The organism is Candidatus Ulvibacter alkanivorans (assembly GCF_003333325.1).
In the GTDB taxonomy this organism is placed as follows: domain Bacteria; phylum Bacteroidota; class Bacteroidia; order Flavobacteriales; family Flavobacteriaceae; genus Ulvibacter_A; species Ulvibacter_A alkanivorans.
Window position 1 is genome coordinate 1 of the sequence record NZ_QOLC01000069.1, and the last position, 51,330, is coordinate 51,330.

Annotated in this window: 50 protein-coding genes; 21 read left to right on the forward strand and 29 right to left on the reverse strand. The window is 39.6% G+C overall.

What is annotated here, in order from left to right; genetic code table 11:
- Positions 1–36: 36 nt before the first annotated feature.
- Positions 37–2,841 carry an excinuclease ABC subunit UvrA gene (uvrA, locus tag DWA30_RS05760; RefSeq protein WP_114491590.1) on the reverse strand — a complete coding sequence of 935 codons (2,805 nt, stop codon included), beginning with the start codon at positions 2,839–2,841 and terminating at the stop codon, positions 37–39.
- A gap of 258 nt (positions 2,842–3,099) precedes the next feature.
- Between uvrA and DWA30_RS05765 the strand changes: the two genes are divergently transcribed.
- On the forward strand, positions 3,100–3,684 hold the full coding sequence (locus DWA30_RS05765) for an RNA polymerase sigma factor (RefSeq protein WP_114491591.1): 585 nt from the start codon (positions 3,100–3,102) through the stop codon (positions 3,682–3,684).
- Between the two features lie 252 nt (positions 3,685–3,936).
- Here DWA30_RS05765 and DWA30_RS05770 read toward each other — a convergent pair whose 3' ends face one another.
- Entirely contained in the window at positions 3,937–4,599 is a 663-nt protein-coding gene (locus DWA30_RS05770) for an endonuclease III domain-containing protein (protein ID WP_114491592.1), read from the reverse strand.
- Positions 4,600–4,627: 28 nt separating this feature from the next.
- Here DWA30_RS05770 and bcp point away from each other — a divergent pair, with 28 nt between their 5' ends.
- The gene (gene bcp, locus DWA30_RS05775) at positions 4,628–5,083 is read left to right on the forward strand and encodes a thioredoxin-dependent thiol peroxidase (RefSeq protein ID WP_114491593.1); all 456 of its coding nucleotides are present in this window, start codon (positions 4,628–4,630) and stop codon (positions 5,081–5,083) included.
- Here bcp and DWA30_RS05780 read toward each other — a convergent pair.
- The gene (locus tag DWA30_RS05780) at positions 5,073–6,548 is read right to left on the reverse strand and encodes a TonB-dependent receptor (RefSeq protein WP_114491594.1); all 1,476 of its coding nucleotides are present in this window, start codon (positions 6,546–6,548) and stop codon (positions 5,073–5,075) included. The two genes, bcp and DWA30_RS05780, sit on opposite strands and share 11 nt — an antisense overlap.
- An 80-nt stretch (positions 6,549–6,628) precedes the next feature.
- Here DWA30_RS05780 and DWA30_RS05785 point away from each other — a divergent pair, with 80 nt between their 5' ends.
- From DWA30_RS05785 to DWA30_RS05795, 3 genes are read left to right on the forward strand one after another with little or no spacing between them, the layout of a single operon-like run.
- Positions 6,629–7,405: an MBL fold metallo-hydrolase gene (locus DWA30_RS05785; RefSeq protein ID WP_114491595.1), complete on the forward strand. Its 777-nt coding sequence runs from the start codon at positions 6,629–6,631 to the stop codon at positions 7,403–7,405.
- A gap of 40 nt (positions 7,406–7,445) precedes the next feature.
- Positions 7,446–8,000: a hypothetical protein gene (locus DWA30_RS05790; protein ID WP_114491596.1), complete on the forward strand. Its 555-nt coding sequence runs from the start codon at positions 7,446–7,448 to the stop codon at positions 7,998–8,000.
- Between the two features lie 10 nt (positions 8,001–8,010).
- Positions 8,011–8,508 carry a hypothetical protein gene (locus DWA30_RS05795; protein ID WP_136073163.1) on the forward strand — a complete coding sequence of 166 codons (498 nt, stop codon included), beginning with the start codon at positions 8,011–8,013 and terminating at the stop codon, positions 8,506–8,508.
- Here DWA30_RS05795 and DWA30_RS05800 read toward each other — a convergent pair.
- The 10 genes from DWA30_RS05800 to DWA30_RS05845 all read right to left on the reverse strand — a co-directional run bounded on the left by DWA30_RS05800 (position 8,505) and on the right by DWA30_RS05845 (position 19,688).
- Positions 8,505–9,161, reverse strand: coding sequence for an alpha/beta hydrolase (locus DWA30_RS05800; RefSeq protein ID WP_114491598.1), 657 nt, complete (start codon positions 9,159–9,161; stop codon positions 8,505–8,507). The genes DWA30_RS05795 and DWA30_RS05800 overlap by 4 nt on opposite strands.
- Before the next feature lie 64 nt (positions 9,162–9,225).
- Positions 9,226–9,570, reverse strand: coding sequence for a DUF4870 domain-containing protein (locus DWA30_RS05805; protein WP_114491599.1), 345 nt, complete (start codon positions 9,568–9,570; stop codon positions 9,226–9,228).
- Positions 9,571–9,626: 56 nt separating this feature from the next.
- A complete protein-coding gene (locus DWA30_RS05810) occupies positions 9,627–9,944 on the reverse strand; it encodes a hypothetical protein (protein WP_114491600.1) in 318 nt (105 codons plus the stop codon).
- Position 9,945: 1 nt separating this feature from the next.
- Positions 9,946–11,199: a dihydroorotase gene (locus DWA30_RS05815; RefSeq protein WP_114491601.1), complete on the reverse strand. Its 1,254-nt coding sequence runs from the start codon at positions 11,197–11,199 to the stop codon at positions 9,946–9,948.
- Entirely contained in the window at positions 11,196–13,124 is a 1,929-nt protein-coding gene (locus tag DWA30_RS05820; RefSeq protein ID WP_114491602.1) for a BatA domain-containing protein, read from the reverse strand. The genes DWA30_RS05815 and DWA30_RS05820 overlap by 4 nt, the downstream gene beginning before the upstream one ends.
- Before the next feature lie 45 nt (positions 13,125–13,169).
- The gene (locus DWA30_RS05825) at positions 13,170–14,366 is read right to left on the reverse strand and encodes a sensor histidine kinase (protein ID WP_114491603.1); all 1,197 of its coding nucleotides are present in this window, start codon (positions 14,364–14,366) and stop codon (positions 13,170–13,172) included.
- 90 nt (positions 14,367–14,456) lie between these two features.
- Positions 14,457–15,659 (reverse strand): GAF domain-containing sensor histidine kinase, encoded by a 1,203-nt coding sequence (locus DWA30_RS05830; RefSeq protein ID WP_114491604.1) that lies wholly within the window; start codon positions 15,657–15,659, stop codon positions 14,457–14,459.
- 111 nt (positions 15,660–15,770) lie between these two features.
- Positions 15,771–16,535, reverse strand: a complete 765-nt coding sequence (locus DWA30_RS05835) for a TIGR02757 family protein (RefSeq protein ID WP_114491605.1) — start codon at positions 16,533–16,535, stop codon at positions 15,771–15,773.
- 3 nt (positions 16,536–16,538) lie between these two features.
- Positions 16,539–17,201, reverse strand: coding sequence for an ABC transporter ATP-binding protein (locus DWA30_RS05840; protein ID WP_114491606.1), 663 nt, complete (start codon positions 17,199–17,201; stop codon positions 16,539–16,541).
- 51 nt (positions 17,202–17,252) lie between these two features.
- A complete protein-coding gene (locus DWA30_RS05845; RefSeq protein WP_168421746.1) occupies positions 17,253–19,688 on the reverse strand; it encodes a DUF5916 domain-containing protein in 2,436 nt (811 codons plus the stop codon).
- Between the two features lie 144 nt (positions 19,689–19,832).
- On the opposite strand from DWA30_RS05845, the gene msrA reads away from it, so the two are divergent.
- The 4 genes from msrA (at position 19,833) to DWA30_RS05865 (ending at position 23,933) form a co-directional block, all read left to right on the forward strand.
- Entirely contained in the window at positions 19,833–20,375 is a 543-nt protein-coding gene (gene msrA, locus DWA30_RS05850; RefSeq protein ID WP_114491607.1) for a peptide-methionine (S)-S-oxide reductase MsrA, read from the forward strand.
- A gap of 3 nt (positions 20,376–20,378) precedes the next feature.
- Entirely contained in the window at positions 20,379–20,978 is a 600-nt protein-coding gene (gene folE, locus DWA30_RS05855; protein WP_114491608.1) for a GTP cyclohydrolase I FolE, read from the forward strand.
- Between the two features lie 52 nt (positions 20,979–21,030).
- Positions 21,031–21,339 (forward strand): hypothetical protein, encoded by a 309-nt coding sequence (locus DWA30_RS05860; protein WP_114491609.1) that lies wholly within the window; start codon positions 21,031–21,033, stop codon positions 21,337–21,339.
- Between the two features lie 107 nt (positions 21,340–21,446).
- Positions 21,447–23,933: a zinc-dependent metalloprotease gene (locus tag DWA30_RS05865; RefSeq protein WP_114491610.1), complete on the forward strand. Its 2,487-nt coding sequence runs from the start codon at positions 21,447–21,449 to the stop codon at positions 23,931–23,933.
- Positions 23,934–23,980: 47 nt separating this feature from the next.
- Here the strand turns inward: DWA30_RS05865 and DWA30_RS05870 are convergent, their stop codons facing one another.
- The 8 genes from DWA30_RS05870 to DWA30_RS05900 form a co-directional block, all read right to left on the reverse strand.
- Positions 23,981–26,251, reverse strand: a complete 2,271-nt coding sequence (locus tag DWA30_RS05870; RefSeq protein WP_114491611.1) for a TonB-dependent receptor — start codon at positions 26,249–26,251, stop codon at positions 23,981–23,983.
- Positions 26,252–26,287: 36 nt separating this feature from the next.
- Positions 26,288–26,617 carry a hypothetical protein gene (locus tag DWA30_RS13190; RefSeq protein WP_136073164.1) on the reverse strand — a complete coding sequence of 110 codons (330 nt, stop codon included), beginning with the start codon at positions 26,615–26,617 and terminating at the stop codon, positions 26,288–26,290.
- Positions 26,614–26,916 carry a DUF6787 family protein gene (locus DWA30_RS05875; RefSeq protein ID WP_114491612.1) on the reverse strand — a complete coding sequence of 101 codons (303 nt, stop codon included), beginning with the start codon at positions 26,914–26,916 and terminating at the stop codon, positions 26,614–26,616. Before DWA30_RS05875 ends, DWA30_RS13190 begins: the two co-directional genes overlap by 4 nt.
- A complete protein-coding gene (locus tag DWA30_RS05880) occupies positions 26,913–27,335 on the reverse strand; it encodes a DUF6146 family protein (RefSeq protein ID WP_114491613.1) in 423 nt (140 codons plus the stop codon). The genes DWA30_RS05875 and DWA30_RS05880 overlap by 4 nt, the downstream gene beginning before the upstream one ends.
- A gap of 118 nt (positions 27,336–27,453) precedes the next feature.
- On the reverse strand, positions 27,454–28,086 hold the full coding sequence (locus DWA30_RS05885) for a DUF937 domain-containing protein (RefSeq protein WP_114491614.1): 633 nt from the start codon (positions 28,084–28,086) through the stop codon (positions 27,454–27,456).
- Positions 28,087–28,123: 37 nt separating this feature from the next.
- Positions 28,124–29,080, reverse strand: coding sequence for a D-2-hydroxyacid dehydrogenase (locus DWA30_RS05890; RefSeq protein WP_114491615.1), 957 nt, complete (start codon positions 29,078–29,080; stop codon positions 28,124–28,126).
- A 46-nt stretch (positions 29,081–29,126) separates the two neighbouring features.
- A complete protein-coding gene (gene serC, locus DWA30_RS05895; protein WP_114491616.1) occupies positions 29,127–30,194 on the reverse strand; it encodes a 3-phosphoserine/phosphohydroxythreonine transaminase in 1,068 nt (355 codons plus the stop codon).
- Positions 30,195–30,262: 68 nt separating this feature from the next.
- The gene (locus DWA30_RS05900; RefSeq protein ID WP_114491617.1) at positions 30,263–31,330 is read right to left on the reverse strand and encodes an acyl-CoA reductase; all 1,068 of its coding nucleotides are present in this window, start codon (positions 31,328–31,330) and stop codon (positions 30,263–30,265) included.
- A 63-nt stretch (positions 31,331–31,393) separates the two neighbouring features.
- Between DWA30_RS05900 and DWA30_RS05905 the strand changes: the two genes are divergently transcribed.
- Complete coding sequence (locus DWA30_RS05905) at positions 31,394–31,744, forward strand: 4Fe-4S dicluster domain-containing protein (protein ID WP_114491618.1); 351 nt, start codon at positions 31,394–31,396, stop codon at positions 31,742–31,744.
- 71 nt (positions 31,745–31,815) lie between these two features.
- Here DWA30_RS05905 and DWA30_RS05910 read toward each other — a convergent pair whose 3' ends face one another.
- A complete protein-coding gene (locus DWA30_RS05910) occupies positions 31,816–32,352 on the reverse strand; it encodes a hypothetical protein (protein ID WP_114491619.1) in 537 nt (178 codons plus the stop codon).
- A gap of 212 nt (positions 32,353–32,564) precedes the next feature.
- Here DWA30_RS05910 and DWA30_RS05915 point away from each other — a divergent pair, with 212 nt between their 5' ends.
- Positions 32,565–33,425, forward strand: a complete 861-nt coding sequence (locus DWA30_RS05915; protein ID WP_114491620.1) for an alpha/beta hydrolase — start codon at positions 32,565–32,567, stop codon at positions 33,423–33,425.
- 2 nt (positions 33,426–33,427) lie between these two features.
- Positions 33,428–34,225: an alpha/beta hydrolase gene (locus tag DWA30_RS05920; RefSeq protein ID WP_114491621.1), complete on the forward strand. Its 798-nt coding sequence runs from the start codon at positions 33,428–33,430 to the stop codon at positions 34,223–34,225.
- A gap of 55 nt (positions 34,226–34,280) precedes the next feature.
- On the opposite strand, the gene DWA30_RS05925 is transcribed toward DWA30_RS05920, so the two are convergent.
- On the reverse strand, positions 34,281–34,754 hold the full coding sequence (locus DWA30_RS05925; RefSeq protein WP_114491622.1) for a DUF5320 domain-containing protein: 474 nt from the start codon (positions 34,752–34,754) through the stop codon (positions 34,281–34,283).
- A 223-nt stretch (positions 34,755–34,977) separates the two neighbouring features.
- On the opposite strand from DWA30_RS05925, the gene ychF reads away from it, so the two are divergent.
- Positions 34,978–36,072 (forward strand): redox-regulated ATPase YchF, encoded by a 1,095-nt coding sequence (gene ychF / locus DWA30_RS05930; RefSeq protein ID WP_114491623.1) that lies wholly within the window; start codon positions 34,978–34,980, stop codon positions 36,070–36,072.
- Positions 36,073–36,078: 6 nt separating this feature from the next.
- On the opposite strand, the gene DWA30_RS05935 is transcribed toward ychF, so the two are convergent.
- Positions 36,079–36,900, reverse strand: coding sequence for a phosphatase PAP2 family protein (locus tag DWA30_RS05935; RefSeq protein WP_114491624.1), 822 nt, complete (start codon positions 36,898–36,900; stop codon positions 36,079–36,081).
- Between the two features lie 125 nt (positions 36,901–37,025).
- On the opposite strand from DWA30_RS05935, the gene DWA30_RS05940 reads away from it, so the two are divergent.
- From DWA30_RS05940 to DWA30_RS05960, 5 genes are all read left to right on the forward strand, one after another.
- Positions 37,026–38,441: a glycosyltransferase family 39 protein gene (locus DWA30_RS05940; protein ID WP_114491625.1), complete on the forward strand. Its 1,416-nt coding sequence runs from the start codon at positions 37,026–37,028 to the stop codon at positions 38,439–38,441.
- A gap of 101 nt (positions 38,442–38,542) precedes the next feature.
- Positions 38,543–40,396: a DNA topoisomerase IV subunit B gene (locus DWA30_RS05945; RefSeq protein ID WP_114491626.1), complete on the forward strand. Its 1,854-nt coding sequence runs from the start codon at positions 38,543–38,545 to the stop codon at positions 40,394–40,396.
- On the forward strand, positions 40,393–43,065 hold the full coding sequence (locus tag DWA30_RS05950; protein ID WP_114491627.1) for a DNA gyrase/topoisomerase IV subunit A: 2,673 nt from the start codon (positions 40,393–40,395) through the stop codon (positions 43,063–43,065). Before DWA30_RS05945 ends, DWA30_RS05950 begins: the two co-directional genes overlap by 4 nt.
- Before the next feature lie 12 nt (positions 43,066–43,077).
- Positions 43,078–43,515, forward strand: a complete 438-nt coding sequence (gene mscL / locus DWA30_RS05955) for a large-conductance mechanosensitive channel protein MscL (RefSeq protein ID WP_114491628.1) — start codon at positions 43,078–43,080, stop codon at positions 43,513–43,515.
- 84 nt (positions 43,516–43,599) lie between these two features.
- Positions 43,600–45,681 carry a response regulator gene (locus DWA30_RS05960; protein WP_114491629.1) on the forward strand — a complete coding sequence of 694 codons (2,082 nt, stop codon included), beginning with the start codon at positions 43,600–43,602 and terminating at the stop codon, positions 45,679–45,681.
- Positions 45,682–45,750: 69 nt separating this feature from the next.
- On the opposite strand, the gene DWA30_RS05965 is transcribed toward DWA30_RS05960, so the two are convergent.
- The 4 genes from DWA30_RS05965 to DWA30_RS05980 all read right to left on the reverse strand — a co-directional run bounded on the left by DWA30_RS05965 (position 45,751) and on the right by DWA30_RS05980 (position 48,232).
- Positions 45,751–46,437, reverse strand: coding sequence for a T9SS type A sorting domain-containing protein (locus tag DWA30_RS05965; RefSeq protein WP_114491630.1), 687 nt, complete (start codon positions 46,435–46,437; stop codon positions 45,751–45,753).
- A gap of 97 nt (positions 46,438–46,534) precedes the next feature.
- On the reverse strand, positions 46,535–47,389 hold the full coding sequence (locus DWA30_RS05970; RefSeq protein WP_114491631.1) for a TerC family protein: 855 nt from the start codon (positions 47,387–47,389) through the stop codon (positions 46,535–46,537).
- A complete protein-coding gene (locus DWA30_RS05975; RefSeq protein ID WP_114491632.1) occupies positions 47,389–47,760 on the reverse strand; it encodes a DNA topoisomerase IV in 372 nt (123 codons plus the stop codon). Before DWA30_RS05975 ends, DWA30_RS05970 begins: the two co-directional genes overlap by 1 nt.
- A gap of 43 nt (positions 47,761–47,803) precedes the next feature.
- The gene (locus tag DWA30_RS05980) at positions 47,804–48,232 is read right to left on the reverse strand and encodes a helix-turn-helix domain-containing protein (RefSeq protein WP_114491633.1); all 429 of its coding nucleotides are present in this window, start codon (positions 48,230–48,232) and stop codon (positions 47,804–47,806) included.
- Positions 48,233–48,525: 293 nt separating this feature from the next.
- On the opposite strand from DWA30_RS05980, the gene DWA30_RS05985 reads away from it, so the two are divergent.
- The 3 genes from DWA30_RS05985 (at position 48,526) to DWA30_RS05995 (ending at position 50,955) form a co-directional block, all read left to right on the forward strand.
- Positions 48,526–49,674 carry a M14 family zinc carboxypeptidase gene (locus DWA30_RS05985; protein WP_114491634.1) on the forward strand — a complete coding sequence of 383 codons (1,149 nt, stop codon included), beginning with the start codon at positions 48,526–48,528 and terminating at the stop codon, positions 49,672–49,674.
- 49 nt (positions 49,675–49,723) lie between these two features.
- Positions 49,724–50,206, forward strand: coding sequence for an Lrp/AsnC family transcriptional regulator (locus tag DWA30_RS05990; RefSeq protein WP_114491635.1), 483 nt, complete (start codon positions 49,724–49,726; stop codon positions 50,204–50,206).
- Positions 50,207–50,406: 200 nt separating this feature from the next.
- Positions 50,407–50,955, forward strand: a complete 549-nt coding sequence (locus tag DWA30_RS05995; RefSeq protein ID WP_114491636.1) for a type 1 glutamine amidotransferase domain-containing protein — start codon at positions 50,407–50,409, stop codon at positions 50,953–50,955.
- Positions 50,956–51,003: 48 nt separating this feature from the next.
- Here the strand turns inward: DWA30_RS05995 and DWA30_RS06000 are convergent, their stop codons facing one another.
- Positions 51,004–51,294: a hypothetical protein gene (locus tag DWA30_RS06000; RefSeq protein WP_114491637.1), complete on the reverse strand. Its 291-nt coding sequence runs from the start codon at positions 51,292–51,294 to the stop codon at positions 51,004–51,006.
- Between the last annotated feature and the right edge of the window lie 36 nt (positions 51,295–51,330).

A 51,330-nucleotide genomic window follows, 5' to 3' on the forward strand; every position in this document is an offset into this window, starting at 1 on the left:
CTGTTATAATTGCATACTATAGAATATAATGTATTTTCAATTTGATAACTTTTCCTTTAGGTACTCGGCTGTAAATGAATTATTCGCATTCGCAATTTCTTCCGGAGTACCTTGAGCGACTACAGTTCCTCCATTAATTCCACCTTCCGGTCCCAGATCGATGATATGGTCGGCACATTTAATTAGGTCGAGGTTATGCTCAACAACAATTACCGTATGCCCTTTTTCGAGTAGCGCATAAAAAGAGGCCAATAATTTTTTAATATCGTGAAAATGCAATCCGGTGGTAGGTTCATCAAAAATGAATAAGGCTTTGTCTTTGGTGTTTCCTTTTACCAAGAAAGATGCTAATTTTATTCGTTGTGCTTCACCACCCGAGAGGGTAGAGGAGCTTTGACCCAATTGTACATAACCCAGGCCTACATCCTGTAATGGTTTTAATTTGGAAACGATCTTTTTCTGTTCTGTTTCTGAAAAGAAAGCAATGGAATCATCTACCGTCATCGTTAGTATGTCATCTATGTTCTTTTCATGGAAGGTTACCTCTAATACCTCTTTTTTGAAGCGTTTGCCGTTGCAGGTCTCACATTCCAAATGTACATCGGCCATAAACTGCATTTCGATGGTCACTTCACCGTCTCCTTTACATGTTTCACAACGTCCACCGTCTACATTAAAACTAAAATGCTTGGCCTTATATCCTCTAATATCTGATAATTTCTGAGATGCGAATAGGCTTCGTATGTCGTCATAGGCTTTTATATAGGTCACCGGATTCGATCGACTTGAGCGCCCTATTGGATTTTGATCTATAAACTCAACGTTCTTTATTTTACTTAGATCACCGTCGAGTTTGGAGAATTGCCCCGGTTTTTCTCCATATCCGCCGATGTGACGTAGCATGGCGGGATATAATATTTTCTTTACCAAGGTGCTTTTTCCACTCCCGGAAACTCCGGTAACAGCAGTAAAGGCGCCTACCGGGAAAAAGACATCTATATTGTTCAAATTATTATGACGTGCACCAATGATCTCGATCTTGGCCTTGGGATTGCGTCTTTTTGAAGGGACTTCAATTTTTAACTGTCCATTTAAGTACTTTGCCGTTAACGAATCTGATTGCAAAATTTCTTCGAAAGTGCCTGTTGCCACTACTTCGCCGCCATAGGTTCCCGCTTCAGGACCAATGTCTATGATCTCATCGGCCGCCATCATAATATCTTCATCGTGTTCTACGACTATTACTGTATTACCAAGATCACGTAACGATTTCAATACATCGATCAAGCGTTCGGTGTCCTTTGGATGGAGTCCAATACTAGGTTCATCTAAGATGTACATGGACCCTACCAAGCTACTTCCCAGCGAAGTGGCTAAATTAATTCGCTGGGATTCCCCACCCGAAAGTGTATTCGACTTTCGGTTGAGAGTAAGATAGCTTAATCCAACATTCATTAAGAACTGGAGTCGGTTATTTATCTCGAGTAGTAGTCGCTTGGCGATCTTCTGTTCATAAGTGTCGAGCGTAAGCGAATTAAAAAAATCGGCAACTTGATCCAATGGCAGTGCCACAAGGTCTTGAAGTGCCTTGTCGTTAATTTTTACATATCCGGCTTCGATTCTTAGTCGCTTGCCATGGCAGGTACTACACTTTGTTTTGCCTCTGTATCGCGATAGCATAACCCTGTTCTGAATCTTATAGCTCTTAGACTCTAAAAATTCGAAGAAACTATTTAATCCTTCAAAATAGTTGTTTCCTTCCCAAACCAGTTGTTTTTGTGCTTCGGAAAGTTCGAACCACGGTTTGTGAATTGGAAAATCGAACTTGTACGCATTATTCACTAGCTGATCGCGGTACCAGCTCATACTGTCTCCTCTCCATGGAAAAATCGCATTTTCGTACACCGATAGTGCGGTATTTGGGATCACCAGATCTTCATCGATACCAATTACATCGCCGTATCCTTCACAAGTTGGGCAAGCGCCATAAGGATTATTAAAGCTGAAGAGATGCACATTCGGTTCAATAAAGGTGATGCCATCTGCTTCAAACCGATTGTTGAATTCTTTGATACTGCTACTATCTTTTGAGGAGGTTTCCGAAGAAAGATCCTCAATATACAATTCTCCTTTACCTTCAAAAAAGGCAATCTGTACAGCGTCGGCGAGTCGATTGTAAAAATCTTCGTCCTCTTTTGTAATGATGCGGTCTACGACCAGCAACAATTCTTTTGGTAGCTTATCCTTATCGAGTTCGTCTATTCGTTTAACAATTCCGTCTGCTTTTACTCTTGCGTATCCTTGTTGTGCTAATGCCTGCAGTTTGTTTTTCATGCTACGTCCTTCTTCTAAGTGAATAGGGGTGAGGAGTAACATTTTTTTTCCTTGTGATAATGACTTCACGTAATGAATCACATCGGTGACCGTATCCTTTTTTACCTCTTTTCCGGAAATAGGGGAATAGGTGCGCCCGATTCGGGTGTAAAGTAATTTTAGGTAGTCATAGATCTCGGTTGAAGTACCTACAGTAGAACGAGGATTAGTGGCATTTACTTTTTGTTCTATGGCAATTGCGGGAGCAATACCTTTTATAGCATCCACCTTTGGTTTATTGAGTCTGCCAAGGAATTGGCGGGCATACGAAGAGAGACTTTCTACGTATCTGCGTTGGCCTTCGGCATATAAAGTATCGAAAGCAAGGCTCGACTTTCCGCTTCCCGATAGTCCCGTGATCACTACTAATTTGTTTCTTGGAATGGCGACCGAAATATTTTTTAGATTGTGAAGTTTGGCACCCTGAATAAGGATGTTTTTCTTGGTATCTAAGGTTTCTGTACTCAACGTTTTTTGTAAAATTTTTTAGGAGAATTGTGCAAAGATAGTACATCCCAATTTGGATTGCACGTTTGTCGATATTATATTTTTTTACAGAAAAAATTAACTTTTTTTTGCATTTCTAAGTTGATTGTTGTTATATTTACCCCATTCAACGAAATAATTAAAATTTATTGCCTATAGCATATTACTACTTTTCAAATAAATAATTAGAACGACTAAGCAACCAAATCACATAGTTGTTTATTTTTAAAAAGTATTGATATGAAGCAAAGCACAACCACCGATGCGGTATTGGTTAGCGCATATATAAAAGGCGATGAATCTGCACTCTGTGACCTTATTAAGCGTCACAAACAACGAATCTACAGTTTTATTTACTCTAAAGTTTTTGATCGGGATGTCACTGAAGACATTTTCCAGGACACCTTTATTAAGGTTATTAAAACCTTGAAAAAGGGTGGTTATAACGAAGAAGGTAAATTTTTACCTTGGGTGATGCGGATTGCACACAATCTTGTGATCGATCATTTCCGAAAAAATAATCGCATGCCGAAATTTGAGAACAATAATGACTTTAATATCTTTTCGGTATTGTCAGATAATTCCTTAAATATCGAAAAAAGGATGATCAAAGGACAAGTAGAAAATGATGTGCGTCGTTTGATCGAAGAGTTGCCCGAAGACCAAAAGCAAGTCTTGGTAATGCGCATGTATAAAGACATGAGCTTTAAAGAGATAAGTGAGCAAACCGGTGTTAGTATCAATACTGCGTTGGGAAGAATGCGCTATGCATTAATCAATTTAAGAAAGGTAATTGAAAAGCATAATATCGTGTTGACGAATTAATACAATAAATCATTTTTTGCCACGTTAATAAGAGACATTAACCTCAAAATAACGTTCTATGCAAAAAATGTACTCTAAACCCTCACGTCAGGAATGCGTGAATGAAAACTTAGTTCCAAAGGAAGAGACGATAAGGTTTCTTCTGGATTATTCGAAGGCTTTAAGTGTTATAGATTATAATAAATTGAAGTTTGAAGCACTTCTAAACTAAACTTTGGAAAAACCCCGGAAGTCACCAATTTCGGGGTTTTTTTATGCCTTTTTCTTACTTTTATAATAGGCCTTAAGTACACTTTTCCTTCCTATGGTCTTGGTGATGATGTCTTTTTCTAAATCCCATCCTCTTGCGGGCGAATATTGCCGTCCATACCATATAATTTGCAAATGCAACTCATTCCATAGATCTTTCGGAAACAATCGTTTGGCATCCTTTTCGGTTTGAACCACATTTTTACCCGTACTTAAACCCCATCGGTATAATAGCCTATGAATATGTGTGTCTACAGGAAATGCGGGAATATTAAAGGCTTGGGCCATGACTACACTGGCTGTTTTATGCCCCACTGCCGGCAAGGATTCTAATGCTTCAAAATCGGCAGGAACTTTTCCATCGTACTTGTCGATTAGGATATGTGAGAGCCCGTGTATTCCTTTAGATTTCATAGGAGACAGCCCAACAGGTTTAATGATCTCTCTAATTTCTTCCACGGAATGTTTGATCATATCGTAGGGGTTGTCTGCTATTTCGAATAATAAAGGTGTTATCTGGTTTACTCGTACATCGGTACTTTGTGCCGATAACAGCACAGCGATGAGCAGTGTATAAGGATCTTTATGGTCTAAGGGAATTGGTATTTGCGGATAGAGCTCTTTTAACGTTTCAATAACGAAACCTACCTTTTCAGACTTGGTCATTTTAGTTATTTTTACACAAAAATAACCAATGAAAACATTAAAAGCAGGCGATACCGTTCCAAATTTTACAGTAACCGATCAAGATGGGAACAAGGTCTCCTTATCAGACTATAAAGGACAAAAATTAGTGGTATTCTTCTATCCAAGAGCCAATACCCCCGGTTGTACCGCAGAGGCTTGTAATTTAAGAGACAATTATAAAGAACTTCAAGAGGAAGGTTACGCATTGCTTGGCGTAAGTGCGGATACCGAAAGAAAGCAAAAGAACTTTCAAGATAAGTATGATTTTCCATTTCCCCTATTAGCAGATACCGAAAAAGAGGTTATTAATGCATTTGGTGTTTGGGGACCTAAAAAGTTTATGGGTCGAGAATATGATGGTATCCACCGTAAGACGTTCTTAGTGGATGAATCGGGAAAAGTGGAACGTGTGATAGACAAGGTAAAGACCAAGGATCACGCTGCCCAGATTCTTAATTCGTAGCTTCTTTCGCTTTTTTATTTTCAGCTTCCAAGTTTACGCGGCAACTGAACAAACACTTTTCTTTGATGATTTCGGCAACACCCGGAGGAAGCATTCCTTCCCAATCGTCTTCACCTTGTTCGATCTTCGAGAGTACCTCGCGAGAAAAAATGTCTAATATATTTGGATTGAAATCTTTGATATCGACCACCTTACCGTTGTACTTAAAGAACTTGTAAAGTTCCTTCATACGTGGATGTACTTTTAAGTTCTCACTATTTGTATATTCACCGGTTTCCGGATCCCGCATTGGGTAGAGGTACACTTTTAAATCTTTAAAGAACAGTTTTCCGAAGGCCTCCAAAATACCGCCACTTAGATGGCGATAATATTTCTCGTCGAAAATATCGATCAAGTTGTTTACGCCCATGGCAAGTCCCAGTCGCATCTTAGTATAACGAGAGAAGTACTCTACCAATTTATAGTATTCTTGGAAATTAGAGATCATTACGGTGTGTCCTAGCGAACATAGCAGCTTCGCTCGATCCATAAAGTCCTCTTCATCGATCTCTCCTTCCGCTCTAAGATTCGATAAGGTGATTTCGAATATTACCTCTGTACGATCTTTCTCAACTTTATTTTCGTCCAAGAACATCTTATATGAATTCTCATACATATCGATATTCACCTTGGTCACGGGACGAAAACTTCCACGTAGTGCGAGAATATTCTTTTTGTACAAGATACGAGCCGGAAGAATGTTATTTCCGTCCGGACCAAACATCACGGCATCGGTCATTCCATTTTTAATAAGCTGTAAGCTCATTAATCGGTTGTCTACCTTTTCAAATTTCGGTCCTGAAAAATTAATTGTATCGATCTCGATCTTGTCCTTGTCGATATGGTCGTATAAATAGCGAAGCAATTTACGAGGTTGGTCGTATTTGTAGTAGGCCCCATAAATAAGGTTAACACCTAAGATCCCTAGTGTAATTTGCTGTAGGATGGCGTCATTTTCATGAAAACGCACGTGAAGTGCAATTTCGTTGTAATCTTCGGAAGGATCCACCTGATAGCGAATTCCAACCCATCCATGACCTTTATACTTTTTTGCGAAATCTATGGTTGCGACCGTATTCGCATAGGCAAAGAACAATTTGTTAGGATGCTTATCTCGTATAATGCGCTCTTCGATCAAGTTCATTTCATGCGAGAGCATCTTTTTTAAACGAGATTCGGTCACATACCTACCATCTTCTTCTACACCGTAGATCGCGTCGCTAAAGTCCTTGTCGTAAGCTGACATCGTCTTTGCGATCGTCCCGGAAGCACCACCTGCACGAAAGAAATTACGAACAGTTTCTTGGCCGGCACCAATTTCAGCAAAGGTACCGTAGATATTTTCGTTAAGATTAATTCGTAACGCTTTGCTTCTAATGGAAGGAATGTTTTCAAATTCCTTGTCTCCTTTAATGGTATCTGGCATAGTAGAGGGGTATAATTCCTTTCTAACAAAGGTAAGAAATACAATAGGCAAACAAAAAAAATACTGTTATTTTTGTCCCAATGAAATCAGTATTTACCGTAACTTTTTTGGGTACCGGAACCTCACAAGGGATTCCTGTTATAGGAAGCGATCATCCCGTTTGTATGAGCAAGGATCCTAAGGATAAAAGACTACGGGTTTCGGTACTGTTGCAGTGGGATACGTATAACTATGTAATCGATTGCGGACCGGATTTTAGACAACAGATGTTGCGCACAAATTGCCAAACGCTGGACGGAATCTTGATCACTCACGAACACAGTGACCACACTGCCGGCTTGGACGATATAAGACCCTTTTATTTTAAGCAAGGAAACATACCGTTTTATGCCAATAAACGTGTGTTCAAGTCGTTGCACAAGCGCTTTGATTATATTTTTGAAATAGAGAATAAATATCCGGGAGCCCCTACCATAGACGAGATCGAGATCGATGCCACTTCGCGATTTGAGATAGGAGGGAAGACGGTGATCCCTATTGAAGCGTATCACAATACAATTCCTGTGCTCGGCTTCCGTATAGAAGACTTTACCTACCTTACGGATGTAAAGACCATGAGTGCTTCAGAAATGGAAAAACTGAAAGGGACTAAAGTTTTAGTGGTGAATGCACTTAGAGAATCACCACATCATTCGCACTTCAACCTTTCCGAAGCACTAGCATTTATTGAAAAAATTAAACCCGAAAAAGCATATTTAACGCATATAAGTCACTTAATGGGTTTCCATGAGGAGGTGTCTAAACAATTACCTAAAAATGTATTTTTAGCTTATGATACCCTTCAACTTGAAATTTAAACCTTATTTACCGATATTAGGGTTAACGCTCGTCCTTCTAATGAGCTCCTGCTATGGTGTGCGTTATCGCTATGATGCGGACAGTACACGCTATGGACTCGATTTTACGCAAGGAAGTTGGTTGATGAATCGCGTAACTGCTCCAAGTGCAATCGAAGCAGCGCTTAACAAGCTAGCTGTAGAAAAATTTTCAAACTATTTAGGCGATCGCTTATCGTATTATTGGCAGTTGAACGGTGTATTTTTACCAGCCACGATTAGCAAGACAGATCTATCTCCCGAATTGCTTCTAAAAATTAGGAATGAAACTCAAAAAGAGTTCTTTATCAATTGCTTCGGAAATGTGATGCGTGATAATATAGGAGGATTACAGCTGGGCGATATAGACGGGTATCAAGCCAATGAAAGTTGGATCGTTTTAGAGGTATATGATCTTCGAACACAACAACGCATCTATTATCAAAAAGTGATTGGAGACGTCACAGTAGAAGATGATAACAGAGATGTAGCCTTTGCAAAAACTGCAAATGGCATGATCAAGAAAGGATTCAAGAAAATCTTGAAGAAAATAGAAAAAACAAAAGTCACCCCTTAATCAAACTTAAATGAAGAATAAATTTTTTATGTATCTGTTCTTTTTTGCGGTATTGTTCATCATTTTTCAATACATGCACGAAAAGAAGATCTTTGAAGATCAAGATAAAAAGATAAAAACGCTTACAGAACAAGTAACTACTGCCGAAGCAGATCAGGAACAATTAACAGCTCAAGTTAGAGATCTTGATTACTTTACCTTACTGGGGAACGACAACGCAATGACCTATCTGGAACATCGAGGATATGAAGCAGAAGAAGTTCAAGCTTTTGTAACCAACGCCATCTACGATCAAAATGTGTTGGAAGACGGAAATCCGTTAGTACCCTACGAAGGAATGACCGGACCTATGCGAATTAACAAATTAAAATTTTTGAATCACCGTTGGATTCAAGCCGATTTTACCGATGGAACGTATTGGGGGGAGATGATCTTAGAATACTATTTTAACGAGCAGGATGAACTCGAATTTGTTGTGGAAGCGTCTTTACTATATCCGAAGTCTTAACTACGCTCGGCCAACCAGTCTTTTAATTCATAGAAATTCTGGGGCGCAACACCGTGCCCCACGGGAAACTCCGAATACGAACACTCGACACCTAGATTCTCCAAGAATGGTTTGGTTTTTCGAGACCATTCTACCGGAATTACTTGGTCTACAGTTCCATGAGACGCATACACCTGTAAATTGCTAAAATCGTTCGAAGCATAACCTTCCTTCAGTATTTCTTCATTTACATAACCACTAAGTCCGATAACATTCTTAACTTTCTCCGGATAGCTAAGTGCAACCGCAAAACTTAGAATGGTTCCTTGGCTGAAGCCCAAAAGTGTGATGTCTTTAGTGGTGTTGTATTTTTCTACTACCTCATCAATACAATTCGCGATAAGGTCGCGTGATGCAATGGCTTGTTTGGTATCGCTAAATTTCCCGTCTGTATTATCGAAATAGATATTGTACCAAGCATTTCCATACGGTTGCATAGGGATGGGAGCCTTTAAAGAGATGATATGATATTTTTCAGGAAGTTCGGAGGCAAACGAAAAAAGGTCGTTCTCATCGCTTCCGAAGCCATGAAGCATTATAATGGCAGGATTTTTATCTAATTGCTGTGAGGGCGCTTTATAGTTGTGTGATAGAGATAGCGTCTTTTTTTCCATAGCTCAAAAATAAAAGATGCCGCTAAAAAAAGCAGCATCTATATTTGTAAAGTTTTTATAAAATTTAGTTTCCAATACCTTTAAACCATTGCTGAAACTGTTCACCTACAACCGGGATGGCTTTTTTCTCCCCTTGCACCGCAGCTACAAGCCCAAGCACCCACAATACGATAACACCAAGTTGTAAAACCCAACTTAGGATGGGAATGTACACGATGGCATAGATAATACTTACGAGGACCCAGATAACAATTCCAATTAGCGCAATACCTAGACTCTGTCGAATATGGAACGCCGCAAAATCGTTCTTTTTATCATTGTTCATTACAAAAGCGATGATCAATCCAATAATAGTTATGTATGAGATTATAGCGATCGTTTTTCCTTCTTCAACTGTGTTGTTTTCCATAATTAAGATGTTTAACGGTTAGTTTTTAGCTAATTACAGTATTAAAGATACGGCAACTATTCTAAAAAAGTAAACCATTGCTGAAATTTCTCACTCAAGAAAGGAATTCCTTTTTGCTTATTGGTAAGTGCCATTACCAAAGAAATCACCCATAATACAAAGGCCAATAGCCAAAGTACCTCACCAAATAATAGGTGTTGTGTTTGCATAATTTGTGCTACGAAGAGTATCAATAATAAGCCAAACATGTTTTTTATGTGATAAGTAGCAAATGTATTCTTCGCATCTCTATTTAGAAAATAAGCGATGATCCATCCTAAAAAAGTGAGGTAGGCTACTATCGCATGGGTTTTTCCTGCAGGCGTTGTTTCCATTTTAGTTAAGCACAAGTTTTTTGTTGGCATAGATGCCATATACACGGCCTTTTAGCTGCTCACCTAATAGGGATGCATTCTGAGAGCTAGAGAGGATATCTTCTTTTTGGAACGTCCAGGTGGGGTCCGGATTGAATAATGTAAGCGTTGCCCTTGCTCCTTCTTCAATGGCTTCGGAAGGAATTCCGAACACATTTTTAAGTCCGTTTAACATACCCACAGCAGATTCGAAACCAAGAAGTTTATTTAAGGCACCAAAGCAGCTTTCTAGGCCTATACTTCCGAAGTAGGCATGATCGAACTCTGTTTTTTTATGCTCGATATCAATGGGGTTATGATCGCTCGTCACACCGTCTATCGTTCCGTCTTTAATTCCTTTAAGCATTGCTTTTACATCTTCTTGTGTACGCAGTGGTGGCAACACCTTATAACGCGTATCGAAAGATTCTAAGCGGTCGTCTGTGAGGAACAAATTGGAGATGGCCACACTACAACTTACATTTAATCCTTTTTTCTTGGCTTCTTTTATGAGGGCTACCGATTTTTTCGTGGAGATCGTAGGAATATGCAAACGTCCACCGGTATACTCGAGAAGGTAAAGATCGCGGGTAATTTGTAATTCTTCGGCTAAAGCTGGAATTCCTTTCAGTCCTAAGCGGGTGCTGTTTACTTCTTCGTTCACTATACCATTGCGAGCAACCGATGTGTCGAAAGGGAAACTCTGTACCAGACCATTAAAGTTTTGAGTGTACTGTAACGCTATTTTAAGCAAATTAGCATTAGAGATTGGTTTTTTATAATCGTAAAAAGCGATAGCGCCTTCGTTGTGCATGTCGTACAGCTCGGCCATATCGGTTCCTTTACTCCTCACGCTCAAGGCACCTACAGGGAGTAAGTTTACCGCTTGCCCCGTTGCTTTAGTAAGTAAATACTTGATTGCCGATTTGCTGTCGGTGATGGGTTGTGTATTGGCATTTACGGCTACATGGCAAAACCCACTTAAAGCTGCCGTTCTTAATCCGTTGTCTATGGTCTCGCGTTCTTCATAGCCCGGTTCACCGAAACTCACACTACTATCGAACCACCCTTGGGAGACATGTAAATTAGGAAGATCGATCTCTTTGATGTTCTTTGATGGTTGTATCGTTGAAGCGATCTTGCTAATACTGCCTTTCTCTATTAGGATATCGCGCTTTTTTAAGTGATCCTTGCTTGTGGGATCTACAATGACAACCGATTTTAGTAGTATGTTCATTTCTGTTTATAGAATTTAAGTACCAGCATCTCTAATAGTAAGAATAGTAATGCAAAAATAGCAAACCATTTCCAAAAACTATTAATTGTGTTTTCTTGATTAATCGTGTCGAACAGTGATGAAATGTTATCATATACAGATACGCCTTCCCAGTCTTCTGGGTTTACATATACCAATTTGCTTTCGTCCCGATCGTAATTATAGCTAATATACTGTATAAATTCAGTCTTATTGGTGATTTCGTAGGTTCCTGCCTTATCAGGCTCATTAGTCGTGGTTACTTCTACTTTATTTGCTTTGGTCTGCTGCAAAGGAATAAAACTACTTGTACTGTCCTGAATTTTAATAATTTCATCTTGGGCAAGTTTTACGGCTACCGCAAAATTATTTTGAGTTCCTATGGTATAATACAGTTTTGGAAGCGACAAACTTTGTTGCGCCATGTTATATAAGGTGGGAACAATTAGCGGTGAATTTTGAAAATTCGAGTTTTCCGTATTAAAGGAGGCGGTGCTAATATGCACGGTAGCCGTGTTCAGAATAAACGCCTTTGCATCCTCAAATTGAAGAATAGGCGTGGCAGCGGCATTAATAGGATAATATGAATTGACCTTCGGATATTGAAAATTTACAATTCGTTTTTCGAAGACATCACGATATAATGGATGATCGAAAGAGATGTTAGTGATCTTCTTTTCCTGTGTAATTCGTTCAGAAAAACCACCTATTCCCAATCGGTTTAATAAGGCGTTGTAGCTTGAAATACTACCATCTTGAGCCGGAATTAGTAACAAACTTCCTCCTGCACCCACAAATGCTTCCAAGGCGGCAGCTAAGGAGGCCGGAATTTCTTGTACCTCATTTACAATGATAAAATTTTGTTCGGGTATGATGTTATACGCCAAATCGCCGAAGCTCTGTTGTGTATATTCAAATTCTTCTTGATCGAAGATGCGTTGTAAATAATTAGCATTGGCTTCATTAATGCTCAATACTTTTATTTTCTTAGGTTCATTTATGCTAAAATACAAGCTGTTATCAAACGGGATATTGGGCTCATTGAGGGCTACTCTCCCTTTAAATCCGGCCGTATCTTCAATATCAAATGTGACGGAGTGTGGTCCGGCGGTAGATAGGTCGACGGCCGTTTTAGCGATTAGATCATCATTTTTATACAAGGATACGGGAATGCTATTAGCGCTTTCGCCGCTAGTTGATATGGATACTTGCAATTGGGTAGCCGACGGACTCTTAGCGGTTACCATTACAGTATCTATCGTACTGTTGGTAGTCGAGGTAGGCTGCAGTCGAACGGCGTCTATGCTAATTTCTTCGGAAACTTCAGGGAAAGCCCCTTGCCCTTGGAAATCGGATACTATAATAAGGCGCTTAGGAACTTGGTTCTCTTTTGAAAACAATTGATTGGCTTTCAGAAGTACTTCATCAAGCGCTAATCGTTCTTCAGAATAGCCTAGCTTTAAAACATCATTCTTAAAATCCTGAACGCTGCTATTTCTACGTGTAATGTCGTTCGTAAACCAATGAATACGGTCTATAGAAGTGGCTTCATCGAATAATTCTTGTTTCGCGCGTTCAAACAGCGGGCCACTGTCTCCTTTAGCTTGCATGCTAAACGAGTTGTCTAAATACACCACCGTTTCTTTATCGGATGCTAAGGCTTCATTTGAAGCAGTAAATGGTTGCGCAAAGGCGATAATAAGACACGCAAGCGCCAACAAGCGAAGCAACAATGTAAGCCATTTTTTAAGTTGTGAGCTTTTGCGAGTTTGGATCGTGACTTTTTTTAGGAAAGCCACATTGGTAAAAGGAACTTTTTGAAATCTTCGCAGTTGGAAGAGATGAATAAAAATAGGGATTAGCAGTAAAAAAAGGGCGTAAAGAAGTTCGGGGTGTTTAAACTGCATTCCGGAAAATATTTTCCAAATATATAAAATGCAATGTAATTACTACTATTTCTTTATAGTAAAGCGAAAGCTACTTCCTTTTCCAATTTCTGAAGACAACCCAATGTCACCGCCGAGTTTGGTGACTAAGCTTTTTACGGTAGCCAACCCAATTCCCGTTCCTTCTTTTCCTTGTCGATCTTTAACTCCTGTTGTTTTAAACAGATCGAAGACTTCAGGTTGCTTTTCTTTGTCTATCCCGATCGCATTATCGGTAACAGTAAAACAATACTGTAAGGCTTCTTCCTCTACCTGAATTTTCACGACGGGTTGGTGGCTCCTATTGTACTTAAACGCATTGTCTATTAAATTGAGCATGATCTGCGTTAGTGGTGCAATTTTAATGCTTCGGAAAGTACCTTGTTTAGGGTACATGAGTTGGGAATCTTTCAGCATGTATATTTCCTTGATGTTTTCAAAAAAATCATGGTAAGAAATATCGTCTCGACGCGCTTCCAATAATTCATCCGCCTTATAAAAGTTAAGTATACCGTTAATGTATTCCTTCAGTGTTTCCGAAGACTCCTCGATAAGATCGAAATAAGTGTGCGATTCCTCGGTTAACGAATCACGGTTTTCTTCACGTATCAACCGGCTTAATGAAGTAATATTGGCCAATGGGGATTTTAGGTCGTGCGAAACAACGCCGGCGAATTTTTTTAGATGCTCATTGCGTTCTCGAAGCTCTGCCTGTGCATTTCTAAATTGTTCGTTCTTAAGTCGAAGTTCGAATAAATTGATCACTTCTTTTGCTAGTCTAACAAGTGACTCTTTTTGAATTTGGGTTAATTCTCGCGGTTTATGGTCATAAATACACAAGGTGCCTAAAGCATAACCACCACTTACAATAAGCGGTACACCTGCATAAAAAGCGATATTATTTTCTTTAACTACAGGATTGTCCTTAAACCTAGCATCTTTTTGTACATCCTCTACGATAAAAATAGGTTCGTCTTGTAAAATGGCGTGGCCACAAAAGGAGAACTCTCTAGGCGAATCTTTAAAATCGATTCCGAAATTGGATTTAAAATGATTCTTGTCCTTATCTAAGACGGTAATCAATGCTATGGGGACCTCGCAAATAGCAGCAATTAATGAAGTGATGTTATCAAAATCTTCTTCCGGTAAATAATCGAGTAATTTATATTTAGAAACAACGGCTAGGCGTTCAGCCTCATTTTTGGGGAGTACAGGTGAAATCATAAGTCTTTGTTAGGCCATATATACGAAGTACATAGGCACTCAGTTTCTTAACAAAATGATAAAGTTTGATAGCATGTCATGGCGAATCGATTAGAGTAGGTCGACCGAAAATTCGAAGGTTGTGCCTTCTCCTATTTTTGAGTCTACCGATATTTCGCCACCCATTTTTGTGATCAATTTTTGAACCGTAGACAGTCCGATGCCATGGCCTTTATTACCATTCCGGTCCACATTTCCCACTGTTGTAAATAGATTGAAGATCTCTTTTTGTTTTTCCTTCGGAATTCCCATGCCATTGTCCGAAAGTGTAAACACGTAATGATCTTCTTTTATTTTACACGAAATATCAATAACGATCTTTTCTTTGTCGTTGTATTTTAGGCTGTTGCCTATAAGGTTTAATAAAACTTGTTCTAAAGCCGCGCGGTTACAGGACAGTTCCATATTCTCCTCAGGAAAATGGATCTCACAATCGATATCAATATTTAAAAGATCTACAATTTCTTCCAATAGTTGCTGAAGGTCGAACTCTTCGCTCTCTTCAATAGTGATCTTATCACTTTCGTAATGCGCTAAAAGCCCGGAAATATAATCGCTTAATGTAAACGAGGATTGTTTTAAATAATTTAAATAATCACGTGCTTGGTCATCTAATTTGTCGGCATATCGTGCTTTTAATAAATCGGAAGTTACGATCATATTTGCCAGCGGCATTTTCATATCATGAGAAATAACCCCGGCAAAATTCTTTAGCTCGTCATTCTTTTCTTCCAATTCTTTCTTTAATTCTTCTAAAATAATGTTCTTTTTTCGTTGTTCGAACAAGACCATCACTTGATAGGCAAGAGCTTCCAGTGCTTCCAATTGTTTTTTGTCAAGTGTTCTCGGCTTATTATCGAACACACATAAGGTTCCAATGGGAAATCCTTGTGGATTAATTAAAGGCACCCCTGCATAAAAAACGGCTTCGTGTTCCTTAACAATAGGATTGTCATGAAAACGCTCATCTTTTCGAGCATCTTCCACAATAAATATGTTACCATCATTTAAAATAGCATGACCACAAAACGAAACTTCACGTGGTGATTCTTGTAATGGAATTCCGTAGTGTGACTTTAAGAAATTGGTTTCGGCATCGAGCAGTGTGACCAATGAAATCGGCACATCGCAAATACTTGCAGTAAGCTTGGTTATATTGTCAAAATCCTCTTCTGGAAGGGTATCAAGCAATTGATATTCATTAACGGCCTTGAGACGTGCCGATTCGTTCGATGGTTTCTTTGGTGCAATCACTTGAAGTTCGTTAATTTATCACGTTGGCTAATCTTTAGCCAAGCTTAGGTAAAAGTACAGATATTGTGTTAATTTTTTTAACAGTTCTCCACATATTTATAACAGTTTCACCTAAAAAGATTCAAAAGCGCCTAGACCAAACAAGGCAAAATCGTATTTGACCGGGTCATTGGCGTCCAACTTCCTAAGATTGGTGTCTAAAATTACAAGAGCCTTGGCGTCATTTTGTTTTCGGTCTAACAGCCCTAATTTCCTTGCTACCGATCCACTATGGACATCTAACGGACAAGAAAGTTGAGCAGGGGAGAGTGATTTCCAAATTCCAAAGTCAACTCCGGCATTGTCTTTTCTCACCATCCAACGCAAGAACATATTAATGCGTTTGGCAGCCGAATTCTTAAACGGGTCACTCACGTGTTTTTCGGTCCTGGTAGGATGTGGCAATTCAAAAAAATTACGTTTAAAGTGATGAATCGCAGGCTGTAAGGTTTGTGGTGTAGCACCGGCTTTAAAAACCGATTCCAATCCGTTATGATTCATGTATATATTCCGAAGTGCTTTAAAGAAATAAGTGAGATCTTCGGCATTAAATGTGCGATGCACGAAACCGTGAACCCGCTCTAGGTCCTTTTCAGAAAATTGCATGATAAACTCGTAGGGTGCATTACCCATGATGTTCATCATTTTTGTACCGTTGTTAATGATACTTTTTCGATTGCCCCAGGCGATGGTAGCGGTTAAAAATCCTGCGATCTCGATATCTTCTTTAATAGTAAACTTATGTGGAATCTGTATGGGATCACTTTCAATAAAGTCGACCGTATTATAAGTGTGTACCTTTTCGTCAAGGAAGGCTTTTAGCGCAGCTCGCTTCATGGATTACTTTAAAATAATACCGTCTTGCATCACCAACTTTCGGTCGGCCATATCGGCAAGATCCTCATTGTGCGTAACGATAATAAAGGTTTGCCCAAATTCATCTCGTAGTCTAAAGAATAAATTGTGGAGATTTTCTGCACTTTCAGTATCGAGGTTTCCACTTGGTTCGTCTGCAAGGATTATAGCCGGATCATTGACCAATGCTCTTGCTACCGCCACTCGTTGTTGTTCTCCACCGGATAGCTCGTTAGGTTTGTGACTCTCGCGGTGTGAAAGCCCTAAAAATGATAATAGTTCCTTTGCTTTTTTTTCTGCTTCGGAAGGAGTAGTGTTCTTAATAAAGGCTGGAATACACACATTCTCCAACGCTGTAAATTCCGGCAGTAGTTGATGGAACTGAAAGATAAAGCCTAGGTGCTCATTTCTGAACTTGGCCAGTTGTTTGCGTTTTAAGGATGCAATTTCTATTCCGTCAATATGAAGAGTGCTTTCAGGCTTTTCAGAAAAACTGTCTAAGGTCCCTAAGATTTGTAGCAAGGTGGTTTTCCCGGCTCCTGAAGCTCCAACAATCGAAACGATCTCACTTTCCCTAATAGACAGATCTACTCCTTTAAGTACGTGTAGTTCGTCGTAATATTTGTGAATATTGGTGGCTTTAATCATTCGAGCGTATAAAAACGTGAAAATAAGCGTTTGAGTTTGATTTTACAACGCTTAGGATTCTTTATTAAAAAGATATTTTATGTTATTATAATCGAGGAAATAGGTGATACGAAGTGAAACCGAGTTTTGTTGCGGCTGCGCAAATAAATTGTCTAAACTCTCACTATATCCCAAGGTGGCCAAATTATCCTGATTAAATATCTGGTTTCTATAAAGCAAAGTTGCCTCGCTACCAGGAGCAAATCGCCAACGAAAACTAAGGTCTAAGTTCCAAATGTTGAAATTGCGATTCGGGTCGTTTTCAGAGACATCATAGGTAGTTACGGTTCGCGTTCCATCCTCATTCAAGGTAAAGAATACATTATCGCTATAATCGGCCGTACTCCAAAAATTGCGGAATCGAAGATTCAATGCTTTATAGGGATCAAAATTGTAATTAGCCGTTATGCTGTTCTCGATATTGGTAATATCTCGTTGGCCAAAGAATATTTCCGTATCGGTGTTATCAATATAACCAAAGGCCTTATTGTTTATTGAAAAGTCGCTGGATAAGATTACTAAAAACTTATCTGAGAATCGATACCGTGGGGAAAAATCGATAAAATAATTGCGTTGAGGATCTTCTAAAAAGGTGCGATATCCAAATCCGGCATCAAAAGCGAACTTCTTTCTAAAATCGGTAGAGACAAACACATTGCCACCGAAGTTTTGATTAAAGGTAACAAAGCGCCCAGGCACACGGGGCTCAAAATAATCATCACTGTCTGTATTATACCCTAAGTTTAGGCCATATGCCAAGCGGTTTATGGTAAAGAAAAACGAGTTCAAGTTAAAATTATTACTCGTTTGCACGTCTGGCTTATACAATCGATTGTGCCTGGCTGTCAAGCTAATTCTATATCGATTGTAAATACTAGTAGGCTCAAAGATCTCATACGAAATACCTGCTACGAAATTGTTGAAATTATTTCTGAAGCTTATTCCGAGGTCGTTTATATCGTAGGTGGTATTAGCAAAATCGTGCCCTATTCGATATCTGAAATTTCCTTTAATTCGAGCAATATCCAATTCCGATAAGAACCCGGTCGAGGTTCCATCTACATCATTCACATTACTCACAATGGCTCTTCCTGATACGCCAAATCTGTTTTCCTTATCTGCGACATCAAACACGAAAGCCGAGGTGTTGCCATCTCTAAAACTACCGTCACGTGTCACATTTGTATTGATTAATGAGATGGACGAGTTCTCATTAAATTGTTGGTCCAATACTATTATATTATAATTGGCCAACGGTTCTACTACTACCTCACGAGCGTTACCGCTTAGTGTGTCACGCACAATGGCAATTGTTTTTTCTGTAACTGCATTAAAGAAACCAATACCTAGACCTTCTTTGGTTCTACCACTAATTTTTAGTGCGTTTAGGAGATTAACTTTTTCGGGAAATTCATCTACGACTTCACTGTCGTTCAATTCCCCAACATTACCGGTAGGTCTGCTTCCTACACGTCTAGAAAAAAATATTCCGCCTTTTCTAAAAAGATCGATCCCCTCGGTAAAAAATTGTCGATTTTCACCAAAGGTTTGTTCAAACGGTCCTAAATTTAATCGTACTTCATCAAAGGATGTTTGTCCAAAATCCGGAATTAGTGTCGCATCAAGTGTAAAACTGTCGCTCAATCCGTATTTTATATCCATTCCTGCGGAAAAGTTGGTTTCCGACTCGCCATCAAAATTCGTAAACAATCCTTGGGCAAAGGGGAAGAAGGTGAGGCGAGTAGGGGGATCAATATTTCGAACTCCCGTAACTTTACCATTGTACTGTGTCGCTCTTCCCACATCATTCTTGATGAAATTCCATGTATGCGTTTCATTTTCATTGACCAAACGTCGATAAAAATTGACACTCCAATTTTGAACCTCGACCTCAGGAAATCGAAGTGCATTATAAGGGATGCGATACTCGGCATACCAGCCTTTATTGTCTTTAGAGATCCTGCACTCGAAAACAACATCGTATCCAAAGTCTTGATTGTTCTGTGTAACCCGAGAATCACCAATAGTTCCTGCACTCGTTACGAAGAATCGAGTTTCATTAAGTCCGTCGTTATAGGTATTTAAAGCTACATAGAAATTATCGGCTTGTACAAACACATCGTCACGTTGCGAAAACTGACTCGGAATTTCGTCAGGATTTGGGTAATACAAATAGGCTGCTACATAAACCGCCTTGTCGTCGTACGCCATCTTTACCTCTGTTTGTAATGCGGGATCGATGGTTCCTTCATTTCCGGGTTCGTACATGTTAAAGTTACCATAGGCAGGTAATGATTCCCAAACAGTATCGTCTAAAACGCCATCAATTTTTGGCGGATTTTCAATTCGCACAGCTTCGATCGATTTATCCGTTTGTGCCAATGTTAGCGTAGCGTGAAAAAGGGTAACAAATAGAATAAAATAGCGGGATAGTTTGGTATGCTTCAATGGATGAATTTTGATTGCTTCTGATCTAAAAACTCGGAAAACGCAAATCTAATGTTCTCGTAAGGGTCGAACTATTAATAAAAAGTTAAAATGCCGTTGCATCTTATTTGTAGCTGTATTTTTAATTGTAATATTGTTTAATAAATGAATAAAAACTTAGAACAAATTGTCCTGGCAGGTGGTTGCTTTTGGTGTACCGAAGCTGTTTTTCAACGAATTGAAGGTGTTGAAAGCGTAGTTTCAGGTTATACGGGCGGACATATAAAAAACCCGGCGTATAGAGAGGTGTGCAGTGGGAGAACCGGGCATGCCGAAGGAATCAAAATTAGTTATGACCCGGCTGTGGTTTCGCTTGAGACCATACTTGAAGTGTTTTTTGCAACTCACGATCCAACAACCTTAAATCGGCAAGGAAATGATAAAGGAACGCAATATCGAAGCGGTATTTTCTATCTTTCCGAAGCACAAAAGGAAAAAGCCGAAGCAATGATCTCATTATTGGATGAAAATAAGGTATTCAACGATGCGATCGTAACGGAAGTGACACCACTAGATGTGTTCTATGAAGCCGAAGAGGACCATCAAGATTTTTATAATGAAAATACCTCGCAACCCTACTGTCAATTTATTGTTGCGCCTAAGATTGATAAAATCAAAAAATATTATTCCGATAAATTAAAAAAATAGTAAATGGCATCATACCGATTCTTCGAAGAATACGACCAACCTGTTACCGATAAGTTAAAACAAGATTTTAGCAATATTCTTACCGGAGTGGGTGAAGATATAACACGAGAGGGGATCGTTAAAACACCCGAACGCGCTGCAAAAGCAATACAATTCTTAACATCTGGACACTGTCAAGACCCAGAGGAAATATTGCGAAGCGCGATGTTCGAAGAAGGATATAACGACATGGTTATAATTAAAGATATTGAGTTGTACTCCTTATGTGAGCATCATATGTTGCCCTTCTTCGGAAAGGCTCACATAGCATATATACCCGACGGTCGAATTGTAGGCTTAAGTAAAATACCAAGGGTCGTGGATGTGTTTGCGAGAAGATTGCAGGTGCAAGAACGACTTACACATGATATTCTCGAGTGTATTAACAACACCCTAAAACCAAAAGGAGTGGCAGTTGTAATTGAAGCTTCACATATGTGCATGATGATGCGCGGGGTGCAAAAACAGAATAGTGTTACCACAACCTCAGGATTTAGAGGACAATTCGAGAAGATCGAAACACGAAATGAATTCCTAAAACTAATAAGTAGCGATCTTGCATAATTTTGGCAAGCTTATTGCGTTTTTAAAGTGTATAACGTATAATTGAATCGAAATGAAAAACTCAAAATATACCCTTTTACGTAAAGGCATTCTTTTAGATGCATTGGGGATGGTTACATTAGCAATTCCTTTTGTGGGTCCATTTTTAGACATACTTTGGGCGCCATACGCAGCTAAAAAGATGAACGATATGTATTCTGGGACACAAGGAAAAGTTGCCTCGGTATTGGTGTTTGTAGAAGAGCTATTACCGGGAATGGATTTTATCCCAACCTTCACGCTTATGTGGTTGTACACCTTCGTTTGGAAAAAGCAAACACAGCCTACTCCACAAACCATTGAAGTTAAAGTAAACGATTAAAACACACAAGCTACCATAAGTCACAACCCCTTTATAATGTTAAGATTTCATTAACATTTAAAGGGGCTTGTTTTTGTATTTTCGGAGCCTACTAAATTTCTTATTTCATGAAAAAACAATTTCTCTATTCACTATTCGTATGTTTTCTTGCCCTTTCACTGGCTGGTTGTTCTACTGCCAAAAAGGCAAAAGGAAACCAAGCAGCAGATGCAGCTAAACAATCTAAAGACAAAAAAAATGGTATTAAACCGTATGACAAGGTTATAACCAAAGATGCCATAACCGATGAAGGGCTGTTCGATGTACATAAGGTCGAGGACGATTATTTTTATGAGATCCCGGATTCTTTATTCGATAGAGAAATGTTAATGGTAACGCGAATTGCGAAAACGGCTACCGGAATTGGTTTTGGTGGCGGAAAGCAAAACACCCAAGTATTGCGTTGGCAGAAAAAAGATAAGCAAGTATTGTTGAGAGTGGTATCGCATCAAATTTATGCTGCAGACTCTCTGCCAATACACCAAGCCGTAGTCAACTCAAATTTTGAGCCTGTATTATATGCGTTTCCCATAAAGACCATAGGAAAAGATTCAACCTCTACAGTGATCGATGTAACACCATTATTTTCGGAAGATGTTAAACCACTTGGTTATCCTGCGAGTCGCAGAAAGGCGTATAAGATTTCTAGACTAGACAGCGATCGCAGTTTTATAGAATCTATTAAGAGTTATCCGCTGAATATCGAAGCACGTCACGTAAAGACCTATGACGCTTCAGAACCTCCTTCGAATGCAAGTACGGCTTCTATATCATTAGAAATGAACAACTCTATGGTGCTATTGCCTAAGGAGCCAATGCGTCGTCGTTATTTCGATCAACGTGTAGGATGGTTCGCCAGAGGTCAAACCGATTACGGCTTAGACAATCAAGAAAGCAAGACCGTACGCTACTTAGATCGCTGGCGTTTAGAAGTAAAGGACGAAGACTTGGCTAAGTTTAATCGTGGCGAATTAGTTGAACCTAAAAAGCAAATCGTATACTATATCGATCCGGCGACTCCGGTAAAATGGAGGCCATATATTAAGCAGGGTATTGAAGACTGGCAGGTTGCTTTCGAAGCTGCTGGATTTAAGAATGCGATTATTGCAAAGGATCCTCCATCGAAAGAAGAAGACCCGGATTGGAGCCCAGAAGATGTACGTTATTCTGTAGTGCGTTACCTTGCTTCTCCTATTCCAAACGCCAACGGACCTCATGTTAGTGACCCTAGAAGTGGTGAGATCTTGGAAAGTGATATTAACTGGTATCATAACGTAATGACGTTGTTACGCAATTGGTTCTTTGTACAAACAGCCGCTATTAACCCCGAAGCTAGAGGAGTCGAATTTAAAGATGAAGTGATGGGTCGATTAATTCGGTTTGTTTCGGCTCATGAGGTTGGACATACCCTTGGATTGCCTCATAACATGGGAAGTAGTGTCGCTTATCCGGTTGAGATGTTGCGAGATGCCGATTTTACGCAAAAATACGGTACAGCACCTTCGATCATGGATTATGCACGTTTTAACTACGTAGCACAACCTGGAGACGAAGGAGTTGCCTTAATGCCAAATATTGGTCCGTATGATAAATATGCGATCATGTGGGGATATAAGCCAATTCCACAGGCGGAAACAGCTAAGGAAGAAAAAGAAATTCTAGACCAATGGATCTTAGAAAAAGCAGATGATCCTATGTATCGCTTCGGAAGACAACAGTTTGGAGTGATCGACCCTAGTTCTCAAACGGAAGACCTTGGTGACGACGCTGTAAAAGCAAGTAATTACGGGATCATGAACTTAAAACGTATCGTACCAAATCTAATTCAATGGACAGCCGAGGATGGAAAGGATTATGAGGACTTAAAAACGATGTATGGACAAGTGCTTGGACAGTATAATCGTTATATGGGTCATGTGTCTTCTAATATTGGAGGGGTTTACGAGTATTATAAGACCTACGATCAAGAAGGAGCCGTATATACACACGTAGATTCCGATCGTCAAGAAGAAAGTATGGAGTTTATACAAGAACAACTATTCACGACACCGGAGTGGTTAATTGACCCAAATATCTTTAACAAGGTAGAGTCTGCCGGAAGTGTAGAACGTATTAGAAACACTCAAGTACGTACGTTAAATAATATCTTAGACTTCGGAAGAATGGCAAGACTTATTGAAAACGAAACGATTAATGGTGATGATGCTTATGGTTTGTTAGACATGATGACCGAATTGAGAAATGGTATCTGGAGTGAACTTGATAGAGGCAGTGAGATCGATACCTACCGCAGAAATTTACAACGTGCCTATATAGATCGTATGGAACACTTAATGACCGAGGAACAGAACATTCCAGATTTTGTACGCCGATTTGGTGGTGCAACCGCCGTTGAGGTAAGTCAGAGTGATATTCGTCCGGTAGTTCGCGCAGAACTTAAAGCATTGCAACGCGATATTAATAGAGCAATAGGTCGTACTTCAGACAGAATGAGTCGATACCATTTGCAAGATGTGGATGAACGCATCGAATTGATCTTGAATCCGAATGGATAAATAGAAAGATAACAAAGTAAAAAAGCCCCTAAATGGGGCTTTTTTTATTATAATGTAGCCTTTACACTTAATTTTAAATTACGTCCCATATTCGGAATACCATCTACCTTTAAGCGAGAAAGATGTGCAATATAGGTGGTGTTAAACAAATTAGTAACACTTAATCCAAGATCTAATTGTAATTGTTCAAACTGTAGTGTTCCGCCCACGCCTGTGTTAATAAGCGTATATCCCGGTGTTGGAGTTTCAAATTCGCTTATATTGCTCTGCTTCAGCGTGTTTCGCATACCCAAAAATACATATGTTTGCTTCCGAAGTGAACCATCTTCAAACTCCACTCGAAAGGTATTAGACACAGTATTAGCAGGAATTAAGGGGAGATCACTATCAACATTTTTCAGTCTACCCACTACCGATTCAAAACTACTTTCTAAATGCAACCAATCCAGCGGATGCGGATGTAAGTGCAATCCAAATTCACCACCGTACAAATAGGCGTCGTTTTGTTTGTAATTAAATACAAAACTATCTTCTATCATCATCCCGGTGGGTTCAATGAATATATAATTATTCACTAGGTTGTAAAAACCACTTCCGAAGATCTCAACATGCTTATTTCTAAATCCGGCCGATACATCTAACTGCACGTTTTGCTCATTTTCTAGGTTTGGATCTCCGACTTCATATCTATTAGTTCCTTCGTGTTCCCCATTGGAAGTAAGCTCTGCTAGATTTGGAGCACGAAAACCGCTAGCAAGGTTAATTCGTAGATCGACGGGCTCTGCTAACACGATTTTTGCACCAATGGCAGCATTAAAGCTGCTAAAGTTCTTATCCAATGCAGGAATAAAATCTGGATCTGCCATGTCACGAGCCGCATCGGTATTAATACTGCGATGATCATAACGTAATCCGGCTTGTAGATCAACTTTCTCTAGATGATAATGGGTAGTTGCAAATATGCCAAAATCTATTTTGGTAGCATCGGGAATAAGAATTTCTTCCCCAAAATTCTCGTTGGTTTGATATAAGCCTTGTATCCCCACAATCGTTTCAAAATTCCCTAACTCCGGCAGATTGTACTTCAAATCGTAGCTTAAAGTGTTCAATTTTAAACGTAAGGCCGCTTCTTCTCCTTCTTCACCTTCCTCATGGTTGCCTTCTCCTTCTTCATCTTCTTCTTCTTCATGATGATCTTCAAACTCTGAACGATCGTTAAAGGTGTACCCAAATTTAGCATCTAATGAGGAGTTATTGAAATAGAACGTATTTTCTAAACTCAATAAGTGATTGTCGATCTTTTGGTAGGGTATGATTAAAGACTTGCTGGTAGTTTGAGCTGCGATTTCTTCGGGAATCCCAATGTTCGAGCGATTATAATTATAGCGGAAGGTTGATTTAAGCGCATTATTCTGAAATCTGATTCCGGTCTTGAGGTCGGTTTCGTTAAACCGACTATTGGTCACTCGATCACCGTCACCCGTTTCATAATCACTATGAGTAACATAGGTCGTTCTGGCCAGAAACTTAAATTGCTCTCCAGAGGACCGAAACCCTGCTGTATTACCAAAACCTATTGTATTCGAAAAGAAGGAGCTGCGCAGGTCCCCTTCGGTGGTATTAGACGAGGCAAATCGTTCGGGATTTAAATACAAAACCCCACCTAACGCATCGCTACCATAGAGTAGGGAAGCAGGTCCTTTAATGACCTCTACGCTTTCGATCCCGGCTTCGTTAATTCCTAAGCCGTGTTCATCTCCAAATTGTTGATTTTCCAATCGCACTCCTTGTGCGTAAGTAAGTACCCGGTTTGAACTTAATCCGCGAATCACAGGTTTTCCAATACCCAAGCCGGTAGAAACCGAATTAACACCGGGAATATTGGTAATACCTTCGGCAAGTGTCACCGCACCTCTCGAATTCAATGCATCGGTCGAAACCCGCTCTACCTTCATCACATTATCGCTTTGAAGCTTATGAAAGGGAGTGGAAATAATAACTTCTTCAATTTCTACGGCACTTTCTTCTAATATGACATCTCTGGTGATTATTGTGCCGTTCACAAACTGTGTTTTTTCAGAAATAGTCGCAAAACCCAAATAGGAATAGACCACGGTATAGGTCCCATTTGGGATGTTGTTTATTGTATAAATACCATTGTTGTTAGCAATGGTGCCTTTTTCAAGCTGGGGAATATGTATGGTTGCCGGTATGGGCATGCCGTCATTGGCGGCCGTAATTGTGCCCGTAATACTATTTTGGGCGTGTCCCCATACAGCGAATAATAGCGCTAGGGAAACGAATAAATAAGATTTCATAATCTCTCTATGTTTTAAATTAAAAATAATTTTCTGCTAAGAGAGGGTAGCAGGTGGGCCACGAAGGGAATAAGAGTATAAAGTCTCGGTTTCTTTCCAATACGTGTAGAAAGTGGTTATAGTTAACGTTTTTATTGCTTCGGAAACAGTTTCCGAAGTCAACAACTCATAGGTAAAAGAGGAAAGATGGAAGCTACAAATCGAGCAGTCTAGTTGTTTTTCATGAAAATGAACCGAAACTTCCTTACACGGTTTGTGTTCGTGGCTGTCAAAAGTGTGTGCAAGTTGCACTGCCACAGGCAATAATAACGCTATCGATAAGAGTATCGATCCAATTAGGTGCGCTATTTTTTGCTGAAAAATCATTTAGGTAACAAGAAGCCAAGCTTCATGGCTCGGAGCATTTTTTTTTCAAAGTTCCAAAAAAATTCGAATTCACCAAAGAGCCACCCGAAAAAAACCAATAATACTTGGTAAATCGGAAATATGATCAAGATTCGAACCGGCCAATAAATATACCAACCCATTTCTTCAGTAATACCTACCACATCGGTTAGCGGACCGGCAAATTTAGCCGAGGTGCTTCCGGTAATGGCAAAAACTACAAAAACGACTGTAAGTTGCCAATTAGAAGTAAGGTTCCAACGTTGTTTTAATTTTTTCAATTTCTACCGCCTGGAAAGTTTTGATTGTACTCGTTCTGAAAATATACAAAGTAATTGTAGAGTAAATAATTCACTTCATACCCGTAATCCACAGTGGGGTCGTAATCGATTTCTTGTGGGTACAAACGATTGCTATATCGCTGAGGGTTTAGAGCACGCTGATTGTATTCTGTAACGAACACTCGGTTTTTTATTTCAAGATATTCTAAACCGTAATAACCTCGAGGCGGTTGAGTTACCAACCAAGCGGTAAATCCGGGCTCGAAGATCATGATCTCATACTCTAAACTGTCGTTCGCAATACGAATGGTGTCGTTTTCGGCCATTGCAGTTTCAGAATCCCCTTTCATAGCCGACTTGCTACTGTCGCAACTATAGATCATAAGTGCTACTGCAAAAATCGCTAATAAATACTTCATGATAGTCTTTTTATAAAGTTACTAAAATCGAAAGATTTTAACCTGGTATTTAACTGCCTTTAACAAAAAACGCTCCAAACAGTTGCAAAGGATAGCAATGCGCTTAATTTTTGTGCTATTAGTTTCCGAAGAGACCACCAAGCAATCCTCCTTTTTTCTTACTGCCTCCTAATACCATTCCTGCGATGTCGTCTACCACACTTCCGTCATTATCGCCGTCTAATAAAGACTCGATAAGACTTTGTTGTTTTTGCTGCGATCTTTTACCGCCTCCTAGCATACCGCCTAACAATCCTTCCAAACCGGAAGACGACTGCACGTTGTTCTGCCGTTTTTGTTTTCCCAAATAGCCTAAAATTATTGGTGCAACTACGGTTAAGATTTGCATGACCGAATCTGTATCCACTCCCGATTTTTTAGAAATGGCTCCTACCACATTGTTCTGAGAACCACCTAAAACATGTCCTAAGATCCCAAGACCATCTCGCTTTACATCTTCGTTCACACCGCCACTAAAAAGTCCGCCTAAGTTATCTAAAATACTACCATCATGCTTGTTTTCTAACGCATTCAATAATCCTGAGGCGCCTTCCGAAGAACTAACGTTGCGCTTCATTGCGCCCATTAGTAACGGCATGGCCATAGTTATTACCGAAGTTGCCTTATCGGTAGATTGATTTGTTTCTTGGCTCACACCTTGGATAAGTTGCTTGCCGGCATCGCTGTTTAAAAGATCTAATATTCCTGCCATAGTATTGTTTTATTTTAAAAAATATAAATGTAGCTGATTAGGCAGTTTTTAAGATATTTATAATTTGCTCTGCCAGTTCGGTTCCAATTCTATCTTGTGCTTCTTTGGTGGCTGCTCCAATGTGTGGGCTTAAGGAAACCTTTCCGTTCATAAGTACTTTAATGGCCGGTGAAGGCTCTTCTTCGAAGGTGTCTAAGGCTGCAAACGACAATTTACCAGATTCTAAAGCTTCTATGAGCGCTTTTTCATCGATCACCCCACCACGAGCGGCATTGATAATGGCAGCACCGTCTTTCATTTTTTCGATCTGCTCTTTCCCGATCACATAGTCTTTTTGTGCAGGTACGTGTAAGGTGATAAAGTCACTGTGCTTGATCAATTCCGAAACGGGCTCGGTCTTAATTTTAAGCGTGATCTGCTGTCCGTCATAAAAATCTAAGGTAATGTCGGCCTCTCCCACATAGCTGTCGCTAGCGATTACCTTCATACCGCAACCCAAGGCGATCTTGGCGACTTCACGACCAATGCGACCAAAGCCGATAATACCGAAGGTCTTTCCACGTAATTCTCTTCCTCCGGCATAGTTTTTCTTTAATTCTTTAAACTTGCTGTCACCGTCTAAGGGCATGTTGCGATTGGCATCGTACAAAAAGCGTACGCCACCAAACAAATGTGCGAAGACCAATTCGGCCACAGAAGAAGAGGAGGCTGCCGGTGTATTGATCACTTCCAATCCTTTTTCCTTGGCATACGCCACATCGATATTGTCCATTCCAACACCGCCTCTTCCTATCACTTTAAGGCTAGGGCAGGCATCTATTAGCTCTTTACGCACCTTAGTAGCACTGCGAACCAAGATCACATCTATTTGCTTCTCGTTAATATAGTTTTCGAGTTGTTCTTGAGCTACCTTGGTGGTAATTACTTCAAAACCTGCTGCCTCTAAAGCATCTATTCCACTGTCTGAGATTCCGTCGTTTGCTAATACTTTCATAGTTTGGTCCTATTTATAGACTTTTAAATTATACGCTGTTTTTTTGTTATGCTTTTCGTTCCAATTCCTGCATTACATCTACCAACACTTGTACACTGTCCAGTGAAAGGGCGTTGTACATAGATGCGCGATATCCACCTACGCTACGGTGACCGTTTAATCCGTTAATTCCGGCATCTTTCCACATTGCATCAAACCGTTCTATAAGGTTTGCTTCGGAAAGTGTAAAGGTCGCGTTCATCTTAGAACGATCTTCTTTGTTGGCTACGAACCCTTTAAATAACGGATTTCTATCAATTTCGTTATAAACAAGGGAAGCCTTTTCATTATTAATCTTTTCTATAGCTTGAATTCCACCCTGTTCCTTAAGCCACTCTAAAGTTAGCATAGAAACATAGACAGCGAAGACCGATGGTGTATTGAACATACTGTCTTTGACAATATGTACTTTATAATCGAGCATCGATGGAATAGCTCGCGATACCTTACCCAAGATCGATTCTTTCACAACGACTAAAGTGGTTCCCGCGGGTCCCATGTTTTTTTGAGCGCCTGCGTAGATGAGATCGAACTTTGAAAAGTCCAACTGACGTGAAAATATATCGCTACTCATATCACACACCAAGGGGGAATCGGTCTCTGGGAACTGATTTAATTGGGTTCCAAAGATGGTGTTGTTACTGGTGCAATGAAAATAATCAACATCACTGGGAACGTTGTAATTTTTTGGTATATAGTTGAAATTTTGGTCTTTAGATGAAGCTACTTCAATAACCTCTCCAAATAACTTTGCTTCTTTTATGGCTTTTGTTGACCAGGTACCCGTATTTAGATAGGCAGCTCTGTGTTCAAGTAGATTATAAGCGACCATTAGGAATTCGAGACTGGCACCTCCTTGTAGGAATAATGCCTGATAGCCTTTATTTTCAAGTCCTAAGTGTTCTAGAGCTAATGCTCTCGCACGTTCCATTACATGTACAAATGGTTTGCTGCGGTGAGATATTTCGACCAACGATAGATCGAGGTCTTCAAAATTCAACACGGCTTTACTCGCTTTTTTAAGAACCGATTGTGGGAGTATACAAGGTCCCGCGCTAAAATTATGTTTTTTCATGGTGGTAGTGCTTTTCAGAATGCAAAGATTAAAAATCTCACCTACTTTTCCGTTAAATTACTGCTAACTTATTCTGTAAGTTTCAACAAGAACGCAACGGTGTCAACTCCATCGGCGTATTCCCATAACTGAGGAGTTTGCGCTTTTCCGAAGGGAATCTCATTTGGAATACCCGCTTCGGAAACCACTGCTTGTATGTTTTCACTTTCCATTTCCAAGGTTCTGCGAATGTCTGTTAAACTTGAATAGTGTTCATAAAACACCACCGATATTGGTGAAGAGAAGTTAGGATCTTCTTTTAGCAACATAAACTCATTGTCTAATAATGCGAGCTTGCTCATGAGATACACCGCTTTATTATAATCGTAATTGTTAATGTACTTGTTGTTGTTTATTAGGTCTTTCCAAGTGAACATCGCCTTAAAAAATGCTTCAAAAGTATATCCAATTGGGACATAAAGTTTGGAAACATTTCTGCACCCCAATCCGAAGTACCTAAAGATATCGTCTGCGAGGGCTTCTAATTGTTGTTGGGTTTCATTACCGGTTAATACAGCTACCGAGTTTCTGTTCTTTCGAATGATATTGGGATACTTTCCGAAGTAATAGTCAAAATAACGCGCTGTATTTGAACTGCCAGTGGCAATAACGGCGTCAAAACCATCTAATCGTTCATCGGTAAATGTTATATAGTCGGAAAAGTCGGGTGCTACGGCCTGTAAATAATTGGCTAAGTACGGTAGTAATTGGTTGTCGTTGGAAGACAGTTTGGCCAAAACCTTGTTCCCGGTAATTAGCACACTTAAAAAATCATGAAAGCCCACCAGAGGAATATTACCTGCCATGACGATCGCGATGGTCTTTGGTCGTGTTGGTTGGGGGATACTGTAGTTAGAGAGCCACGTATGTATATTTTCTTCGGAAAGAGCCTCGTACCAACTTTTGCATGCGAACTGCAGATTGGTGTCTGTAAACCAACCATTGTGATTTTTGGCGGTAGTAAGTCGCGTGAGCATACCTTCGAAAAACATATCGTTTTTTGGAATACCAGTTGCTTTGGTTGGATTTGGGGTGGAGAATTGCCCAATAAATCTTCCTAGTGCTACAAATGCGTTAATTCTTTGTTGTAATTCCATATACTTATTTGGAGTTGCCCCTTATAGGCATTAAATTTGCGCAAAGTTAGAAAAAGAAAAGCTATGGCAATTATAATAACAGATGAATGTATCAATTGCGGCGCCTGCGAACCAGAATGTCCTAATACGGCCATTTATGAAGGTGCTGACGATTGGCGGTATGCTGACGGAACAGATTTAGAAGGAAATGTTGTGCTCCCTAACGGAAAGGAAGTAGATGCCAATGAAACGCAAGAACCCGTAAGTGATGAGATCTATTACATCGTCCCCGATAAATGTACAGAGTGCAAAGGCTTTCACGAAGAGCCACAATGTGCTGCTGTATGTCCGGTAGACTGTTGTGTCCCGGACGAAGATAATGTGGAAAGTGATGAAGTGCTTCTAGGAAAACAAGCCTTTATGCATCATGATTAAAAAAAATGCTACCCTAAATATCTGAAAAAGAAATAAAGGGTAGCATTGTCAGTGTTTATTATCTAATAAGATTATTTCATCTTATCTTTCATCATCTTCTTTTTGGTGTCCTCGTCTATATTAAGTTTATAAACATAGTTCATAACACCATCACCGTCGGGATCATAACTTTCGATTACGAAGTCTCCGTCCTCATTAAAATATCCAAAAGCGTTGTTTCCGTTTTCAGAATAGATATAATATCCTTTTTGGGAGGTTGGAAAAACTCTTGCGAACTTTTTGTTATTGGTCTTGGTGTTCACAATATAGTAACCTTGATCTTGAGGAACGAATCTATACATAACACCATCGTTGTAATAATCAACGTCGGTACTTGTATTTACCGGTCGCATAACTGTGTTAAAATTATGAGTACCATCGAAGTTGTTCAAGGCTAGTTTCTGACTTCTAGTTTTGGTAACCTCTTTTGTACTTACCTCAACACCGTCGCTATCTTCCACAGCGGTTTTTACTACAGTAGTAGTGGTTTTCTTATTTTTGTTCTTAGTCTCCTGTGCATACGTTGTAGTGAACGCTGCAAGTGCAAGGACTATCATTAACTTTTTCATAATATTATAGTTTTGTGTTGTTAAATTTATATCTCAAATGTACACAACAGCCGTGTTAAAAAGAGATAAAGCCCCTATAAGACTTTGCTAAAATACTGGTACTGAGAGTGCATAATCATAAAAAGTCTTAAATCAGTACCCTATAGCGAATCCCGGAAAGCGAAACTAACACTCCATTACTCGCTAATTCCTAATTTTCGTACTTTAGTACAATGCCTAATTGGTTATATATTGTCCTTATAGTACTGGCGGTTTATATCGTTATAAGCATTTTATTGTATTATTTTCAAGATTATTTCCTGTTTAAACCGGAACGTCTTCCGAAGGAATTCAAATTCTATTACGACAACCAAGTGGTGGAAGAATACAATTTGGAAACACGAGATGGAGCGGTAATCAACGGACTTCATTTTAGAACCAAACGACCTAAAGGAGTAGTCTTATACTTAAAAGGAAACTCTAAGAGCATTAAAGGGTGGGGCAAGTTTGCGGTAGATTTTACTCGGCATAGTTACGACGTGATCATGGTCGATTACAGAGGCTTCGGAAAGAGTATCGGTAAACGATCGCAAAAAGCCATTAAACACGATCTTCAGTATGTATATAATAAGATACGCGAGCGCGTACCCGAGAAATTTATAATATTATACGGTCGATCGTTAGGGTCTGGGTTTGCGACTAAGCTTGCTTCTATGAATCACCCTAAAATGTTGATCCTCGATGCACCTTATTACAGTCTGGCCAAGGTAACGGGACGTTATATGCCTTTTATGCCCTTATCGATCATCTTAAAGTATCCAATGCCCACCTACAAGTGGTTAAAATATGTAAATTGTCCTATTCATATAATTCACGGCACCGATGACAAGTTGATCCCGTTCAAAAGCAGCGTAAAACTTTCAGAAATAAAACCAAAACAAACACGCTTATACCCTATAATTGGTGGGGGACATAAAAATATGAATACATTCGAGTCGTACCATAAAGCGCTAACCGAGATCATTATTGGGGAAGAGCGAGAGATCGATCTTTCTACCACTAGCATTGGAGTGAAGCATTCCTATAAAAAATAAGAATGAGATATTTTAGAAAGTCAATTCTATGGCTAAGCGTAATACTATTATTAATTCTAGGACTTGTTTACAGTATGCAAGAAAAACTAATCTTTTTACCTACCAAGCTTGAAACAAATTATACGTATCAATTCGAACACCCTTTTGAAGAACTTTTTGTTACCACAGACGATGGCGCAACCTTAAATGCGCTTCATTTTAAAGTGGAAGCACCCAAAGGCGCTATTTTATATTTCCACGGAAACGCAGGCGATTTATCAAGGTGGGGGAGTATTGTGTCCTATTTCTTACAATACGATTATGAAGTGTTGGTGATGGATTATAGGAACTACGGAAAAAGTACCGGTTCAATTTCAGAGCAGGCCTTATATCAAGATGCAATCCAATTCTACGATTTGTTGAACGAACAGTATACTGAAGATGAAATAATTGTCTATGGGCGATCTTTGGGAACCACGTTTGCCACCTATGTGGCCTCGCAAAACAATCCGCAACAATTAATACTCGAAACGCCTTTTTATAACTTGACCCACGTTGCAAAGCAACGATTTCCAATACTGCCAATTAAGTTCTTATTGCGGTATTCATTTCCAACCAACCGGTTTATGACCAACGTTTCTTGTCCTGTAACGATAATTCATGGCACCGATGATTCGGTGGTAGCCTATAATTCGGGAAAAAAACTAGCCGAGGAAATTCCCGAAACACAACGAAACTTTATAACCGTCCCGGGTGCCGATCATAACAACTTGATCGATTTTGAAGCTTATCACAAGGCGATCTCCAAGCTTCTTAAATAAAAAAAGTCCGTCCCCAATGATTTGGAAACGGACTGTAACAGTAATTTTTTAGTGATTACTGATCCTTTTTCAATTTAGCCATTCCTTTAGGACGACTTTCTAACGCCTTTCTTCTGGCCTCTAATTCGGCTTGCATCTGCTTCTTTTTCTCTTCTAGCAGTTGTTTCTCTTTTTCAGCTTTCGCTTTTTGGGCTTGAATAGAAGCTTCTAAGGCTTGCTGTTGCTTCTTTTTTTGCGCGATCATAAGCTGTTTGTTCGTCAAATCTTGCGATTCGGCATCAACCACTACTTCAACATCATCTGTTTTTTTAGTGATCACCGTTGCTTCTTGATCTTCTTTTTCGGTGCCCGCTACGGTAACAATACCTTTTTCTTTTGCGGTTTCTTTAATTACCTTGGTTTTAATGGTAGTGTCTTTAGCTACCACCTTCTTTATTACGGTCTTTTCATTTCTCTCTGTGTTTTCCTGTGCGGTTGTAGTCACGGCACACAGTAGAAAGGCTGCAATTAAACTTACTATAGTTTTCATAATGGTGTTTTTTACAATTAATGCTATGGTAAACCTACGCCAAGATCTGTTAAATAAACGTCAATTTACCCCCAAAGTTTTCCTATTTTTTTTCTGAAAAAAGGGCGTTAAAAATCATAGCTATTATTACGGGTAAACTGTATATTTGCACCCGCAATTAATCGTATGCACGTAACGCATTATTGTAGTTAGAAATGAGCGTACGGTTGTTAAGATATACTTTATGAAAGCAGGAATTGTTGGCTTGCCAAACGTAGGAAAATCTACACTTTTTAATTGTTTGTCGAATGCCAAAGCACAAAGCGCAAACTTTCCGTTTTGCACCATAGAACCTAATATTGGAGTAGTAAATGTTCCCGACCACCGTCTGGTTAAACTGGAAGAGTTGGTCGATCCCGAGCGGGTTTTGCCAGCAACGGTAGAGATCGTAGATATTGCCGGATTGGTAAAAGGGGCTAGTAAAGGTGAGGGCTTAGGTAATCAATTCCTCGGAAACATACGCGAAACCGATGCCATATTACACGTATTGCGTTGTTTCGAAGACGACAATATCGTGCATGTAGACGGAAGTGTAGACCCTGTGAGAGACAAGGAAACAATCGACATTGAGTTGCAACTGAAGGATCTAGACACTACCGAAAAGAAACTCGAAAAAGTCAAGAGAGCTGCTCGCACCGGAAATAAAGAAGCGATGAAGGAAGAAGCTGCGTTACAAAAAGTAAAAGCAGGTCTTGAAGCAGGAATTTCTGTTCGTGCCATCGATCTTTCCGAAGCAGAAAGAGAAGAGTATATTAACCAAATGCAATACATTACCGATAAACCGGTAATGTACATTTGTAATGTAGATGAAAATTCGGCGGCAACCGGCAACGAATATGTCGAGCAGGTTAAAAAAGCGGTTGCGAACGAAAATGCCGAAGTACTTATCTTGGCAGTTGGCACCGAAGCTGATATCACAGAACTAGAAACCTTTGAGGAACGTCAAATGTTCTTAGAAGACCTTGGTCTAGAAGAACCGGGATCGGCAAAACTCATTAGAGGTGCGTATAATTTACTCAACTTACAAACCTATTTTACTGCGGGTAAGAAAGAAGTGCGCGCATGGACGATTCCAGTTGGTGCAACCGCTCCTCAAGCAGCGGGCGTAATTCATACCGATTTTGAAAAAGGCTTTATTCGAGCAGAGGTCATCAAGTATGATGATTTTGTATCCTTCGGAAGCGAAGCCAAAGTTAGAGAGGCCGGAAAATTAGGTGTGGAAGGCAAAGAGTACATCGTGCAAGATGGTGATGTAATGCACTTCCGCTTCAATGTCTAGTTGTTATTAAAAGGAATAACGCAGTGCCATGCCACGGTACTCGTCTCCAGTAAAACTAATTCCTGCACTAGGGTAAACATCGAGGCTTGTATTTCTTGTTTTATGCAATTCAGGAACAAAGTATCCCGTTACGGCTCCTAATCCGTACCCTAAAAGAACATCGGTCAAAAAGTGCTGTCCTGCTTCAATTCTAAAATAACCCACCGCTGCTGGTAATACCGCAGCTCCTGTCCAGATCCATGCCTTTCCGTTGGCATCGGGATTAAAATCACTAAAAACTTTAGCAGTGAAAAAGGTAGCTGTGGCTGTGGCTGCAACATGTCCGGAATAAAAGGACCGCTGTGCATTGTTGCGCAATCGCCTATCCAGCGGGACATCTTCACTGTATACATAAGGTCGTGACCTATTTACCAGCCCTGCTGTAATGGAAAACATTCCTGCCGTAGTCGCTAAGCTTTCAATGTACATTCCTACAATTTGCCCTGTATGATCGTTTGTTTCATCGTCGAATAAAAGCACTATTGGAGCTGCAAAGGAAGCCGCAAAAGGGATGTCACTAATCATATTGGCATTTTCGCTATCGTTTCCTACTGCCCATCTATCGAGAAAATTAATATTGTCTTGATTGGCTATTTCCATCGCTAATTTTTCTTCGGAAATATCATCTTTATTTTGAATGAGTAGTAATCCTCCGGCACTGGCACCAAGACTAACTCCGGTCCAAATACCATCTCGAACCCAGTCCCATTCATAAGGTGACTGGCTTTTTTGAGCGTTAGAAGAAATAAATAGTAAAAGTAGTAGGGTGGTTACAATTGTGTGTCTCATATCGTAAATATAGTAGAATGTTATTCTCGTCAATTTTGGTTTAACATTTCCTTAATTCAATTTTATTGGTTCTTTTGGATTATAAAATTCGGGGAGAAACTTTATCTTCGGGCCAAATTGAGTGCATGAATCGAACAGATTATACACGAATTGCTTTTGTCTCCAGTATTCTAATACTAGCGTTTTTCTTTCTGAAAGATGTGCCTTTTTTTTGGGACGGACAAAGTAAAGCGACCAGAGCGTATTGGTTCTATTCACACGATTTTTCACAATGGGTTTTGCCCACAACACACAACTCTGGGCATCCACCATTATGGCCAATTAGCATTGCACTCTCGTGGAAACTTTTTGGAGTAGCATTATGGCCACCACGAATATTGCTATTGCTCATAAATATTGGGGTATTCTTCCAGTTGTACTTACTCGTTAAAAGATCGTTTGTAGCACAAGTGCCAATGTTGCTATTCTTTTTGATCTGTATCGAGCCTACCTTAGTAGCGCAAACCACTAGTTTGAACAACGATATGCTATTGTTGTTTTTCGCTCTCCTAGGTATAAATTCGTTGTTGCGATACAACTGGACATGGTATAGTTTGGCGTTAACCGGTTTATTATTGACCAATTTACGGGGAATCTATTTTGTAGCTGCATTTGCATTGCTACATTTCATATTGGTACGAAAGGACTACATCGAAGGAGGCAGGAAATTGTTGTGGGCCTACCTTATCGGCCTTAGTTGTTTCGCAATATTCTTAACCTATCAATACCAAACCCTTGGATGGGTTTTACTCACACCAAACGAATCGTATGCCGACCACAGAGATACGACTTCCCTTTTCAATGTTTTAAAAAATGCTGCCGCCTATGGGAAAAGCATGTTGGAATTTGGACGATTCGCAGTGTGGATTCCGTTGGTGTTGTTGTTGGCAGCTTTTTTCCGAAGTAAAAAAAGAATGAGTTCACAATCTGCAATAGTGTTTGTTGCACTTCTCGCATTTTGTCTAGTGTTCTTTTTTGGTATGGTGCCATTTAGCAACCCAATTGCACCGCGCTATTTTACCATCTGTTATTTATTATCCGGTATTTTGCTGATCAATGTACTGTTCGAAGCTAATCTTCGTCCGTTGATTCGAAAGATAAGCCTATGGACAGTAGGGATTGCTTTTATTTCTGGGCATTTTTGGATATATCCGCCGAGCATCGCTCAAGGCTGGGACAGTACTTTGGCTCATTTGTTTTACTTTAAACAAGAGGAGCAGATGTTACGCTACCTCGAAGAAGCGCAATTGTCGGTCGCCGATATTGGCTCTAATGTACAGATACGTACGAGTGATCTATTCTTTACAAAACCGGATACAGATTACGATGTGCCGTTCGCGCCTTTAGACCTTGAAGCAAATACCTATGTACTGTTCTCGAATATCGAAAATAGAACCGGTGACGAGGCAATTCAAACATTACAAGAAAACTGGATTCCGGTGAAGAAGTTTTCTCGATTTGGTGTGTTCTTAACCTTGTATAAGAATCCGGCGACCCCATAACTTTCTTAACAATAGATGCACATTTATTGTTAATTACTTTATGAAGATGTGGTTTTGATTTTTATACCGAAATTTTATATTGCGTAGTCACACCTACAGCTATGTCAGAAACGAAATATACCGAAGAAAACATACGTTCTCTCGATTGGAAAGAACACATTCGTATGCGTCCCGGGATGTATATCGGGAAATTAGGAGATGGCTCATCGCCAGATGATGGGATCTATATCCTTCTCAAAGAGGTGATCGATAACTGTATCGACGAATTTGTAATGGGCTCCGGTAAGACCATCGAAGTTCGAATTAAAGAAAAAGAGGTTAGAGTGCGCGATTATGGTCGTGGGATTCCATTAGGGAAAGTGGTTGATGTAGTCTCTAAAATGAATACCGGCGGTAAGTACGATTCGCGTGCCTTCAAAAAGTCGGTTGGCTTGAATGGGGTTGGTACCAAGGCAGTAAATGCGCTCTCGGCTTATTTTAAAGTAGAATCGGTTCGTGACAATCAAATAAAGACTGCCGAATTCGAATTGGGGGAGTTGAAAAATGATGCCGACACCGAATCAACCAGTAAACGCAAAGGGACTAAGGTTAGCTTTATACCCGATGAGTCTATCTTTAAGAATTTTAAGTTTAGAACGGAGTACGTAGAGCGAATGCTTAAGAATTACGTCTATTTGAATCCGGGATTGACGATCGATTTTAATGGGACCAAGTTCTATTCTGAAAATGGATTAAAGGATCTTTTACAAGAAAATATTTCCGAAGAAGATATGCTTTATCCCATCATACATTTGAGAGGAGATGATATTGAGGTTGCCATTACCCATAGTCGTACCCAGTACAGCGAAGAGTATCACAGCTTTGTGAATGGACAAAACACTACCCAAGGTGGAACTCATTTAGCTGCTTTTCGTGAAGCACTCGTAAAAACGGTGCGGGAGTTCTACGGAAAGAATTACGATGCGAGCGATGTGCGTAAATCGATCGTCGCTGCTATAAGCATTAAAGTGATGGAACCTGTTTTTGAAAGTCAGACAAAAACAAAACTCGGTTCTACCGATATGGGCGGTGATCTTCCTACTGTACGGACCTTTATAAACGATTTTGTTAAAAGACAATTAGACAACTACTTACATAAGAACCCGGAAACTGCTGAAAAAATTCAGAAGAAGATCGTTCAAGCCGAGCGTGAACGAAAGGAACTAAGCGGCATTCGCAAATTAGCGCGTGATCGAGCCAAGAAAGCGAGTCTGCATAATAAAAAACTACGCGATTGCCGGGTGCATTTAGGCGATACCAAGAAGGAAGGGAATCTAGATTCAACCTTGTTCATTACTGAGGGGGACTCGGCGAGTGGAAGTATCACTAAAAGTCGCGATGTGAATACACAAGCGGTCTTTAGCTTAAAAGGAAAGCCTTTGAACAGCTACGGGCTTTCGAAGAAGATCGTGTACGAGAATGAAGAATTCAATTTGTTGCAGGCGGCGTTAAATATCGAAGACTCTATGGAGGATTTACGATATAATAATATTGTGATCGCTACCGATGCCGATGTAGATGGGATGCACATTCGATTGTTATTGATCACTTTTTTTCTTCAGTTCTTCCCGGAACTTATAAAGGAAGGCCATCTATACATTCTACAAACACCGTTGTTTAGAGTTCGAAATAAGAAGGAAACGATTTATTGCTATTCCGAAGAAGAGCGAGTCGCTGCTATTGAAAAACTAAAACCAAAACCAGAAATTACTCGATTTAAGGGGTTGGGTGAAATATCTCCGGATGAATTTGTACACTTTATAGGCGAAGATATTCGCTTAGACCCTGTGATGTTGGATAAAGCTATGAGTATTGATGAATTATTAAAATTCTACATGGGGAAAAATACACCCGACAGACAAGAATTTATCATTGAAAACCTAAAAGTTGAATTGGACAAAGTAGAAGACGCATGAGCGAAGACCTTAATCCGAACGAAGAAGAGCAACAAAAGGGACCGGATTATCTTGGCGAAGACGAAGATACCTCTGGAGACACCATAACCAAGGTCACGGGTATGTACCGTGATTGGTTCTTAGATTATGCCAGTTATGTGATACTGGAACGGGCTGTACCTGCTATCGAAGATGGTTTTAAACCTGTACAGCGGCGCATCATGCATAGTATGAAAGACCTGGACGATGGGCGGTATAATAAAGTCGCGAACATCGTTGGACATACCATGCAGTATCATCCCCATGGGGACGCGAGTATCGCCGACGCAATGGTTCAGATTGGTCAAAAAGATCTGTTAATCGATACGCAAGGAAACTGGGGTAATATACTTACAGGCGATAGAGCGGCGGCTTCTCGATATATCGAAGCCCGACTTTCAAAATTTGCCTTAGACGTAGTCTATAATCCAAAAATAACCGGATGGCAAGCCTCCTATGATGGTAGAAAGAAGGAGCCGATCAATCTTCCGGTAATGTTCCCCTTATTATTGGCGCAAGGGGCAGAGGGTATTGCTGTAGGTCTTTCTACAAAGATACTTCCGCATAATTTTTTGGAACTGATCGATTCTTCCATTAAACATTTACAAGGTAAGCGCTTTACCTTATATCCCGATTTTCCAACCGGAGGCATTATTGATATTAGCAATTATAATGATGGTCTACGCGGCGGAAAAATTCGTAGTAGGGCACGTATCAATCAGCATGATAAAAATACGCTGGTGATTAACGAAATTCCATTTGGAACAACGACCAGTTCGTTGATCGATTCTATACTGAAGGCGAACGACAAAGGAAAGATCAAGATCAAAAAGATCGAGGATAATACTGCTGCCGAGGTAGAAATCTTGGTGCATATTCCCAGTGGTATTTCGCCTGATAAAACTATAGATGCCTTATATGCATTTACGGCTTGCGAAACTTCCATTTCTCCTCTAGGTTGTGTGATCGAGGATAATAAGCCACTCTTTATTGGAGTTACGGAAATGCTAAAACGATCTACCGATCGTACCGTAGAATTATTAAAAAGTGAACTTGAGATCCAATTGGAAGAGTTGGAAGCACAATGGCACTTTTCTTCCTTAGAACGTATTTTTATTGAAAACCGTATTTACCGTGATATAGAAGAGGAGGAGACTTGGGATGGAGTGATTGCGGCCATCGATAAAGGATTAAAACCCCATACCAAGCACTTAAAAAGAGCAGTGACCGAAGAGGACATCGTTCGGCTTACCGAAATACGAATAAAACGTATCTCTAAATTTGACATTGACAAAGCCCAGCAGAAAATTGCTTCCTTAGAAGACGAGATTGCCAAGGTAAAGCACAACCTTGAAAACTTGATCGACTATGCGATTGCCTATTTTAAAAGGCTAAAGAAAGACTACGGAGAAGGAAAGGAGCGTAAGTCTGAGATTCGTGTTTTCGATGATATTGAAGCTACCAAGGTCGTTATTCGCAATACCAAGCTATATGTAAATAGGGAAGAAGGCTTTGTGGGAACGAGCTTGCGCAAAGATGAATACGTAACAGATTGCAGCGATATCGACAACATAATCGTCTTTACCAACGAAGGTAAAATGATGGTATCGAAAGTGGATTCCAAGACCTTTGTTGGGAAAGGAATTATTCATGTGGCTGTTTTTAAGAAGAAGGATAAGCGTACCATTTATAATATGATCTATCGAGATGGTACAAAAGGGGCTACTTATGTGAAGCGGTTTGCAGTGACTTCGGTTACTCGTGATAAAGAATATGACCTCACACAAGGCACGAAAGGCAGTAAAGTACTATATTTTACAGCCAACCCCAACGGTGAGGCTGAGGTCGTAACTGTTTTATTGCGACAAACAGGTAGTATTAAGAAATTAAAGTTTGATCTTGATTTTGCAGATCAGTTGGTGAAGGGGAGAGGCTCTAAGGGAAATATAGTAACCAAATATTCAGTAAAACGAATTGAACTTAAGGAAAAAGGACTCTCCACTCTCAAGCCTCGTAAAATATGGTTTGATGAAACCGTACAGCGACTCAATGTTGATGCTCGAGGAGAGTTATTGGGCGAGTTTACTAGCGAAGACCGCATCTTAATCGTTAATCAGCGAGCGATGGTAAAAACAGTGATACCAGAGCTCACCTTGCGGTTCGATGATGATATGATCGTATTAGAAAAATGGGAGCCCAAGAAACCATTGTCAGCGATCTATTGGGAAGGAGAAAAAGAATTATATTATGTAAAACGTTTTCTTATTGAAAATCCCGATAAGGAAGAACTAATTATTACCGAGCATCCAAAATCGTATTTAGAACGAATATTTACCGATCACAGGCCTGTGGCCGAAGTAGTATTTGTAAAGGAACGCGGTAAGGAGCGTAAGGACAATGAAGAAATTAGCTTGGAAGATTTTATCGCGGTAAAAGGAATTACAGCCATGGGAAATCAGCTTACCAAAGATAAAGTATTGGAGATCAATGAGCTTTCAGCTTTACCTTATGAGGCTCCGGAACAAGTATCTGCCGAAGATATGGATGTTGTAGATGAGGAGGATGTTGCTTCGGAAGAGGGTGCTTCCGAAGATAATACAACAAATAATGAGTCGTCGAAAGGTGATGGTGAACAAACCATGCTCTTTTAAGAAACATTAGTTATGGCCGGATTTTTACAAGAGTTCAAAAATTTTGCGATCAAAGGGAATATGATCGATATGGCGGTGGGTATTATAATCGGGACCGCTTTCAACAACGTGGTAAATACGTTGGTAAAGAAAATTGTGATGCCGCCCCTTTCATTGCTTACCAATGGTGTAAATCTTGCCAATAAAAAGCACATATTGCGCAAGGCTACAGATACTTCCGAAGAAATTGCAATTGGTTATGGCGAACTCTTAGAGGTGTTGATCGATTTTACGGTTATTGCCTTTACCATATTTGTTGTTATAAAATTTATGAATCGATTTAAGAAGAAGGCAGAAGACCCTAAAAACAAGGAGGTCGAAACTCCAAAGAACATAGAACTGCTTTCAAATATTGAACGATTAATGGCAGAACAGAACAGTCTTCTTGGCAAAAGGCTTGGAAAAAAATGATATTCACTTGATTTGTAGGAATTATCGTATATATTTGTAAGCCCTAAACTCTTAACCTAAGCGGTTTATTACCGCAATTATTACATGCTACACGCAGTCCCCAAAAAGAACTATTGGATCTCCTCTGCCGTACTTCTATTTGTATTGGTTATAAGTATTGTCTTATACTACAAAGCCAACCAAAAATTAGCCGAAGAATACGAAGACCAGGTGCATACCGTGGGCTCGTTAGCACTTACCGAATTTGAACGAACCGTTCGAAATAACATAAAATCCTTAGAACATTTACGCGATCGTATCGAAGAGAGTGATGGTGCGTTCATGAACTATTTTGAGTCGGATGCCAATCGGATCATAGCAAAACATTCTGCCTTAAAATTTATAGAATGGATCGATAAGGACGGTATTATTCAACGTATTACACCTTTAGAAGGCAATACAGAGGCGCTTTTTCTAGATATTAAAAAAATTGGCTACCGATATGACGAATGGATCACGAATAGTTTAAATGACAAGACCAATATTACACCTTGGGTGGCACTTACTCAAAAAGGGGAGGCTTTTTTAATCGATATTCCCATATTTGTGGAAGGTGAGTTCTACGGCACGGTTACCGCCGGTATGGACTTTAAGAAACAATTTAACGCCATTAGTGAGTCGCTACAGGATCATGCAATCTTAATTCGCGACGAGACCGGCGCTCCGTTTTACGGATTTAATAATCCGAAACCATCTGAGTTTCCTGATGATCGCATCTTTAGTAGTCAGCTTAGACCCATCTCTAATTTAGGCGAGTCCTGGGATTTTCAGTTGTTATATAGTGATAACGCGCTGTATAAGGAGCGAAACTTTATTCAAAAAGCAGCCTTGATCTTTGGTTTGGTGTTATCGGTTATCACGAGTTTACTTGTGTTCTTTTTCCTAAAATCAAGACATGACGCCCTAGTGCAGGAAACCAACAATACTAGGTTAAGCAAATTGAACCAAGAGCTCATTCAACAAAAAAAAGCAGCGCAATTGGCGTCTTCGGCTAAATCAGATTTCTTATCGAACATGAGCCATGAGATTAGAACACCGCTAAACGCAATTCTTGGTTTTACCGACATCTTACAAACTAAGAACTTACTTAAGAAGGAACGATTGTACTTGAACTTGATGCGAAACTCGGCACAAACCTTATTAGGGCTCGTAAATGATATCCTCGATATTGATAAGATCGAATCGGGTAAGATGGAAATTAGAAGCGAAACCTTTAAACCTTCCGACCGCCTTCAAAAAGTCCTCACTACCTATTATCCACAACTCAAGGAGCAAGGTCTGGAGCTGCATTCTAATATTTCGGTCTCTTCCAAAATATCGGTCAAAGGGGATGCTTCCAAGTTCGATCAGATCGCAACCAACCTAATTACCAACGCTATAAAATTCACACCTAGTGGTTCTATTACGATCGATTACAACGAGACTGTTATAGATAAAAAGGTTCATATTACCTATACGGTAAAGGATACCGGCGTGGGGATTCCGAAGCAAAAATTAGACAATATTTTTGAACGCTTTATCCAACTAGAGAACGGTACACGTAAAAAGCACGAAGGAGGAGGATTGGGATTATCGATCACTCGTGAGCTGGTCGGATTGTTAAATGGAACTATAGATGTTGAAAGTGAGTTACACCTAGGAACATCCTTTACAGTTTCGCTTCCTTTTGAAGTATCGGAGGCAGCAGCAGAACCCATACCCAAAAAGATCCAAAAAAATCTGTCGCATATCAGTTGTCTTATCGTAGACGATAACCGTATCAATAGAATGATTTTATACAATATTCTATTGCAAACCGGTATAAAAAGCGAAAGTGTTTCGAGTGGAGTAGAGGCGCTGGAAAAAGTCAAGCAGCGATCGTATGACGTTGTGTTTATGGACATCCACATGCCGGAGATGGACGGCTTTGAAACTGCGACTCATATCTTGCAATTACAAGAGGATGTGGCCATTATTGGACTCTCTGCAGATGTTACGGTAGAGGCGGTTCGTCGAGGCAAATTGAGCGGAATGGTAGATTATTTAACCAAGCCTATAAATAAGACCGAACTTTTTGCTGCATTACAACGACTCACATTGGAAAAATCGGTGCTTCAAGAAGCAGAAGCAGAGGCTAGACAGGAATAAGGACCAATTACAAATTGTCGTTGAACCTCTTTACGAATTAAAGGATGTTGCTTCAGTTTTTTGATTCACTTATCTTTTACTGAATTGCTTTATCTGCCTTTTTCCTTCGGAACGGATTTCGATAAAATACAAGCCAGTAGGAAAATCGGAAACATCGATATGATCGACATTCCCTTCCGAAGAAAATAAACGACTTCCTAACATAGTATAGACAGTTACCGAAGAAATAGGAGTGCCTAGTGCATTTATTTGCAATACTTCGCTGGTCGGATTAGGAAATACCGTAAAGACCGTTTCGGCAGTGTCATTAACCCCTAAAAAAGGCGTTTTTTGAAACTCCATTCCGAAACCGGGGCCAAATTCCATTAACAGAAAATCTCCAAAATAGAAGATATATAAGAATTCTTCATAGTGGTCATTGAAATGGTTAAAGTAAGAGGTTTCAAAATTAGTATAATCTTCATTATTACAGTCGTTCGTAGTAGGTGTAAAGACTTCGTGAACATAATACTCCATGGTTTCATCGTACACAAATGTTCCGGTAAACGTATTGCAAGCCGCAATCCCTTCAAAGGTAAAATCATCATTGATTGTAATTGTGGGATTTTGAGGTGCGTCTTCATTGGTGATCGGTACTGCCGGTACGAGATCGGCAGTAAACGCACGTAAATACCAGGTTCCTACAATTTCCGGATCTTGGGCCACTGATCGGAATATGGTACCTATAACAAGGCACAAAAACAAAAACTTCTTCATGGTAGCTACGATTTGATCTATAATAAAGATAGTCAATTCTCTGTAATTGATGTAAGCACAGTTTCCGAAGCAATAATATCACTTCCAAAGGTAGCTATTACGAACTGCTTGGTTTGCCCAACACCTCTTCTTCCTCATCTTCATCCGGCAGCTGTGACACGATATCGCTGGTCTTCTGACGGTATTTCATATTAATGAATTCGATAAACAACGAGAAAGCTATGGTAAAGTAGAGGTATCCCTTCGGAATAACACCCACTTCGCTTCCAAATACCGATAAGTGCGATAAATGCGCGCCTTCGGCAATAAGCATAAACCCAATTAAGATCAAGAATGCGAGTCCGAGCAGTTGCACCGTAGGATGTTCATTTACGAATCGACCTACCGGATTTGCGAATACCATCATGATAATTACAGAAACCACCACAGCAATGATCATAATGATCAAGGCATCGTTGGGGTTTTCGCTAATACCGTTGGTCATCCCCACTGCCGTAAGAATGGAATCGAATGAAAAAACGATATTGATCAAACATATCTGAATGATCGCCTTCGTAAGGGTCGTAGCACGTCCTTTTTTAACTTCGCGCTCATCATGCCCTTTGTCCTCCACTTTTTCATGAATTTCACTGGTGCTTTTGTACAATAAGAACAGGCCACCAAGCAATAAGATTAGGCCTTGGCCGCTAATTCCCGCTTTAAGCCACGGCAGATTAATATGCCAAAACGGCGCTTCCATGGCCACCAACCAGGAAATTCCGAAGAGCAAGATAATACGAATACCCATTGCCATAACAAGGCCGATGTTCGTAGCTCTTTTTTGATGTTCTTTTTTTAGTTTCCCGGCAGCCAGCGAAATGAATATAATGTTGTCGATCCCGAGAACGATCTCGAGAAAGGTTAAGGTAAGCAGTGCTACCAGTGCATCGGGCGAAGTTAAGATATCGAACATTAGTTAATTTTTTTGGCGGTTCCTTTTTGTTTTTGCGAAGCTCCTACCACCTTATATTCGAACGTATAGGTGTCACCTTCAGTCTTAAGAATCTTCATATGGATGGCCTTCTCTTCTTCTTTATTCTTCGGATTCAGTTGTTTTACGATGTATTCGCAATCGTTGATCCATCGAACCGATGATGTGTCGGCCTTTCCTCGAAAATAATCAATTTCTATAGAATCGTTTCGAACAAATGTGGTTTTCAATAGCTCGGTTCCAACAAGTGTCTCGAATTCAAAAGTACCCGTTTTAAATGCTTCGCAATTACGCTCAACGTTATAGCAGCTTGTACAGAACAGACATAGTAGGAATAGGAAAAGAAATCGCATTGTAGAGTTTTACGCGAATTTCTGAAAATTTTAGCAAATCCACTTACTTTTCGTAGGCTTTAAAGCTACCATCGGTATAAAAAATTACAATACGCTCTATTTTATTTGTTGCAGCCGAAATATCTTTTTTTTCTTCGGAAGGGGACTTCGGAAGTGATTGTGGTATTTCTGAAGCGATCGTAGTGTTTTTTTTGGGAGCCGGCACCGTTGTTTCCGAGCGTGAAATTTCTAAAGAGGTTTCTTGCTGAGCAGGGAAGGTCCCTTTTCCATTTAGCAACCAATACAATTCTACTTCCGGAAATTCCTGAACAACTTTCATCACAAATTCTAAACTCGGTTTATTTCTACCCGACAAGATGTGTGAAATAGTGGACCTGTTAAAATCGATTTGCTCTGAAAATGCAGTGGCCGAAATACTGTAATATTCGAGTATTTTTTCAAGCCTTTTTGCAAAATCAGCGCTGTTTACCATTGTAGTAGTGGTCTTTCTTTAAAAACGATTACAAATGTAAATTATTATAGCTTCCGAAGCAATTAATTATAACATATCACCTATTTTAAATTAAATTAAAACATTAAGTAAAATATTATAAAAGACTGAAAATAAGCTATCAATGTATTTAATATGAGTTCTTGTTAATTTTTGTTGCCAACGATAGACATAAATTGTCAGTTTGTGTTTACAAGTGTATACAATAGACCTTATTTTATTGTTTACAATTGTAAACAAGTAGATGTTTACCTTTGTCAACACACAATTAAAATATGAATATTAGTACGTGGTATAAACAACATTATGAGTCCAGGATCAAAGGGCGATATGTAACACTAGAACAGCTGCAACCTATTTTCGAATCCTACTCCTCTAACGTAGAAATTTCGACCGTAGGAACTTCAGAAAAAGGGATATCAATACCGATGTTAAAAATTGGTAAGGGAAAAAAGGTTGTTTTAGCGTGGTCCCAAATGCACGGAAACGAATCGACTACCACAAAAGCAGTGCTCGATCTTTTGCTATTTTTAGATCAGGACGAATATTTTACTTCCGAAGTAAAGCACTTTTTAAAGAGCTATACCTTTTATGTACTTCCAATTCTTAATCCCGATGGCGCTATTCGCTATACACGGCTAAATGCGAACGACGTAGATCTAAACAGGGATGCCAAATCACGTAATCAACAAGAAAGCAAGGTGCTTTACGACGTATTCAACAACGTAGAGCCCGATCTTTGCCTTAATTTACACGATCAACGTACTATTTATGGATTGCCTACCGGATTGCCCGCGACGGTTTCATTCTTAGCACCATCGGCCGACCCGTCACGTAGTTTAACCGCTGCTCGTAAAAAGGCGATGAGGCATATAGAGCGGATGAATGCGGCGCTGCAACAAATTATTCCTGGTCAAGTAGGTCGATATGATGACTCTTTTAATGAAAACTGTGTGGGTGATCATTTTCAGCAAGCCGGCGTACCAACTATTTTATTTGAAGCAGGGCATTATCCAAACGATTATGATCGTGAAAAGACAAGAGAATTCATATTCTATGCGTTTCTAGCACTTTTTAAAATGGACAACCTCATAGGTACATCGGGTGCACATATGGAGTATTTTAACATCCCTGAGAATCAGGCGAACTGGAAAGACATTATTATTAGAGAGGTACGTCCGCCGGGCCATCAAGCCGTGATGTCTATAGCGATTCAGTATGCCGAAGAGCTTCAAGACGACGCTATTAACTTCGTACCTCGTATCGATTTAATTGGTAATCTGGATGCATTTAAGGGACATGTTGAAATTCAGGGACATGGGGCTACTATTTTATTAAATTCTCAAGAAAATATCGCTGTTGGTACAGAAGTGTTATCGATTAGTGATAAAAACAACCCATCTATTACTTTTTTTTCAGCATAATAGTTTCCTATACCAATAAAACACATTATTTTTGCTGAAAAACTCCTTAATGGCAAAATTTAAGTTAGACGATACCGATCATAATATTCTAGACATGTTGATCGAGAACACGAGAACGCCTTTTACCGATATAGCTAAGAAACTTCAAATATCTGCTGGAACCGTGCACGTACGTGTAAAAAAGATGGAGGAAGCAGGAATTATTACAGGCTCTTCCTTGCGATTAGACTACCAAAAACTTGGGTACTCCTTTATTGCATATGTTGGTATTTTTTTACATAAAACTTCACAAACGCAATTTGTTTTAGAACGTATAAATGAAATACCCTATATTACGGTAGCACATGTAACGACCGGCAAGTTCAATATCTTTTGTAAGATACGGGCTAGAAATACCAGTCATGCGAAAGAGATCATATATTTGATTGATGATATAGAAGGTGTAACCCGTACTGAAACCATGATCTCACTTGAAGAAAGTATAAATGATAAGAAACGGTTAATGCATTCGATCTTTAAAGACATTGATTAAGGGTTATTTATCCTTTTAAAATTAATAAAACCCGATGTTTTGTAACAGCGGGTTTTTTTTATACGCAAACGTAAAATTAGCTTTCCATAACCTTAACATAGTTTAATAAAACATTAATACCGAAACTTTGGTATGGCCTGTCTTTACTGGTATATTAGTAATAGTAAAAATTAATAATAACTATAAAGAAAGAACGAATTATGGATAAGAGAATAGCAATATTAGCAACAAACGGATTTGAAGAATCTGAATTAAAATCTCCAAAAGAAGCCATGGAGGCCGAAGGATTTAAAGTAGATATCGTGAGCGAAGAAAGCGGAACGATCAAAGCTTGGGCCGATGGAAACTGGAGCAATGAATATACCGTAGATAAAACCTTAGATCAAGTAAATTCTAAGCAGTACAATGCATTAGTATTACCCGGTGGTGTAATTAACCCGGATAAGTTGCGTAGAAATGAAGACGCATTAGTCTTTGTACGCGATTTCTTTAAAGAGAAAAAGCCAGTAGCAGCTATCTGTCACGCACCATGGACCTTGATCTCTGCCGATGTAGTAAAAGGAAGAAAAATGACCTCATTCAACTCTATTAAAGACGATCTGGTAAATGCCGGAGCTAATTGGGTGGATGAAGAGGTTGTAGTCGATGAAGGATTTGTAACTAGTAGAAATCCGGACGATCTTCCAGCATTTAATTCTAAATTGGTCGAAGAGATCAAAGAAGGTAAGCATGAATTACAACATGCCTAATAACTAGTAACTATTAACAAAAAAGAGGCGATAAATCGCCTCTTTTTTTTATTCCTCTTCGTCTAATTTTTTATCCGGTAATTCTGAAATTGGCTCGTTGAAGTCATTATCGTCATAATCCTCTTCATCAAAATTTGCCATCGAGTTTTCGAGTTTAGAACTTACCTTCACGAGGTAGATGGTATCATCGGTACGAACTTCTACCGCTTCGACGGTCTCATTCTTTGCATTTTTAAATACGATCACATGGTCATCGTCATATCCGTCGGGATATTTCTCTACCAAAAGCGACAGTATTTCGGGAGTAAGCTTCTTAAAATCGACTATAATTCGTTTCATCTTGTAATTGATTGTTGATGGTTTGTCGGGTTTAAA

Excerpts from the sequence above, each read along its gene's own strand:
- DWA30_RS05765 (WP_114491591.1), top strand. The coding sequence starts at position 3,100 with ATGAAGCAAAGCACAACCACCGATGCGGTATTGGTTAGCGCATATATA.
- DWA30_RS05770 (WP_114491592.1), bottom strand. The coding sequence starts at position 4,599 with ATGACCAAGTCTGAAAAGGTAGGTTTCGTTATTGAAACGTTAAAAGAG.
- bcp (WP_114491593.1), top strand. The coding sequence starts at position 4,628 with ATGAAAACATTAAAAGCAGGCGATACCGTTCCAAATTTTACAGTAACC.
- DWA30_RS05780 (WP_114491594.1), bottom strand. The coding sequence starts at position 6,548 with ATGCCAGATACCATTAAAGGAGACAAGGAATTTGAAAACATTCCTTCC.
- DWA30_RS05785 (WP_114491595.1), top strand. The coding sequence starts at position 6,629 with ATGAAATCAGTATTTACCGTAACTTTTTTGGGTACCGGAACCTCACAA.
- DWA30_RS05790 (WP_114491596.1), top strand. The coding sequence starts at position 7,446 with ATGAGCTCCTGCTATGGTGTGCGTTATCGCTATGATGCGGACAGTACA.
- DWA30_RS05795 (WP_136073163.1), top strand. The coding sequence starts at position 8,011 with ATGAAGAATAAATTTTTTATGTATCTGTTCTTTTTTGCGGTATTGTTC.
- DWA30_RS05800 (WP_114491598.1), bottom strand. The coding sequence starts at position 9,161 with ATGGAAAAAAAGACGCTATCTCTATCACACAACTATAAAGCGCCCTCA.
- DWA30_RS05805 (WP_114491599.1), bottom strand. The coding sequence starts at position 9,570 with ATGGAAAACAACACAGTTGAAGAAGGAAAAACGATCGCTATAATCTCA.
- DWA30_RS05810 (WP_114491600.1), bottom strand. The coding sequence starts at position 9,944 with ATGGAAACAACGCCTGCAGGAAAAACCCATGCGATAGTAGCCTACCTC.
- DWA30_RS05815 (WP_114491601.1), bottom strand. The coding sequence starts at position 11,199 with ATGAACATACTACTAAAATCGGTTGTCATTGTAGATCCCACAAGCAAG.
- DWA30_RS05820 (WP_114491602.1), bottom strand. The coding sequence starts at position 13,124 with ATGCAGTTTAAACACCCCGAACTTCTTTACGCCCTTTTTTTACTGCTA.
- DWA30_RS05825 (WP_114491603.1), bottom strand. The coding sequence starts at position 14,366 with ATGATTTCACCTGTACTCCCCAAAAATGAGGCTGAACGCCTAGCCGTT.
- DWA30_RS05835 (WP_114491605.1), bottom strand. The coding sequence starts at position 16,535 with ATGAAGCGAGCTGCGCTAAAAGCCTTCCTTGACGAAAAGGTACACACT.
- DWA30_RS05840 (WP_114491606.1), bottom strand. The coding sequence starts at position 17,201 with ATGATTAAAGCCACCAATATTCACAAATATTACGACGAACTACACGTA.
- msrA (WP_114491607.1), top strand. The coding sequence starts at position 19,833 with ATGAATAAAAACTTAGAACAAATTGTCCTGGCAGGTGGTTGCTTTTGG.
- folE (WP_114491608.1), top strand. The coding sequence starts at position 20,379 with ATGGCATCATACCGATTCTTCGAAGAATACGACCAACCTGTTACCGAT.
- DWA30_RS05860 (WP_114491609.1), top strand. The coding sequence starts at position 21,031 with ATGAAAAACTCAAAATATACCCTTTTACGTAAAGGCATTCTTTTAGAT.
- DWA30_RS05865 (WP_114491610.1), top strand. The coding sequence starts at position 21,447 with ATGAAAAAACAATTTCTCTATTCACTATTCGTATGTTTTCTTGCCCTT.
- DWA30_RS05870 (WP_114491611.1), bottom strand. The coding sequence starts at position 26,251 with ATGAAATCTTATTTATTCGTTTCCCTAGCGCTATTATTCGCTGTATGG.
- DWA30_RS13190 (WP_136073164.1), bottom strand. The coding sequence starts at position 26,617 with ATGATTTTTCAGCAAAAAATAGCGCACCTAATTGGATCGATACTCTTA.
- DWA30_RS05880 (WP_114491613.1), bottom strand. The coding sequence starts at position 27,335 with ATGAAGTATTTATTAGCGATTTTTGCAGTAGCACTTATGATCTATAGT.
- DWA30_RS05885 (WP_114491614.1), bottom strand. The coding sequence starts at position 28,086 with ATGGCAGGAATATTAGATCTTTTAAACAGCGATGCCGGCAAGCAACTT.
- DWA30_RS05890 (WP_114491615.1), bottom strand. The coding sequence starts at position 29,080 with ATGAAAGTATTAGCAAACGACGGAATCTCAGACAGTGGAATAGATGCT.
- serC (WP_114491616.1), bottom strand. The coding sequence starts at position 30,194 with ATGAAAAAACATAATTTTAGCGCGGGACCTTGTATACTCCCACAATCG.
- DWA30_RS05900 (WP_114491617.1), bottom strand. The coding sequence starts at position 31,330 with ATGGAATTACAACAAAGAATTAACGCATTTGTAGCACTAGGAAGATTT.
- DWA30_RS05905 (WP_114491618.1), top strand. The coding sequence starts at position 31,394 with ATGGCAATTATAATAACAGATGAATGTATCAATTGCGGCGCCTGCGAA.
- DWA30_RS05910 (WP_114491619.1), bottom strand. The coding sequence starts at position 32,352 with ATGAAAAAGTTAATGATAGTCCTTGCACTTGCAGCGTTCACTACAACG.
- DWA30_RS05915 (WP_114491620.1), top strand. The coding sequence starts at position 32,565 with ATGCCTAATTGGTTATATATTGTCCTTATAGTACTGGCGGTTTATATC.
- DWA30_RS05920 (WP_114491621.1), top strand. The coding sequence starts at position 33,428 with ATGAGATATTTTAGAAAGTCAATTCTATGGCTAAGCGTAATACTATTA.
- DWA30_RS05925 (WP_114491622.1), bottom strand. The coding sequence starts at position 34,754 with ATGAAAACTATAGTAAGTTTAATTGCAGCCTTTCTACTGTGTGCCGTG.
- ychF (WP_114491623.1), top strand. The coding sequence starts at position 34,978 with ATGAAAGCAGGAATTGTTGGCTTGCCAAACGTAGGAAAATCTACACTT.
- DWA30_RS05935 (WP_114491624.1), bottom strand. The coding sequence starts at position 36,900 with ATGAGACACACAATTGTAACCACCCTACTACTTTTACTATTTATTTCT.
- DWA30_RS05940 (WP_114491625.1), top strand. The coding sequence starts at position 37,026 with ATGAATCGAACAGATTATACACGAATTGCTTTTGTCTCCAGTATTCTA.
- DWA30_RS05945 (WP_114491626.1), top strand. The coding sequence starts at position 38,543 with ATGTCAGAAACGAAATATACCGAAGAAAACATACGTTCTCTCGATTGG.
- DWA30_RS05950 (WP_114491627.1), top strand. The coding sequence starts at position 40,393 with ATGAGCGAAGACCTTAATCCGAACGAAGAAGAGCAACAAAAGGGACCG.
- mscL (WP_114491628.1), top strand. The coding sequence starts at position 43,078 with ATGGCCGGATTTTTACAAGAGTTCAAAAATTTTGCGATCAAAGGGAAT.
- DWA30_RS05960 (WP_114491629.1), top strand. The coding sequence starts at position 43,600 with ATGCTACACGCAGTCCCCAAAAAGAACTATTGGATCTCCTCTGCCGTA.
- DWA30_RS05965 (WP_114491630.1), bottom strand. The coding sequence starts at position 46,437 with ATGAAGAAGTTTTTGTTTTTGTGCCTTGTTATAGGTACCATATTCCGA.
- DWA30_RS05970 (WP_114491631.1), bottom strand. The coding sequence starts at position 47,389 with ATGTTCGATATCTTAACTTCGCCCGATGCACTGGTAGCACTGCTTACC.
- DWA30_RS05975 (WP_114491632.1), bottom strand. The coding sequence starts at position 47,760 with ATGCGATTTCTTTTCCTATTCCTACTATGTCTGTTCTGTACAAGCTGC.
- DWA30_RS05980 (WP_114491633.1), bottom strand. The coding sequence starts at position 48,232 with ATGGTAAACAGCGCTGATTTTGCAAAAAGGCTTGAAAAAATACTCGAA.
- DWA30_RS05985 (WP_114491634.1), top strand. The coding sequence starts at position 48,526 with ATGAATATTAGTACGTGGTATAAACAACATTATGAGTCCAGGATCAAA.
- DWA30_RS05990 (WP_114491635.1), top strand. The coding sequence starts at position 49,724 with ATGGCAAAATTTAAGTTAGACGATACCGATCATAATATTCTAGACATG.
- DWA30_RS05995 (WP_114491636.1), top strand. The coding sequence starts at position 50,407 with ATGGATAAGAGAATAGCAATATTAGCAACAAACGGATTTGAAGAATCT.
- DWA30_RS06000 (WP_114491637.1), bottom strand. The coding sequence starts at position 51,294 with ATGAAACGAATTATAGTCGATTTTAAGAAGCTTACTCCCGAAATACTG.